Origin of the sequence: Robertmurraya sp. DFI.2.37 (genome assembly GCF_029211245.1) — a bacterium.
In the GTDB taxonomy this organism is placed as follows: domain Bacteria; phylum Bacillota; class Bacilli; order Bacillales; family Cytobacillaceae; genus Robertmurraya; species Robertmurraya methanolica_A.
This window is the reverse complement of the sequence record NZ_JARGEJ010000025.1, coordinates 1-57,671: the sequence shown is the minus strand read 5'-3', so window position 1 is coordinate 57,671 and position 57,671 is coordinate 1. Positions and strand designations below refer to the sequence as shown.

Here is a 57,671-nt window from a genome sequence, read left to right as displayed (position 1 = left end):
CTCCTTGCTTGGCGTTCCCATTGAGTTTTTATTAGCAGCAAGTTTTATGGCTGCCCCTGCCGGATTAGTAATGGCAAAGTTATTTGTCCCAGAAACAGACGATAAGCCTGAGCCGGATGAATTTAGAATGGAGATGGATGCAGAATCAACGAATGTCATTGATGCGGCAGCACGCGGGGCAAGTGTTGGTTTGCAATTGGCACTGAACATTGGAGCGATGCTCCTTGCTTTTATTGCTCTTGTCGCATTGCTAAATGGAATTTTAGGTGGCATTGGCTCTTTATTTGGCATGCAAGGGTTATCACTGCAACTCATTTTAGGTTATGTCTTCGCTCCACTTGCTTTTCTTATTGGTGTTCCATGGGAGGAAGCAGTCATCGCAGGAAATTTTATTGGACAAAAATTAGTGATAAATGAGTTTGTTGCCTATTCTTCATTTGCACCTGAAATTCCGAATTTGTCAGCGAAGACGGTTGCGGTTGTCTCATTTGCGCTCTGTGGTTTTGCCAATATTTCTTCTCTAGCGATTTTGCTTGGCGGTTTAGGGAATCTAGCGCCTAACCGCCGCGCTGATATTGCAAGGCTTGGTGTTCGGTCAGTCATAGCCGGAGCGCTTGCATCCTTGCTAAGTGCAGCGATTGCAGGTATGTTTGTATAGAGCATACTCTCAAGAATAGACAAAAGTAGGAGTGAGTCAATGAAAACATTTACTGTGCAATTTCATAAAGAAGATCAAGCAGATGCAATGACGGTTCAGAAGCTATCAGAAGCTGATTTTTCAAAGGTGACAGAAGGAGGAACGCGACATTTATTTGAACTTGATACTAATATAGGCTTTTTTGTATATTTTGATGCAGTCGATGAAGACGGGAAAGAATCCTATTTAGTTCTCCATTATGAGGACGAGCAAGAAGAGCCAAGCGGCTGTTATGGATTTCAATTAAAGGATTTTTATCAATTTGTAGCTTTGCATTTAAATGATCTAGAATTTCAGGATGAAGCTGAAGAAGAGGAGTATGGTCCCATCCATCATCTTGCACATCTCATGTATCATATTATTGATGAAGCAAAAAAAGAAGAATAGGGAGCCTTGAGTTCCCTATTCTTCTTTTGCGTTTTGGTATTCTTTTGCTTGCGCGATACAGTAGGCTTCAACTAACTGTTCTTCATCCTCTTCAAGTTCAAAATCAAGAATACGGTCAGTTATGGCCTCGATAATGTGATAATGAGAAAGATGATAGCCTTTTTCATCTTCAATTAATAAAACTTTAATTTTTAATCCCTTTTCTGAGAAGAGCTCATCATCCTCGGGTACGTCTATATGTAAAAATAGCTCATAGCGGTTTCCTGATAAAATACCAAATGGATCCTCTACCAGTTCAATTGTGTGTGATTTAATCTCCATGTTTTGTTCAATCCTCTCAATATTAGCGTCGCTTCGACGTGTGTCATACCTTTCATATTTTACCCTACTATTTGACAGAGTAAAACTGAAAAGGCTTAAATCCTCCCATTTTACAATTACCAAGGTGAATGGAAATTAAAAAAGGATTTTTAGTGCTTCAAAACCAAAGTATAGCCCGAATCCGATGAGCGAAATGGAAGATACAACAGCGATTAGTGTCAGCGTTTTTGTAGACAATAGTTTTTTGGTGCTGCTCGCAACAAGTGCCATTGTAATATCCCAAATAACAAGCCCTAATATAATCGCACTGCTGTAAATTAAAAGATCTTCAGATGTATATAAGGTGGCTGTTTTTGCCAAAACAGAGCCGTAAATTCCTAACCAAAAAAGGATTGTTAACGGGTTGGAAATAGACATTAGAAAGCCTGTAAAAAAAGATTTCCACAATGACTCACTTTCTCTTTGCTGAGAAATATGAATTTTTCCTGCGTTCGCTAAACCCTCGATCCCGGTATAAATAAGAACAAAAAAGCCAAATGACCATAGAAAGGCTTTCACAATTGGTATTTGAATAAAGTGTCCAACGCCTAAAAACACGGTCATCATATATACGATGTCCGCTAAAACAGAACCAATTCCCAATATCCAGGCGTTTAAAAATCCATGCTTAATCCCTTTTTCCATTTGAGCAGCATTTACAGGTCCGATTGGGGCGGCAAGTGATAATCCGAGGAAAATATAGCTAATAAAAATCGTCATTAGTCGCTGCCTCCTATGCGAGTATTAGTGAAAGACGCTTGTACTCATTTTATTCAGGCAAGAAGGCATGTACGACAATAAAATCTTTTTTTGAGTAAAAATATATATTACCATCTCTTCACTAATTAATGACTATACAGAATGAAAAAAATATGGTATCATGGTATTAAATGTTGCATTTTATTTGTAATTCATTTATTATAAAAAGTTATCTTATTTTTTAACTTTTTGTAATGGTGTTTTTTTATTTTGCGATAACTTTTCCCTTTGCTTTCTTTAGAAGGGATCTACTCTAATTTTAGGAGTGAGATGTATGAGCTTTGGTAGAAGAAATCAAGAGGAAATAGTTACTGAGGAAACAAAAATATGGGTTTGTAAGGCTGATGATTGTAAGTGTTGGGTACGTGATAATTTTAAGAGCAGTGCGGTCCCGACTTGTCCTATTTGTAAAAGTGACATGGAACAGACTACTCGTGTCCTAGAGGTTATCAACAATCCTGGGAAGCATTCTTAATTAAATTTATTTGAAATGGGAGCACTATTCTGTCATGAGAGTAGTGCTCTTTTTTATTGATTTTGTTTCAGTCGTATGTTTAGCAAAACTAATCAAAATCTAATAAAATGTAGTTTCTCTTCTTCTGTTACGGCCAGCTGTATGAGTAGTTGTCGTGTGCTTCTTATCGTTTGCGCCGCTTTAAGCAGGAGGGGAAAACCCCTCGGCTGTAAAGTTACATTGAGTATTGTTTATTTTTCGAATTAGAGAATGCGCCATACAACTTTGGACAATTACGTTAAAAAAAAGTATAGTTTTAGGAAAGGAATTTATGACGAGATGAAGGGAGAGTGGGAAGAAAGGTGAAAAGAATCATTTCTCATCCTTATGTTAGGGTAGAGAGAACTATTGAAAACAGCGAACAAATAACAAAGGAATATCGAGAACACCTTCACCTATATGAGGATAGAATTATTACCCGTGAACATGTCTTTCTTGTAAATGATGTACATGATATGTCTTTCCGGCTTTTTTCTTCTGCTACAGGCATGCTGTATTTACATACAAATCAAGGGGTGTTTCCATACACCGTTCCAAAAGATCCGGCTTATTTTATTGAAGAATACAAAAAACTGAAGGGTTAGCACCATTTATTCCATCAATTACTAGCCAATATCTCTCTTCTTTCCTGTATAATTTGTTGAAGGAAGGGAGAGAGGCAATGAAGCTTCTATTTCTGTTAGTCTTGCTAGTTATGCTCACTCTTAACATTTATAAAGCCTATCGAAATACAAAAGATGTTGCTGTCAAAAAGATGAATATAGCTTCTGGATCCAGGCAAAGTCCAGTGCTCAGAGTTTTGCATCTTTCTGATTTGCATTTGGAAAATATATCAATTTCTCCTGAAGAACTTTTTCAGAAGGTTAAAGAAGAACGGTATGACCTGATTGCTCTTACAGGTGATTTTTTAGATCGCAAATGGACGATTCCAAAGTTAATTCCTTATTTACAGGTATTAAATAGATTGAATGCTAAATATGGAATTTTTGCTGTGCTAGGAAATCATGATTATGTGTTAAAAGGTCAAAACTTGCACGCTTTAGTCGATACGCTTGAACAGTTTCATTGTCGTGTACTGAGAAATGAACATTTTGAAGTGCTTGTAGATGGTCGCAGGGTTAATATAATTGGAATTGATGATTTTAGTACAAAACGCAGTGATTTAGAGACTTCTTATCGCGGGTTGAAGCCAGGCTATAATCTAGTGTTGACCCATGATCCCAATATTGTCCTACAAATGAAGCAATATCATTTTGATTATTTGTTGGCTGGTCATTTTCATGGGGGACAAATTTGTTATCCGAAAGCATATCATCTTATTAAAATGGGTAAACTGGTTCGGATGAATATGATAAAAGGTTTGCATATGTATGATAATAAGCCTTTTTATATTAGTGAAGGGCTTGGGCAAACAGGAGTGAATATTCGGATTGGAAGCCGTCCTGAAATAACGATCCATGAATGCACTTTAATAAATGAAACGTCAATCCCAAATTATTCTGTGATGTAAACTATTATATTGGAGCTGTTGACATACTAAATAGGAAATTAGTGAACCTGTGTAGAATTTATTCTATACAGGTTTTTTAATTGGAGGAATTGAAATGATGGGTTAGAAAGATGATTATCGTAGTAAAATGGCGTTTATTGCTCTGAATACTTTTGCTTCTTCAAATCATACTTCTCTCCATCCTACACTTTCACCAATTCCAAATTATTTTTCTCGGGGGAAGATAAGTTTTATAATAATGAAAAATTTCAGATAAATATAGATTGGCAGATGGCTTATCTAGTAGAATAATCATTATAAAGAAATTTTACCTTTGAAACACAGCATTACCGCATAAGGGGGAAGTGCAATGGATTTAAAGGAACGTATTTGGAAAAGCTTTGTAGCCGATGACTCGGTCGATCTAAATATCCTTCCTAAAAATGTGGCACATTCATGGTTACGTTGTCGGGATCAAAATGTTGATCCATATAGAAGAAGGAGTTTTACGATTATCTCGAATTCAAAACTAAAAGAAAAACAGCAAAAAAATAAGCGTATTATTGAACTTGTCGAGAAGGAGATTAAGAACTATCAACAATATTTTCAATTGAAAATGCCGATCTTCATTTTAACAGATGTAGAAGGCTACATTATTTGGCGTGATGGTTATGAGGAAACAAAAAGCTTGGCGAATAAAATTTCTTTTGCCGAGGGCAATCGCTGGCATGAAGAGGATGTCGGTACAAACGCGATCTCACTTGCCTTGCAAACGGGTGACGTGACGACTTTACGCGGCTATGAGCATTACGCCATTTCCTCACATGAGTGGGAATGTACGGCTGCTCCGATTTATAATGAGTTTGGAGATATTTGTGCTGTGATTGACATTTCCTCGCATTTAAACAAATCAGCATCACAGGAAGAGGTTCATTTATTTTTAAAGTTATTAGCGAATACCATTTCGGAGAAATTGTATAATGATTATTTAATGATTCAGAAGCAACTCCTCGACTATGCACATAAATTGGCACGCCCAGGCATTGTCTGCAATGAACACGAGCAAATTATAACGATTTCAAAGGAGCTCATGCTCGACGAGGATGAATGGACTGGACGCAATATACAGGAGCTGCTTACTCCGCAATTTATTCACGAATTACCCGAAATCATTATGTTTGATGGACGATTAATTGGTTATTATTATCCAATTTTACAAGCGCCGCAGAAGCGAAAGAATTTCTACTATTCTGGAGTCCCTTCAAAAAATGTAGATTACCTCCATTTTATGACTCAAGTAGTAAAGGCGGCAGCAAGTATGTTGCCGATTCATATTCACGGTGAATCAGGCAGTGGGAAAGAAATAATTGCTAAAACCATTCACCAAAATAGTCCTGCTTCAAGCGGCCCGTTGGTTGCCATTAATTGTGGTGCCATCAGTGAAAACTTATTGGAGAGTGAACTTTTCGGCTTTGCCCCCGGTGCGTTTACCGGTGCAAGCAATAAAGGGTACCAAGGGAAAATTTTGCAAGCGCATGAGGGCACATTGTTTTTCGATGAGGTCGATTGTATGTCATTGCGGATGCAGGCAGCCCTTCTACGTGTACTTGAAGACAAAAAAGTGACACCGCTCGGTAGCACAAAGGCAAAGAATGTATCATTTCGAATCGTAACCGCAAGCAATAGGGATTTAAAAGCGCTAGTTCAAGAGAATAAATTCCGACTGGATTTATTTTATCGACTATATGTCTGTCCGCTCAATATCCCTCCGCTACGGGAACGCAAGGAGGATATTTATACACTAATGCAAGATTATTGCGACAAACGACAATGGCATCCCCATTGGATGAGCACTGCGTACAAGGTGGCGAAAGAGTATAATTGGTATGGTAACATTCGTGAACTGAACAATTTCTTAGAACGTTTGCATTTGTATTATGAACATGATACACCAACAATTTCAAACATTAAGGAATTAATTGAAATTGGTTCCGTTTTCAGTGAACAAGGAGAGAGCTTGCAACATAAAATAGTTCCTGTTTCACTTGAGCAGCAAGAGATCGAAAAAGTGCTAAAACGCCATCAATACAATATTTCACGAACCTCAGAGGAGCTCGGCATTGCTAGAAGCACGCTTTACCGTAAGATGAAAAAGTACAACTTAAAATGATGATACTACAAAACGCTACAAACTGTTGCAAAGTTTGTAGCGTTTTTATATTACCCTTTCTTCAAAAATAGCATTATTTCACCTTTTTATAAGTTGGCACGAAACTTGCTAGAAATTATGGTGTAAGTTGAATCCGGAAGAATGGAGGGGAAATTGGTGAAGGAATTTGACTTAGTCGTTATCGGTGCAGGCCCAGGTGGCTACGTCTCTGCTATCAAAGCTGCTCAGCTTGGTCAAAGTGTTGCAGTAGTCGAACGAGAACAAATCGGCGGCGCTTGTTTAAACGTTGGCTGTATCCCATCAAAGACCTACTTGAAGCACGCAGAGTGGTTGTTATCGATAAAAGAAGCCAATCAATTTGGTATTGAAAGTTCAGTAGAGTCGATCGATTTTTCAAAACTTGTAAAACGAAAAGACAAGGTTGTAAGCACACTGAAGGGAGGAATCAATCATTTATTTAAACGAAATGAAATCGCTTACTTCACAGGTGAAGCAAGTATTACAGGAAAAACGGTGACCGTTAATAATGAGAACTTAAAAGCTAAAAATATTTTATTAGCTACTGGGAGTAGCCCATTCGTGCCACCGATAGTAGGTATGGAAGAGGTTGATTATTTAACTACAAATACTTTTTTTGAGCTCAGTAAGCTACCGAAACAGCTTGTCATTATTGGTGGCGGTGTCATTGCGGTAGAACTTGCCTTTGCAATGGCCCCCCTTCATGTAAGTGTGACGATATTAGAGGTTGCTAAGGACATTTTATTAACAGAGGATCCAGAGGTTAGAGCAATTCTTAAAAAGAAGCTGAAACAATTAGGGATAGTTGTGGAAACAGATGTGAATATTCGAAGGGTTACAAAGAATTCGGTAGAGCTTCAGTCTGGTGAAACTATACCATTTGAAAAGCTGCTTCTTGCGACAGGTCGAAAGGCAAACCTAGCGTTACCGCGAGAGATGGGACTAGCGCTTGATGAGACAGGACAATTCGTGAAAGTAAATAAACATTATGAGACATCACAAAAAGGCATTTACGCAATTGGTGATATGATCGGCGGCTATATGCTTGCTCATGCAGCAAGTGCAGAAGGATTAAAAGCAGTAGCGCATATGACGGGGACTCCGCAGGAACCACTGAACCAAGCAAACATTCCTCGATGTATTTACACCAATCCAGAGGTCGCAAGCTTTGGTCTTAGTGAAGCAGAAGCCAAACGGAACGGCTATGATGTCAAAGTCAGCAAGCTGCCTTATAGCATGATGGGGAAAGCGATTGCAACAAATGAAACCGATGGCTTTGTCAAAATCATTTCTGAGAAAAAATACAATGAAATACTTGGTGCGGTGATTGTTGGCAGTCATGCAACAGAAACAATCCACACGCTTCTTGCCGTTAAGCAATCGGAGGGCCGCGTCGACGAACTGGCAAATCTGACATTTGCCCACCCTACTTTGTCTGAATTAACTGGAGAGGTGACTAATAGTCTCATTTCAAGAGCTATTCACGGCTGATAAAAGAGCCTGAGGTAATATGTCAAACACCAAGTGACTCGTTTTATAGTTTTAAAGGAATAAAATTTAGAAATTCCTGTAATTCGAATAAGATTTTTTGGTGTGTTGGCTGTGCACATTCATGCTCTTTTTTAAGCGTGTATATTTGAAGATGGTATTGTGGCTTTTAGGGCAACAATTGGAAGAAGTTTGGACCCGATATACTTAGGCCTTAAACATATTATACGAGGAGGATTTAACATGTCAAAATTAGATAAGAAAAATGCCGCCTGGATTTATGAAAAAATGAATGATATTCGTAACTTTGAGGACGAGGTACATCGTATTTTTACGAGCGGTGAAATTCCTGGATTCGTCCATTTATATGCAGGTGAAGAAGCTGTTGCGACAGGTGTTTGCGCGCATTTAACAGATGCGGATTATATTACAAGTACGCATCGCGGGCATGGGCACTGTATTGCAAAGGGATGCGATCTTAATGGGATGATGGCTGAAATTTTCGGTAAGGAAACAGGTCTATGCAAAGGAAAGGGTGGCTCCATGCACATCGCTGATATTGATAAAGGAATGCTCGGTGCCAATGGTATGGTTGGTGGTGGTTTTCCGATAGCAGTCGGGGCAGGTCTTCGCAACAAATATTTGAAAACAGATAACGTTGTTGTATGTTTCTTTGGAGATGGTGCTGCCAACGAAGGTACATTCCACGAAGGTATTAACTTAGCGGCGATTTGGAAGCTTCCTGTCATTTTTGTTTGTGAGAATAATTTATTTGCGGAAGCAACTCCGCAAAGTTATTCATCAGCTTCTAAAACGATCGCACAGCGCGGTATAGCGTACGATATTCCAGGCGTTTCAGTGGATGGCATGGATTTAAAGGAGGTTTATAAAACAGCCGGTGAAGCTATTGACCGTGCACGAAAAGGTGATGGTCCAACGATTATTGAATGCTTAACTTACCGCAAATACGGTCATTTCGAAGGGGACGAGCAAAAATATAAAGCGAAAGAAGGACTGGAAAAAGAGCGGGCGGATTTAGATTGTATTCAGTTATTCCGTGAAGAGGCCATCGCCTCAAAGCTTTTAACAAAGGAACAGGCTGATGGAATTGAAGCAAATTCGGTAAAGGCTATTGCAAAAGCGATTCAATTTGCGCAGGAAAGTCCAATTCCACGACCAGAGGCTTTATACGAAGATGTTTATGCAGACTAATAAAAGGAGTGAAGGAGAATGACAAGGAAAATTACATTTATGAAGGCAATCAATGAGGCAATGGATCAATCAATGGAGCGCGATGAGCGTGTTATTTTACTCGGTGAGGACATTGCAGGCGGTGCAACAATTGAACATTTAGGCAATGAAGGAGCTTGGGGTGGTGTATTTGGCGTCACAAAGGGCTTAGTTGAAAAGTATGGACGTGAGCGCGTCATTGATACACCAATTTCTGAAATGGGTTATATGGGGGCTGCTGTAGGTGCGGCGGCCACTGGACTGCGCCCTGTACCAGAATTAATGTTTAATGACTTCATCGGCTTTTGCTTTGATACATTACTCGCGCAAGGTTCGAAAATGCGCTATATGTTTGGCGGTAAAGCAAGAATTCCACTGACCGTGCGTACGTGTCATGGTGCAGGCGCTTCGGCAGCTGCACAACATTCCGGCTCCTACTACGGATTGCTTGGCTCAATTCCTGGTATTAAGGTCGTTGTGCCATCGAATGCATATGACGCAAAAGGTCTTCTAAATGCAGCTATCGAGGATGATAACATTGTGATGTTCTTTGAAGATAAAACATTATACGGTATTAAAGAAGAGGTGCCAGAAGAATATTATACTGTGGAAATCGGTAAAGCAAAGGTGAAGAAGACAGGCACTGACTTAACGATTGTTACAATAGGTAAGATGCTTTATGTGGCGCTTGAAGTTGCTGAAAAATTAGAAACAGATGGTGTAAACGTTGAAGTCATTGACCTTGTAACAGTGGCTCCTTGGGATCAGGAGACGATTATAAATTCTGTGAAGAAAACGGGCCGACTCATCATTATTGATGAAGCGAACCCGCATAATAACACGGCAACAGATATTTCATCAGTCGTGGCAGATAAAGGATTCGATTATTTAGATGGACCAATTAAATGTATTTGCGCTCCGAATACACCAGTGCCATTCGCCTCAAACTTAGAGAAGCTGTACATTCCAAATGCCGATAAAGTATTCGATCTAGCGCATGAGCTAATTGCTGACTTAAAAAAATCATAAGGTGGTGATGATAGTGGCAACAAACATTATAATGCCGAAACTTGGTTTAACGATGACGGAAGGAACCGTCGAATCATGGTATAAAAAAGAAGGCGATGCCGTAAAAAAGGGTGACATTGTTTGTACAATTAGCTCTGAAAAACTAACGCATGATGTTGAGGCTCCCGAAGATGGCATCCTGCTAAAAATTTTTGTAGAGGAAATGGGACAAATCTCTTGTAAAGAGCCAATTGGATACATTGGTGAACTGGGTGAGAAGGTAGTGGAAGCATCTGGTTCTGCCAAAAAAACCGCACCTACTGAAGAACAGGTCCAGCTAGAAGCACAAGTGCACGCATCTTTTCCCCCTAGACATAAAGAAGTTGAACGTTTCTTTATTACGCCAATTGCGCGTAAAATTGCCGCTGAGCGAGGCATTGATTATTCAGAAATCACCGGTACTGGCGGTAATGGCCGTATTACGCGTCGTGATGTTGAAAACTTCGTGCCTTCTATAAAAGCTGCTTCTGTCACAGTTAATAATGCTAATGCTGGTGAAGGTTTATCTGGCATGCGTAAAGTCATTGCGAAACGTATGCATAATAGTTTGCAGCAAACGGCGCAAGTAACATTGCACCGTAAAGCCAATGTTTCACCGCTGATGACATTTCGTACAGATATGAAGACGAAGCTTGGCGATAGTTTATCGGGTAGTCAACTAAGCATCAACACACTTCTTGCTCGTGCCGTCGTTCTTGCATTAAAAGATTTTCCAGATATGAATGCCTCCTATGCCAATGGCGAGCATGTTGTTCATGAAAATATTCATATCGGTATGGCCGTTGCAATTGATGAAGGCTTAATCGTTCCTGTCGTGAAGGATGCAGCGAACAAAACATTAACGAAACTTGCAGAAAATATAACAAACATAACAAGCGGTGCACGAAGCAATACGCTGAGCAGCGATTTACTAACGGGTTCTACCTTTACGATTTCAAACTTAGGATATGCAGGAATCGAATACTTTACACCCATTTTAAATACGCCGGAAATCGGTATTTTAGGTGTTGGTGCCATCGCTCACAGACTTGTCTTTAGTGACAATAAGGAAATCGTTGAGCAGCAAGAGCTTCCACTTAGCCTAACATTCGATCATCAAGTAGTGGACGGTGCTTTAGCAGCCGAATTCTTACAATGCATCTGCAATTACTTAGAAAAACCATATTTATTACTTTTTTAAAAAATTTAAAGAAAAGAAGGTAATTAACCAAATACCTTTTCACGAATCAACTGCCTTAACAAACCTTTTCATAACAGAGCACATGTATAAAAACTTTAGTTTAGGTCAGAAAGTATAATAATATATTCAAACGAATTTTATCGAAGCCATGGGAGAGCTGGAATCAGCTCTGTCATGGTTTTCTACTTGAAAGTAACCAATGTCTTGCCCTTTCAGATATGAGTAATTTTCTCTCTTCATAACCTCTCTAATATATAAGGACGTAGATCCCATTTAGAGGGTTTTATTTAATTGAGCAATGTCGGTTTCGTTAATATTTGAATTGATGGAGATTTTGAAAAAATGAAGATAATATCATTCACAAATCGTGAAGAAATCATGTCCAAATTTTTTATCTGCATTATCAATACTGTGCTTCAAAGTTTATCTGTTAATTATGGTAAAAAGAGATAACCTTCAATGTACATAAAAATGTAGTCGATCATTCATTCTATAACAGAGAGAATTGATTTTCTCTCAATGAGGTTCTTCTTTTCCCATTTTAAGGAGGAAGATTTATGAATACAAAGCAGTTGAACAAGTTTTTTTCAAGAATGGGTGAGAAAAATATCATTCGATCATTCGTTAAACCAAGAAGCAGAAATAAAAGTGGTTGGCTTTTTTTAGCCCTTAGTGGAGTCGCCGCCGTTGCAACCGTAATGTTTCGTAGAAACAATACAGAAATGAACGGGAATAAGGTAGAGCCTTTTAAACAAGGCAAGAAAGAAATGTCATTCCCACCGCTGAAACAAATGTTGACAGCGGAGTTTGCTGAAGAGTTCTTTAAGAAAAACAACAAGTCGTCAACAGCGAATTCTTACTCCGAGACAAAAGAGAATAATCAGCAAAACGATAGCTAATACCGATTACTTTTGCGTTGGTTAAGAGGGTTAATTCAATATAACGGGAGGATTCTATTACATGAAAAAAAAGCTTCTTTTAACAGCGATCTCGGCTACTTTATCTATGGGTATTCTTGGTGCTTGTGGAGTGAATAACAACAGAATGAATGATGATGATGGTGTAAACTATAGCCCAGTAAGATATGATCGACAAGATGATACAGGTGTATTTGATGGGAATCGCCGAAATAATGGGGTTGAACCGGTACGATTCCGTTCAAATGACAATAATCGCGGGATATTCAATGATGTAAATAACCGGACAAACAACGGCGTGTTTGATACAAATCATAATTTAAACACAGATTTAATTGATAATAATCGTGGCGCCAATGGAATTGACCCTGGCACGAACGGGAGAAGAAATGTCAATGCACCCACAGGTACAATGAGAGGTGGCAGCCGTTAATTGAAAAAATGAGAATAGGTGAAAAGGACATCAATATTTGTTGATGTCCTTTTTGCTGCTTTTAAATACGTTTTAATTGTAATTAAAGATTATTGCATTTATAATTCAAATATAAAATTATATATAATAACATATTTAAATTAAAAAGTGTTGAATTTGAACATTTATTCACATGATTGTAATAATTTATGTGACGATGAATGAAAATTTATATTATACATGGGGAGGGAAAATGGTGTGATTAGAATGGTTGCTGCTGGTGTCGGGGGTTTTGTACTCGTATTTATTGAATCATATATTGTGTTGCTCTTAAAAGGTTATCATTCAATTGAATTTGGAGGAATCGCTCCGTTTATAAGTGTGTGGGCAATGAATTTTTTCTTGCTTTTTTCCATTTTTACTCATATCAAATTGTGGCTAGAAGAAAGAGAGGCAACACGAGAGGAAACGATAAATTAGTTCTTTATCATAAAAGAAGCTGTGTCAACCGATGTGAACTGAGCCCTCTTAAGCAGACAGTTTAATAAAAAGAGTTGCTGCGATCTATGCAGCGATGAGATGACTTCGGTAAGTTGCCGGAGTCATCTTTTTTAAGTTCCATTGCTTTCTGGTTGTTATAGTGTTCCATATAATCATCAATCATGTACTTCAATTCTTCTATGTTACTCGTCACCTTGTAATTACTTCATCTTTTAAATGGCCAAAGAATAATTCCATGGGGGCATTATCTAGACAGTTTCCTCGACGTGACATGGATTGGAGGAGTCCTAGTTTTTTGACGCGCTTTTGATATTCAGGGTGCGTATAATGGACACCTTGATCGGAGTGAATCATTGCTTCCGGGTGAATATTTCCATCTAATGCTTCCTCTAGCTTTGCCAGTGTTCTGTAGACAATACTCAAACTAAACTACTGGAGAGTTCATAAGCAATTATTTCTCTTGTAGCGACATCTTTTACACAAGATAAATAAGCTGTTTGTCCGCCTTGGAATTGTAGGTACGTAATATCGGTTAAGAATACTTTTCCAGGCTCGTCCTGTTTAAATTCTCGGTTCAGATGGTTAGGCACCGTGCGATGTGCTTCGGTAGCTTTGGCGATCTTTCGATAAGGATTCGCTTGCCTTACTTTCGCAAAGAAGTTAACTTTACGCATTAATCGAAGAATCTTCTATGATTCATGGGCTTATCCAGTAATTCTACTAATGCCATGTATAAGCCACGATAGCCGATTTTTCCTTTCGCCTCATCATAAATTGATTTCAGTAAGAGGTAGTCTTGATAATCTCGTTCTTCACGAATCACTTGCTTTTCAGTATGATGAAGCCATTTATAGTAACCACTTCGACTGACACCTGTTAACTCACATAAATAACTCGTCATATTCTTTAGTTGATAAAGACGAATCACTTCATTGATGACTTGGTACTTCTCTTTGGGTGTTAGAATCGTCTCTTCTTCGCCTGCCTTTCGAGTGCTTCGAGCTTTTTTAGTAGTTCTAATTCAGCTTCTAAATATTTAATCCGTGCTTCTGCTTTTTCTAGCTTTTTCTCGGCTGAAAGATTTTGAGAAGTGGGGCGTCCTGTACTGGCTTTCCCTCTACGTTCCTCTAAAAAACTTGCTTCTCCATATGTTTTATATGTAGATCTCCAGCGACTCAGTGCACTTTGTGCTTTCTTGAGTCCAATCATCTCTAAATCAAAGCCAGCTTCAATAAAAATCTGTACGGGCCCTTTACCCGCTAGATTTTCTTTCACCGCTTTAATTTTAAATTCGGATGTATATTGAATTGCACGATCAGATACAGAAGCGACATTTGGATTCGTTTCTAGTAGTTTACGTTGGTGTTCATTGAATATCATTTTACTCATCCTAATTTCTCCCGTTCTTACTTCATAACTTTTAGTATAACGGGGTTTTAAGTTAGAAAAAACCCCGAATAGGTCCACTTTTTTTAAGTGTCTACTATTCGGGGTTCAATTCAATGTTTGATATCAGCTTTTTCTTTTATGTTTTTTTGTATTTTATTTAGATGAAAGGGGAGTTTTTTCTTTATTTTTGTTTTCCCACTTCTTCAAATTATGCACCACGCCAAAAGACGGTTCTTTTATGAAAAGCGATGGAATCGGCTATTTATGTTGCTTTGCCTCAGTACTTGCTTCACATCATTATTGCTTTTCTAAATTGACACTCGATTTAGATATGTTCTCCGTATCAGAACTTTAATATCCATTGTTAGAAATAGTGACCGCTTAAGGGAAATCAACCAATATGATAGAGGGTATTAAAAAGGCTAAGTTTTTGACCACGTTCTTTTTTATGTTTATTGCCAATTTTTCACAAGCCCATACGGTCATATTCCTTGTCGCATATGATGTTGCGAAAAGACAAGGAGGGAATGGATATGGTAAAAGGAAAATTAATACCTCTCGTAGTTACAGCATTCTTCATCATTGTCATCTCAGTATTCTCTTTCTCTCTAATGGGTCCCAAATTATCTGAACCGGCATCAAGTAAAGTTTCGGCTGATGAAACGGAAATGAGTGGGAATGGGGAAAGTGGAGATAGTACGATTACAAATAATGTTGAAAACAATATAAATGGAGAAAATGCGGAAGTTAAAAATTCAATTGATAATAATGTGAAGAACGGTGAAAAAAATACGGTTGATAATAATGTTAGTAATAATATAGAAGTAAATGTAGATGTTCAAGTGACAAATGAGATTGGCAATAATGTAGAAGGACAAACATCAAATTCCGGTCATGAAGATAAAGGAACTTCTAATAACAGTAATGGCGATGATGCAAGTGCAAGCAGCAACACCTCGAATGATGAAATCGTTTGGGGTGTTGATTCGGCTAGCCATACTACGTCAGAAATGTTGTCATGTGTAAGAGAAAATTTCGGTGATCCTCTAATATGGGGAAGATATTTAGGGGAGAAAGACGGAGTTTCTGAAGGACTAACTGCAGATGAGATCGAGCTTCTTCACTCAAATGATATCGAGATTCTCTTGATTTGGAATCATTTTGAGGATGCAAGAGGATATGAAAATGGTCGAAGTGAGGCCGAACAAGCTATTGCTAAAGCTGAAGAGTTTGCTGTTCCTGAAGGTGTAGCACTATTTGCTGATATTGAACCGAATTATCCTGTTGACTCGGAATTCATAAGGGGTTGGTCAGAGGTTATGTTCGATTCAAAGTATGAATCAGGGATTTACGGTATTTTCGATGCAGAATCTGATTTAACAAAAGCCTTTAATGAAGCTGCACAAAGTAATAGCCATATTAATGAGCAAACATATATTTGGACAGCTGCTCCCAATATCGGAATCACTTCACAGTCAAACGTCCCTAAATATGAACCAGAAGCACCTGAAAATTCAAAAGTTGGCGGTTGGCAATACGGAATTGATGCGGAAAGCTGTAATATTGACACAAATCTTTTTTCAAAAAATATGAGGGAAGTACTTTGGTAGTATAGGAAGGATGGGATTATATTCCATCTTTTTTCTTTTAGATAGAGAAAAAAGATCGATTAGTTTTTAAGGATGCATGAGGTTTAACCGATTTCGATTCATTCTCACAAGAGAAATTTCTAGATTTAATTTGTTTTAAAACACTCTTGCTGTCTTGCTTCACCAGACCCTCCTTTAATGACAGTAAAAACTTTCTTGAATACGGAATGATCGATACACAAAATATAAAAAAAAGGGGGTTGGTAAAATGTTTGTACGATTCTTAAGAGAAAGCAAAATTGCAGCAACGGCTTTATTGTTAATGAGATTGTATTTAGGCTATAAATGGTTGACAAGTGGCTGGGGCAAAGTAACTGGAGGCGGGTTTGATGCCAGTGGATATTTACATGGTGCAGTTGCGAATGCAACAGGCGAAAATGCTACTGTTCAGCCGTGGTGGGCAAACTTTTTAGAAGCTATTGCCATTCCGAATGCCGGATTATTTAGCTATTTGGTGATGTGGGGAGAAGTTCTTGTTGGTATTGCCTTAATCCTTGGAATCTTTACAACTTTTGCTGCTTTAATGGGAGCAATTATGAACTTTTCTTTTTTGTTTAGTGGGACGATAAGCGTAAATCCACAAATGCTTTTATGGACAATCTTTATATTAGTTGCTGGATATAATGCAGGTAGATTTGGACTTGACCGCTACATTTTACCCGTTTTTAGACAGAGGTTTACAAGAACAGATGGTCCAATTGGGCAAATGTAGTGAAAACGGTTCTGTTCAAAATGTTCGGGAAAGCACGTGTGAAACCTTGGTTTCACACGTCTTTTACTTATCCAGAGAAGTTTTAGAAAATGAACCAAAATCACTACAAGTATCAAGCAAAGCCATCATCTAAAAAAATTTGCTTCTTAAGGATAGAATTAAGCTTTACTTTAGAAACTAATTATGATGACGAAAAATCAACTTATTATTTATTTGTTCGTTTTAAAGGAGAGACCATGAGTGAGAGGCTATATTCTTTCGTTTTGGCAAAAAATTGATCCCATTTACTACTCTTGCACACGTTTAAAATATGTCACAGATAAAGGAGACAATATTTTTCGGATTCGATTAACAAAGTATAAAGGAAGAAATATTGTCCTTTCAGATGGTACGCAAATAAATAAAAACGATATATTAGTAAAAATTCACCTTCACAATGTTCGCCTTCTAATGGAAGTGAAGGAAATAAAAAGTGAACTACGAAAGGCAAAAATTATTTATCGTCATGTGCAAAATTCACTTCCAGGCTTAGAGTTTTATATACGCCAGCATTTGTCCGCTTATAATGTTAAAGGAATCATAGGAATTACTCTTTTAAATAAAGGATGTGAACGGCTCGGTTTTGAAATTTTTGAAATTATAAACCCTATTTATAAATGGTACAAAACGTTAAGCTTTCTTCCCATAGGTATTCTATCTCATGAAAGTGTTAGGCTGAATGATGTGTTAAAGAAACAAAGACCTAATTACTTATTAATGTCTATGGCTAAACTAAGCAAATTATATAAAGGATATAGTCGATATAGATTAGAGGAAAGTGCAATGGGAAATTCTGAGAAAACAGTTCTCTTTTTACCTTTTTTACAAATTCCATCAGGACATCATCAAGTTGCAAGTGCTCTTATAGATAGTATACAGAGAGTAAATCCAGCAATAAAATGTGGAAAAACGGATATTTTAGCATATAGCTACGGAAAAATTGAAAAGTTCATTTCCCAATTTTATATCAATTGGATCTCAAGCTTTCCTAAGATATATAATTTGATCTATCAAAATACAGTGTACAAAGAACCTCAAAAAGAAAAACGTTATCGAGTGTACGAATTTCTTTTTCTGCGTTTTATGAAAAAACTTATTGCAGAAACGAATCCTGATTTAATTGTTTGCACCCATTCTTTGCCTTCTTATATGCTAAATTACTTAAAACAAAAAGCGGAAATAACAACTCCAATCATTAATGTATATACGGATTATTTTATTCACCAATTATGGGGAATAGATTGCATTGATCAACACTTTGTTCCAACTGCTCAAATGAAGAAGCTTCTTTTGGAAAAAGGAGTGAGAGAGGAACAAATCTTTATTACTGGAATCCCTGTTCACAAAAAGATTATAAAGCGGACCGCAATGAAATTACCTTCATGTAATAATACTTTTACAGTGGTGGTTTCAGGTGGAAATCTTGGCATAGGAGCAATCGAAGAATTATTGGAGGATTTAATCAATTACTATCCCAACAAGTTAAAGCTCATTGTTCTCTGTGGTAAAAATAGAGGACTTTATAAAAAAATTTCTTCGTTAAATCTTGACTACATAGAGGCGTATCCGTTCATTGCTAGCATGGATAAAATGAATCAACTGTATGAAGAAATGGATGCGATTATAACGAAACCAGGAGGGGTCACGATCAGTGAATGTATTTATAAAAGAAAGCCCATTTTTATATATCATGCTTTACCAGGGCAAGAGCAAATTAATTTAGAGCATTTAAAGGACAACGGCCTTGTTTTTCATTTGAAAAAGAAACGGGTTCTTGAACAAGTTCTCTCGGTACTTAAAGATGAAAAGCTCCTGCAAAACTATCATTATCAAATTGAAAAGTATCACAGGGAAATATGTTCCACGGAACCAGGACAACTCATTGCGCGGTGGCTAGAAAGCAAATGATGTGAATAACCGGAGGTCATTGCTGTCAATGACCTCCGGTTGTTCCTTAAGTTGCTGATGTATGAAAAGCGTAATCGCTCCTGATAGGTTGAAACTTCTTAGATTTAGTCAACAGGACGGCGAAAAGCTTTGAAGGAAGCTAAGTGGATAAAATCTTTTGTCAAAATAATTCAAGTTGAATTATTTTGAAGCGTAAAGCGCAATTTTTTTAATGCTGCTGATAATGGGCAGAATCAAGTTCAGGAGATGGGCTTCCTGGAATCGGGGTAGCATGTACATATGCAGGTGATTGGTTCAAGACAGGTACTTGACCCATCGCTTCCGGGTCAGCGATATATTCAAACTCTCCTGCGCTGTCCATACTTGGTCCACTTGCCCACCGACCAGCAGAACTTTCTTCGCCTTTTGAAAAGTTCATAAAGGAGTGGGAAACTTCTTTCTTTTCGAGTGATGTTGGGAATGTACTTGGAACAATCGGGCTCTGTGTTTGTTCAAGTTCTTCAATCGCTGCCATCCATTGATTTTGATGCATCGTATCTCTCGCAATGAGAAAAGACAGCATATCTCTCACGCCTTTGTCTGTGGTTGCTTCATACAACCTAACAACTTGAAGTCGACCTTGGCTTTCGGCGTTTAAATTAGCCCGGAAATCTGCGAGTAAATTACCGCTTGCAATTGTGTAACGAGAAGTCCAAGGATAGCCCATACTATCATCCGGTCTTGCGCCTAAGCCAGAGACGATGAAATGTTGCGGGTTCATCCCACCCATGACGGCACCAACAATGGATCTTTAGCTGCTTCTTCCTGATCAGTAACTGGTGCACCATCTAATAATTGGGCGATCATTGTTGCTAGCATCTCAACATGAGCCATTTCTTCTGTTCCAATATCTAGTAGCATATCTCTATACTTCTGTTCTCCTCTACAATTCCACCCTTGAAACAAATATTGCATCATTACTGAGATTTCTCCAAATTGTCCACCAAGAACTTCCTGTAATTTTTTGGCGTATACAGGATCTGGTTTATCCGGTTTTGCATTATACTGTAGTTCTTTTATGTGATAAAACAATTGCTGTTGCCTCCTTTAATGAAATATTTATTACTTCAATAGTTTTCGGTGCGGCAATGAATATTATGTATCTTAAAATGTTTACCAAGCCTTACATAATCAGCAGGTGGATGTGAATAATAATTTGGGATGGAGGGAGGACACCTTTATGGAGATACCGGAACGTGCAGGGAGTCTAACGAATAATAACGATTCCAAAAAAAGTGAAAAAAAATTAGCTTGGTGGCAGCTATCATTAATCGGTGTTGGCTGTATTATTGGAACAGGATATTTTCTTGGTTCTGGAATTGGGATTAAGATGACCGGCCCATCGATATTAATTACGTTTCTGCTGGCAGGTTTAGGAACTTTTATTGTCTCGGATGCATTAATGAAAATGTCTTCAAAGGATCCGCAAAAGGGCTCCTTTCGATCATATGCAAAGAAAGCTTACGGCAGTTGGGCTGGTTTTAGTAGTGGCTGGGTCTATTGGTTTTCTGAGATGTTAATTACGGGAAGTCAATTAACAGCTCTTTCAATCTTATCGAGGTTTGGTTTCCAAATCTTCCGCTTTGGATATTTGCAGCGGGGTATGCGATTTTGGGCGTTATTGTTGTCGTAATTGGAACAAAGGGGTTCGAACGAGCGCAAAATATTTTTGCCATTGTTAAAATAGCGGCAATTTTTATGTTTATTATTTTGGCAATAGCTGTCCTATTTGGTCTGTTTGGTGGAAGCAAAAATGATTTTACCATCCATGGAACGATGGACGAATTATTTCCTAAAGGGATGATGGGATTATGGGCATCTCTTATCTATGGTTTTTATGCATTCGGGGGAATTGAAATTATGGGGATTATGGCCCCGAGGCTGAAAAATAAGGAAGATGCAAGGAAATCTGGAGCGATTATGCTCATCATTCTTACAACCGTCTATCTTGTATCTATGGTATTAGCCACTGGATTAGTTTCAATCGATAAGTTTAACGCTGACGAAAGTCCATTTGTGAGTGCACTCGAAAAATATCATTTAGATTTCTTTCCCCATGTATTTAATGGAGGAATCATTATCGCTGGTTTTTCAACAATGGCAGCGTCGCTATTTGCGGTAACGAGTATGTTAGTCACTTTATCAGAGGATGGAGATGCACCGAAGTTTTTTTCGAAGAAAGGAAAATTGAAGGTTCCGCCATATGCTTTAGGATTAACGATTTGTGGTCTCATTACATCAATCATCCTCTCCTTTGTGATGCCTGATAAGGTGTATGAATATATAACAACCGCTGCCGGATTGATGCTTTTATATAATTGGTTTTTTATTCTCGTTTCCTTTCCTAGACTTATTCACGCCACTGGTTTTGATCATGTCAAAAGATTTACAGGAATGGCATTAATATTACTTGCGATCAGTGGGACACTTATTCATGGGTCCAGTCGCCCCGGTTTTTTTGTAAGTATTTTATTCGTTGGTCTTGTTTTGCTTGTCCTTTATATAAGACATTTAAAAAAGCGTAAGAAAAAATAACCCCTCTATACCTAATGGTTAAAGGGGAGCGTTTGTGCAGCTAACGGTTATTATTTCATATTTGGAGGTAGCATTCCTTTTCCTCCACTAAGGACAATGGGAAGAGTATTGTGAATATAAGGTGGGGCAGGCTTTAATTTTGGCTGTTTAGCTAATGGAACTGGATTTTCAACATAATTAAAGGTACCCTGCTTATCAATGCTCGGCCCTTGAGCCCATCTTCCAGTAGCACTTTCATTTCCTTTTGAGAAATTGAATAAGGTATAGGAAACTTCTTGTTTCTCTAATTCTTTCGGGAATGTGCTTGGTACGACAACATTTTCCTTTGCCTCTAGCTCTTTAATCGCCGCTATCCATTGATTTTGATGCATCCGATCTCGGGCAATTAGCCAAGAAAGCATGTCTTTAACACCGCGATCGTTTGTTGCTTCATAAAGTCTTACTGCTTGAAGTCGTCCTTGCGATTCAGCATTTAGATTTGCTCTAAAATCAGCTAATAAATTGCCACTTGCAATGATATAATCAGCAGTCCAACGATTGCCAACACTATCTGCCGGCATAGCGCCAAGTCCTGAGACGATAGCGTGCTGAGGGTTCATTCCACCTAAAATTGCTGCAACAACTGGATCCTTAGCAGCGTCCTCTAAATCACCTACAGGGGCACCATCAAGTAGGCGAGCAATCATTGTTGCGAGCATTTCAATATGGGCGAGCTCTTCTGCCCCGGTATCCATAAGTAAATCCTTATACTTTCCGTTTCCCCTCACGCTCCAGCCTTGGAAAAAATATTGCAGGGCGACGGATATTTCGCCAAATTGGCCACCTAATACTTCTTGTAATTGTCTGGCGAAAATCGGATCCGGTCTCTCAGGCTTTGCGTGATATTGTAATTCTTTAATGTGATAGAACAATGTCATTCACCTCAAATATTTTATCGATTTGGATTATCATTTTATTGTATTTATCGATGTTCTAATTGTGTTTGTCTATGATAACGGCCTAAATTTTTCCGCTAGTGCCTAATCTCTGGAATAAAGGGGATGCTACATAAGAATAATAAAATGGTAACGGTTCAATCAGCCAAGCTCATGGTGAATAAATGAGAGGAAGTGAAAAAATGTCTATATTTGTTTACCAAACATTCGAGGTTAAACAAGAGAAATTTAAAGAAGCGATTACTTGCGCAAAAAAAATCAAAAAATATCGTAATGAAAAATACAATCATCATGTCGAAATGTTGACGCCTATTACTGGACATGACTATACATACGCATTGCTTGCTAAGTATGAAGGTTTGGCGGAAATGGAATTACAAAATAGGAAAATGTTTGATGATGAAGAATATTTAAAGCTAATCGGAGAATTCTTTTTGGAAAATATTGTTCAAGGGAGTATGAACACACAAATTTTTAGAACGATGAATGACATCATTGCTGACAAAAAGGAAGAGGGAGAAAAAGAAGAGGAGAAATAATAATTGATTTGGACTGGGGAAAAGTGTCCCAGTCCAGTTTTATAGTATTTCAATAATTCCTTCGAAAACAAAGTAAAGACCAAATCCTATTAGTGATAAACCAGATATAATGGAAATAGATTTGAGGATATAAGAATTAAGAAATTTCCGTAAACCTGTTGTGAGTGAAGCAATTAGTAGATCCCATAGTGTTAGACCAAGAAAAATCATACTGCTGTAAAGAAGCAGGGAGCCTGGTCCGTTCATTTGCGCTGTTTTTGCTAAAACAGATCCGTAAATGCCAAGCCAAAATAAAATCGATAAAGGACTAGTAATCGACATGATAAATCCAGTTAAGAAACATTTTCTGAGGCTATCTTTTCCACTCCGATCATCAAGTGTAACAACACCTGCATTGACAATCCCTTCGATTCCAGAATAAATAAGAATGAATCCACCGAAAAGCCATAGAAATATTTGTACGATGGGAATCTCAAGGAAGTGGACCATTCCTAAATAGACGATCAGCATAAAAATACCGTCCGCAATCATCGATCCTGCTCCGACTATCCATGCATGCCAAAATCCGTTTTTAATTCCTTTATCCAACCGGGCAGAATTAACCGGGCCAATGGGGGCAGCTAGAGTAAAACCGAGTAGAATATAACTAAATAAAAGACTTATACTCAAAAACATCACTCCACAACAATCTAACTTGTACATTGTATGTGAGAAAATTTTAACTATGAATACTTGTCCAAAAAAATTTAGCGAGTTTATTCACGTATAAAGAGGAGCTGAATGAACTTTTAGAATTCTAGCTTTATCCTCCATAACACATTCGTGAAACTATCGACGCTGAAACCAACTGAAATATTGTCGGCAGCGACAGTGATTTCGATTGACATATAAGAAAATTTACCATATTCTAAAAATAGATATTAGAGTCAATTTCAGACCAAGTAAACTTTGGAATGAAATCGATATTAGTCAGAATATGTAATAGTGAGTGGTTGCCAATGGCTTTAAAGACAGAACAGCGTATTGGGCGTCATGCAACCTTACTTTTACTAGCAGATGACCATCGTGAGCTCTCGCAACAAACAGAGCAAATAGGATGGAAAAGCTGTTTAGGAAAAGTGGGATCGATGGAGTCGCAAAAGGTAGTTGCTGCGATAGAAGTAGCAGCAAAACAACAAGGAGTTATTAGTCAAGAACTTTATCGGGAAACACATGCTTTATACCATGCGATCATGGAAGCTCTCCATGGAATAACTCGTGGGCAAATGCAGCTAGGTTCAGTGATGAGAACGGTCGGGTTGCGCTTTGCCGTGGTGCGAGGCAATCCATACGAAGATGAAGCAGAAGGCGAGTGGATTGCAGTCGCCATCTATGGAACGATTGGTGCACCGGTTCGAGGTTTAGAGCATGAAACATTAGGACTTGGAATCAATCATATTTGAGTGGATGTGTTGGCGAAATTTAAACAATACCAATATGTTTTTCCAGTTTTAATATTGATTCTTACATGATTCAGACAACCAATTGCATAAAGTATGCCCAGAGCTATTAGATACTAGGGGGCTGTACACGAAAAATCAAAAATTTGATTTTATGTGTATGGCTCCCTTTTTATGTGTTGCTTTATCTTGGTAAAGAAATAAAACGAAAGCGGGTGGAATTATGGTGGTTTTAACAGGAAATACATTGACATTAGAACAAATGAAGGAAATTCTCTTTGAACAAAAATGGGTATCCGTTTCTGAAGAAAGCTGGGAGAAAGTTGAGGAAAGCCGAGCGGCAGTTGAAAAAATTGTTAAAGAAAACCGTGTTGTCTATGGGATTACGACTGGTTTTGGGAAATTTAGTGATGTATTAATCAATAAGGAGCATGTTGAAGAATTGCAACTTAATCTAATTCATTCACATGCGGTAGGAGTTGGAGAAGTTTTTCCAGAAATCGTCTCAAGAGCTATGCTAGTCCTAAGAGCGAATGCTCTTTTAAAAGGGTACTCTGGCGTTAGAAAAATAGTAATTGAAAGATTGCTTGAGTTTGTCAATAAGGGGATCCATCCAGTCGTCCCTCAGCAAGGCTCATTGGGAGCAAGTGGGGATTTAGCTCCACTCTCCCATTTAGTCCTTCCATTGTTAGGGGAGGGTGAAGTATTTTACAAAGGTCGTAGAGTTGAGGCTTTAAAAGCAATGACGAAAGAAGGGATTTTTCCTATTACGTTAACAGCGAAAGAAGGTCTTGCCTTAATTAATGGAACACAAGCGATGACAGCAATGAGGGTTATCGGATATTTAGAAGCAGAAAAAATGGCCTATCAATCTGAATTGATTGCTGCTATGACAATGGAAGGATTAAATGGCATTATTGATGCTTTTGATCAGGATGTCCATATTGCCCGCGGTTATCCGGAGCAAATAAAGGTAGCTGAAAGAATGAGGGAAATCCTTGATGGGAGCAAGCTTGTAACAAAACAAGGGGAAATTAGAGTACAAGACGCCTATTCTTTAAGATGCATTCCGCAGGTACATGGGGCAACTTGGCAAGTATTAAACTATGTGAAAGAAAAATTAGAAATTGAAATGAATGCTGCCACAGATAATCCGCTTATTTTTGAAGGTGGAAAAAAGGTTATTTCAGGGGGTAATTTCCATGGGCAACCGATTGCTTTTGCAATGGACTTTCTCGGTATAGCGATTGCCGAACTCGCCAATATATCCGAGCGGAGGATCGAAAGATTAGTGAATCCGCAATTAAATGATTTACCACCTTTTTTAAGTCCTGAACCAGGGCTGCAATCAGGGGCGATGATCATGCAATATTGTGCAGCATCACTTGTTTCAGAGAATAAGACATTGGCACATCCGGCAAGTGTAGACTCGATTCCATCCTCTGCTAATCAAGAGGACCATGTCAGTATGGGAACGATTGGTTCAAGACATGCTTATCAGATTATTGCAAATACGAGGCGTGTTTTAGCGATCGAATTAATTTGTGCTATGCAGGCAGCAGAAATAAAGGGGAAGGAAAAAATGAGTCCAATTACAAAAGAAATCCTTGAAGAAGGGAGGAGCATAATTCCTTTTATTGAAAAGGATAGGGTTTTTGCAAAGGATATTGCTGTTGCAGAGGAATGGCTGAAAACATCGGTTGCTATTTCGAAAAAAAAAGTAATTTTTGAAGTCGAGACATGTTGAAATAACATGATTTTTGAAACTAAGGAGGAGAAGAGATGAAGAGCACAAGCAAAGTAATTCGTTATCGAGGAACGGAACTAAATACTAAAGGTTGGCAGCAGGAAGCTGCTTTAAGGATGCTGATGAATAATTTAGATTCAGAGGTTGCTGAACGTCCAGAGGATTTGGTTGTGTACGGAGGAATTGGCAAAGCGGCACGAAATTGGGAATCTTTTGATGCAATCGTTGAGTCATTGAAAAAATTGGAAGCAGATGAAACGTTAATGATCCAGTCTGGGAAGCCAGTAGCGATTTTCAAAACGCATACAGATGCCCCAAGAGTTCTCATCGCCAATTCAAATCTTGTTCCCGCTTATGCGAACTGGGATACATTTCATGAATTAGATAAAAAGGGCTTAATGATGTATGGACAAATGACAGCAGGAAGCTGGATTTATATAGGCTCTCAAGGGATTGTTCAAGGAACATATGAAACCTTTGCCGAGTTAGCCAAGCAGCATTTCAATGGTTCATTACAGCATACGATAACCGTTACTGCTGGATTAGGTGGAATGGGAGGTGCTCAACCTCTCGCGGTGACAATGAATGGTGGTGTTTGTATTGCTGTTGAAGTGGATGAGACAAGAATTGATCGGAGATTAGAAACGAAGTATACCGATATTAAGACCAATTCACTAGAGGAAGCATTACAATTGGCGGCCGTTGCAAAAAAAGAAGGAAAGGCACTTTCAATAGGTTTATTAGGTAATATAGCAGATATTTTGCCAGAAATGCTCAGCAGAGGTTTTATTCCAGATGTTTTAACCGATCAGACTTCTGCTCATGATCCGTTAAACGGTTATATTCCAGCACAGATGACTTTAGAAGAAGCTGCACGTTTAAGGGTTGGAAATCCAGAAAGATACGTAAAAGCAGCGAAAAGTTCTATGGCAAGACATGTAATAGCAATGTTGAAAATGATGGAACACGGTGCTATCACCTTTGATTACGGCAATAATATTCGCCAAGTAGCAAAGGATGAAGGGGTAGAGAATGCTTTTGACTTCCCAGGCTTTGTACCAGCTTATATACGCCCGCAATTTTGCGTCGGTAAGGGTCCGTTCCGTTGGGCAGCTTTATCTGGAGATCCTGAGGATATTTATAAAACGGACGCAGCTATTCTTAGAGAATTTGCTGACAACGAGCATTTATGTAATTGGATTCGCATGGCCCAGGATAAGATTCAGTTTCAAGGTCTGCCATCACGGATCTGTTGGCTTGGATATGGAGAACGGGCACGTTTCGGCAAAATTATTAATGACATGGTAGCTAGTGGTGAATTGAAGGCACCTATCGTCATCGGTAGAGACCATTTAGATTCTGGCTCTGTTGCCTCTCCAAATAGAGAGACAGAGGCCATGCTTGATGGCTCTGATGCTGTATCAGACTGGCCGATTTTAAACGCTCTCATTAATGCGGTTGGAGGGGCTACTTGGGTTTCTGTTCATCATGGCGGCGGGGTCGGCATGGGTTATTCCCAGCATGCGGGAGTTGTCATTGTTGCTGACGGGACAAAGGAAGCGGAGGAACGGATTAAAAGAGTACTTACGACAGACCCGGGCATGGGGGTAGTTAGACACGCGGATGCTGGCTATGAATTAGCGAAGAAGACTGCTCGAGAAAAAGGAATTCGCATGCCGATGCTTGAGAAGGAGGCTGAGTCATAATGACAAAACCTCTTTGGATCAAAAATGCATCTCAACTGGTTACTCTTGCAAGCGAACAACAAGGTCCCCGTTCAAAAGAAGCGATGTCTAATTTGGGTATAATCGAAAATGGAAGTATTTGGATTGAGAATGGATTCATTGAAGCAGTTGCAACGACAGAAGAAATTAAGCAACGGTACGAAAACCGTCTCCATGAGGCTGAAATCTTTGATGCAAATAATTTATTAGTGACACCTGGTCTAGTTGATCCTCACACCCATGTCGTCTATGGGGGAAGCAGAGAACGGGAATTTGAGATGCGCCTTGAAGGTGCAACTTATATGGAAATTATGAATGCTGGTGGAGGGATTCATGCAACAGCAAGGATGACTCGGGAAGTATCAGAAATGGACCTGTTTGAGCAAACTTCAAGGAGACTTAACTCTTTTTTACAGCATGGAGTGACAACAATTGAAGGAAAAAGTGGTTATGGAATGGACCTTGAGACGGAATTAAAGCAATTGAGAGTGATGAAAAAGCTGCAAAAAGAACATCAGATCGATCTTGTTCCGACATTTATGGGGGCACATGCAGTTCCGCCAGAATACAAAGGCAAAGAAGATCAGTTTGTTGATTTGTTAATTGAGGAAATGCTTCCCATTATTGCAAAAGAGAAGTTAGCAGAATTTAACGATGTTTTTTGTGAAAAAGGAGTCTACACTCCTGAGCAATCTGAAAGGATTTTAGAAGCTGGAAAAAAATACGGACTCATCCCGAAAATACATGCTGATGAAATTGAACCGTATGGGGGAGCTGAGCTTGCCGCGAAAGTTGGCGCTATTTCTGCGGAGCATTTGCTTAAAGCGTCTGATCATGGGATTGAAATGATGGCTAAGGCCGGGGTCATCGCTTGTCTCCTACCGGCAACAGCTCTTTATTTGAGAGAAGAAGCTGCTAAAGGGAGAAAAATGATCGATGCAGGAGTACCAGTTGCCATTTCAACTGATTGTAATCCTGGCTCATCCCCAACCACCTCGATGCCTTTAGTAATGAACCTTGCTTGTATTACGATGCGTCTAACACCAGCAGAAGCTTTGACAGCAGCAACTTATAATGCCGCTTGTGCCATAAACCGTCAAGAGGTCGTTGGCTCATTAGAGAAGGGAAAACAGGCAGATATAGTTGTCTGGAATGTAAAGGATTATCGTGAACTGCAATATTTATTTGGTGTTAACCATGTGAAAAGTGTTTGGAAAAAAGGTGTTAAGGTGGTGTCAAATGAATGAATGGGCATTGGTTGCATTCCCCTGAATGGAAATGGACTAACAACAGCACGGTGGATAAGCAATTTGTTCATCAATGGGTCGTTCCACTAGAGGAAATATCGTCCTATCCAGATGTAGTTCTTTATGGTGCGCCAATTTCTCGTTCATCGATAAGTGTTTCAGGCGCATCTCAATATCCAGATGAATTTAGGAAAATGTGGAAAAAGTTTGCTACCTATCAAATTGAAAAGAATATTGATCTAACAAGCCTTAACGTGGCAGATGCTGGCGATGTTCAAATGCATACGACTGATATTCTCCTTTCTCATGAGAGAATAGAGGCAGCGACCTCCTACATCGTTAAAAAATATGCTCGCTCTGTCACTTCTCTCATCGGAGGTGATCATTCTGTTACTGCTTGTGCTATTCGTGGGATAAAAGAACAATATCCCGAGGAAAAAATTGGTATTCTTCAATTAGATACGCACCTAGATGTGAGGGATCCAAGAGAGCTTGGACCAGCAAATGGAACACCTATTCGTCAATTAATTGATGGAAAAGTTGTTGAGGGTAGGCATATTATTAATATTGGCTTGCATGGTTTTTTTAATGCAAAGTCCCTTGTTGACTACGCACGGGAAAAAGAAATTAAGCTAATTCCGTTAAATGAAGCAAGAAATCGAGGTTTGGTGCATACGATAAAGAGGTCAATCGAGTATTTGGAAACAGAGGTCGATAGAATTTATGTAACCGTTGATATGGATGTTCTAGACATCTCCGTTGCACCTGGTGTTCCAGCGTCGACTCCAGGCGGCATGAACTCACAAGAATTGTTTGATATATTGTTTGAGATAGGGACACATCAAGAGGTTAATCATATTGATTTTGTTTGTCTCGATCCAACGAAGGATTCAATTGTCGCTGAAACGGTTAAAATCGGAGTCTATGCTTGGCTGCAATATTTAAGCGGTGTCGCTGTTCGAAAATTAACGTAAAATCGATTACTATGCTTGCTAGTAAGTTTTTTGTGGGCTTTATAATAAAATTGACCTATCGATAAGAAGTGTTTAAAATGATTATGTCTGCTCGCAACTTTTGCTTACAGGTGGGGATAGGATGACGATTTTTATTCTAATAGTTATTATATTTCTTGTTTTCAACCTTTCTCGGTATTTACCCGTATGGGGAGTACGTTGTCTACAAATGTTGGAAATAGATGAGAATAGCACAACGATCGTTGATGTTCGAGATTATAATCAATCATATAAGGACGTTACTCAAGCCGCGATTAATATACCAGTGGCGTATTTAAATAGATATTTTCATGAAATTCCTGGTAAACAAATACATGTTGTTGCTGCGAATCCACTTGAAAAAAATATCAGTATTCGTTTCTTAAGAAAAAAAGGGTATGCGGTTAAAAGCTATACAATAACAGACTGCCAATGTAATTAAAGGAGTTAGATGTTTAAAAACTACAGGATTCGTTGGTTGGTCAAACTGCCGATAGACTCGTTTTTAATCGAGTTTGTCGACAGTTTTTTTGTTTTGAACAAATTTCTTATTGTCGCGGATAATTCTTTTATGAAAAAGACGTTGAAAGAAATTGAGTAGTTGTATGAGGCAAGTTGACTATCGGAACTTAATTTTGATTTTTCAGATAACTTATGAGGACAGGTACAAAACTCAACATCGATCTTTTTACGATCTTTTGAGGCAAAAAAGAAAAGGGATTGAGAGGTATCCTCTAAAATCCCTTTATCGATAATTGAATTTGACAGAGTTAAACTATATTTTTTACATGCTATTATTTACTAATAAACATTTGTGTCCAGTAATTCCCATTCTCTACATAGCCAACGCCGATATGGGTAAATGAGGAATTTAAAATGTTGGCGCGATGCCCTTCACTATTCATCCACGCTTGCACGACCTCTTCAGGTGAACGCTGTCCCATGGCAATGTTTTCTCCAGCAGAACGATAAGAAACCCCGAATTGCTTCATCATATCAAAAGGAGAACCATAGCTTGGACTTGTATGGCTGAAATAGCCCTTTGCTTTCATGTCCTCAGATTTTATTCTTGCAACTTCGCTTAAAGTTGCATCAGTTTTCAAGGCTGGAAGCCCATTTTTAGCGCGCTCTTCGTTAGTTAAATCGACTACTTTTTGTTCAAAGGCACTTGCTTGAGTGCTGGACTTTGATGGTTGTTGGCTTGTTGCCGGTTCTTTTGGCGATTGTTGGGCTGGTACAGGCTTCGTAGAAACAGGTTTATCTGTTGTCACCGTTTTGTCGTTGTTCGTTTGTTGTTTTTGATTATGTTTGAAATGGCTCTGACTCTTTTGCAAAAATTTGTTAAGTAAACGATTTATTTGCTCATTATTTAAATTTTCTTGTTGGTAAATAACTATGTTTTTCACTTGTTTTGTCTCAATAGGTGCAGCATCTGCACTAATGGTTGCTGCCGAGGAAAATAAAAGAGCGGCAGAAGCAGCGATTGGTACGATGAATTTCTTTTTCATATGGTATAGCCTCCTAGAAAAATCTTGTGTTTTCTTGCTTCTTCATGTTAGCATGCGATTTTTGTCATATTTCAGGGAGGTTTTTCCATGCTAAGGCTATGAAATAGATGAATGATTATTCCATTTGTGATGCAACCCAATAAATACCTACGTTTCTAAAATAAATTCACTAAAATCAATAAATGTAAATATTAGGATTGAATGTTATAAATTACAACTAATTTGGGGTTGACATGGTGGAAAAAAGGGGGAGTTTATTACATCTATAACGAATATGTAACTAAATTTAATGGAAAATGGCAATAAAAACGTATCTACATTTAACGCAAATTGAAATTCCAATAGGGTACCCATTTTCATGTTTTTTATAAAGATGTTTTCCATTTAACGCGATAATTACCACCTATATTATCTCACGCTTCCATTAAAACTAAGGAAGTAGTTAGTACATTTTATAAAGGAGGGGTTTTAATTGATAAAGAAAACATCAAGTATTGTACTGACTTCTGTATTGCTATTCAGCCTTGCCGCATGTGGAGTAGGTAATGACAATGTTGCCCATGATCCATCGAATGACGGCAGAACAGGTACGCTCCCTGTTCGCAATGATGTTAACAATAATCGTGGTTTTTTTGAGCGCAGTTGGGAAGAAGGAACCGACTTTATTGACAACGTCGCTAATGATATGGGATTTCAAGGAGAAAATAGAGCTAATCGTCGCAATGACAATGTCGATATTTCTGCTTCTAACACAAGCATTAACAGTGATAAATATCCACATACCAAAGCTGTTTTGATCCAAGATGCAAAATTTTCCTTTACTCCAGCAGACGGAAATGATTTGGCTTCAATTCAGAAGTAGCTTGAAGAACAATTAAAAGCAAGATTCGGACAATTAACACCACAACTACGTCAGCAAGCTAAGCAACAAGCACAACAACAAGTCCAACGGCAACAAGGCCAGCAGCAACCGTCACAACAGCAAGGGCAGCAACAACAAGGCCAGCAACAACAAGGGCAGCAACAGCAAGGGCAGCAACAACAAGCACAGCAGCAACCTGCTGAGCAGCCCAAACAACAGGAGCAAGGACAGGGTGAAACAGGCAACATAAGTGAATTTGCCCAACAAGTTATCGATCTGACAAACCAAGAACGTGCAAAAAGTGGTTTACCAGCATTAAAGGCTGATGCGAAAATTAGTAGTGTTGCCTTGAAAAAGTCTCAAGATATGCAGGCGAATAATTACTTTTCACATACGAGTCCAACATATGGATCACCGTTCGATATGATGAGGGACTTTGGTGTCACTTATAAATCAGCTGGTGAAAACATTGCACAAGGACAGAGAACACCGCAGGAAGTTGTTCAAGCTTGGATGAATAGTGAAGGACATCGCGCGAACATTTTAAATTCTTCCTTTACTCATATAGGCGTTGGATATGAACAAAATGGAAATCATTGGACGCAAATGTTTGTTGGAAGATAATAATCCTTTTGGGAGTCTTATTGTTATGGATAGGACTCCCTTTTATACATATTCATTTATTAGCGTAGTAGGTGAAAATACCTAAAAAAAACCGTTCCAAAAGGGGAACGGATAAAAGAGACGTGTTCGAGTAGAAAACTAACCTATATGTAGTGAAAATCAAGAAGATGAAATCAATATGTTGATTTTTATTTTACCATATGATTTCAGGTTAGGCAAATTGTTACTATTTACTCATACTTCTCTTAATTCGGAAATTTCGACGGTAGTTCTTTCTTCTAAAGGTCCTCTTAAATGGACGGTTGCAGTTTGTCCATCTTCATTAAGCTGATCAATCCAAACTGATGCACCATTATAATGAACTTCAATATCTGCTGAAGAAGATAAAATTTGTTTAATACGTTTAATGTCCATTTGTTTTCCTCCTTCCTGTTTATCATTGTTAGTTTGTCGGAGGAATGGATACTTTATGCTGATCATTTAATTTAAAGCGAAAATATTACAGAAACATCAGCACAGCATAAGGAAAGACAATCATGATGAGTGAAATCGTTAGAATGGTTGAGATCGATTTTTTGGTTAATTTTTTCCCTTCTCGTTTGAAAGGTAACCCATTTTTATAAATGACGAATATGATCGCTAGCAGTGCTAATGCCTGAAGTGCAAATAAAATTTTATGGAAAATCGCACTTGCCGACAAATCTTGCACAGTTGTATCTGAAATTAAAAGAATAATTCGATCATTGATGGTGCCAAATAGGCCAAAAAACAAAATCAGGAGAACGAGAATAATGAAGAAATAAAAAATTTTTATTTTAGCCATGGATAAAAACCTCTCTTATTAATTATTGAAGCATATATATGCTACCATTTCTCGTTATTAGAAACAATTGATTGAAAAGGTTTATGAAAGAATATGATTGTTTTTGATTAAAATTGATTAAAAATGATTGATTTTGGCTGAAAGTTGCAGTATGATAGAAACATAATGATGAAAACGCTTCAATGGAGGTGGTTTCTTGCTAGAAACTGAACGACACGAAAAAATTTTAAAGCTGTTAAAAGAAAAAAATACAGTAAAAATTCACGAGCTTGTAGAACTTACCGCTTCATCTGAATCAACGATTCGCCGAGATTTAACATATTTAGAGAATAGAAAATTTTTAAAGAGGGTTCATGGTGGTGCAGCAAGACTACAGGGGAAATTACAAGAGCCGTCAATGATTGAAAAATCATCCAAAAACCATCAAGCAAAACAAAAAATCGCAAAATTTGCTGTTGGATTAATCGAAGAAGGTGATTCCATTTATCTAGATGCGGGTTCAACCATTCTAGAAATGATCCCGCATCTACCAGAAAACATCGTCGTAGTCACAAACGGAATGACGCATTTGCCATTGCTATTAGAAAAAAATATAAGAACATATTTAATTGGCGGCTTTGTCAAACCGTCGACAAAAGCCATCATTGGTCGAGACGCTTGGGCAAGTCTCCAACATTATCGTTTTGACAAATGCTTTATGGGAGTTAATGGGATCCATCCTCATTTCGGATTTACAACCCCTGATCAGGAGGAAGCGACCATAAAAGAATTAGCCATTTCGTTATCGCGAGAAGCATTCATTTTAGCGGATGATTCTAAATTTACAGAAGTTGCATTTGCTAAAATTGCTGATATTGAAGCAGCAACGATCATTACGAACGAGTTAGAGCGGGATATTGAAAAACAATATGAGGAAAAAACAGTTATAAAGGTTGTGACATCATGATTTACACAGTTACATTAAATCCATCTTTAGACTATATCGTTAAATTGAACCAATTTGAACTTGGTAGCTTAAATCGCTCCAGCGCTGAATCGAAGTTTCCTGGTGGAAAAGGGATAAATGTGTCACAAGTGTTAAAAAGGGTTGGTGTGAATAGTAGAGCACTAGGCTTTATAGGGGGCTTTACTGGAGCTTATATTGAAGATTTTCTGAAAAAAAACGGAATTGAAACAGACTTTGTTTACGTTAATGAAGATACAAGAATTAATGTCAAAATTAAGGCTGAAGAGGAAACAGAGCTGAATGCAAAAGGTCCTGCCATCTTAGAAAGTGATTTCACAGCATTAAAGGACAAAATTCAAAACCTTACCGAAAACGACATCCTTATTTTAGCGGGAAGTATTCCAACCTCAATGCCAAGAAACACATATGAGGATCTGGCTAAAATTTGTCTGGAAAGAAAAGTGAAATGGATCGTCGATGCTGAAGAGGAACTTCTCAAAAGCATTCTTATGTATAAACCTTTTCTCATTAAGCCTAATCATCATGAATTGGGTGACTTTTTCAATGTGAAAATTGAGAGTGGGGAGCAAGCTATTCCTTATGCAAAAAAGCTAGTGGGAATGGGAGCAGAAAATGTGATCGTTTCTTTAGCAGGTAAAGGAGCAATCTTTGTTAATAAGGATACGACATTGAAATCTAATACGCCAACTGGGGAATTGAAGAGTTCTGTCGGTGCAGGAGATTCAATGGTTGCGGGCTTTATTGCTAAGTACGAGCTTAGTGGTGACTATGAAGAAGCCTTTCGATACAGTGTAGCGAGCGGAAGTGCGACAGCGTTTTCCTTAGGATTATGTACGAAGGATAAGGTAGAGGAAGTATTGACGCAAGTAAAGATAGTAAAGATAAAGGGGGAACAATCATGAGAATTACTGAGTTGTTAACAAAAGAAACGATAAAACTATCCATTAGTGGAAATGGAAAAAATGACACAATTGAAGAATTGGTTGAGATCCTTGATCAAGCCAATAAATTAGCCGACAAAAATGATTTTAAAGAGGCCATTTTAATGCGAGAGGCCCAGAGTACTACAGGAATTGGAGAAGGTATTGCTATCCCTCATGCAAAGACAAGCGCAGTTCGTGAAGCAGCTATTGCGTTTGGTCGCTCTCAGTCTGGTGTTGAATACCAATCACTAGATGGTGAGCCAGCACATCTAGTATTTATGATTGCTGCAACTGAAGGGGCCAACAATACCCATTTGGAAGCCCTTTCTAGACTTTCGACTATTTTGATGAATGCGGAAGTAAGAGAGCAACTTTTACTTGCAAACACAAAGGATGAAATTATTGCGATTATTAATGAACATGATCAGGAAAAAGAAGTAGAAGAGCAGTCGATGAGTGGAAAAAAAGACTTTATCGTCGCCGTAACAGGATGTCCAACGGGGATAGCTCATACGTATATGGCAGCTGATTCATTGAAACAAAAAGCCCAAGAACTTGGGATCGATATTAAAGTTGAAACGAATGGGTCAGGTGGAGCAAAAAATATATTGACCGAAGAAGAAATTGAAAATGCGACTGCTGTCATTGTTGCTGCAGATACAAATGTGGAAATGAACCGTTTTAATGGTAAGCATGTGATAGAAGTTCCTGTCGCTGATGGAATTCGTAAGCCACAGCAATTGATTGAAAGAGCGATTAAACAAGATGCACCGATTTATAAAGGACAAGGTGGAGCGAAGCTAGAAAATAAACAAGAATCTTCTCGTAGTTTTGCTTCGACGATTTATAAGCATTTAATGAGCGGTGTTTCTAATATGTTACCATTTGTTGTTGGCGGAGGGATATTAATTGCCATTAGCTTTATGTTTGGGGTTAACGCATCCGACCCAAATGATCCATCTTATCATCCCATTGCGGAAGCATTAAATACGATTGGTGGCGGTACAGCTTTCGGGCTAATGATTCCGATTTTAGCTGGTTTTATTGCGATGAGCATTGCTGATCGTCCAGGTTTTGCAGCTGGGATGGTAGGTGGTATGCTTGCAGCGACAGGTGGTGCCGGTTTCCTCGGTGGTCTCGTCGCTGGTTTTCTTGCCGGTTATTTAGTGATTGGTTTGAAAAAGATTTTCTCAGGTTTACCTGCTTCACTCGAAGGGATTAAAACGATCTTACTCTATCCATTATTGGGAATTGCATTAACTGGTTTTATTATGTTATATGTTGTCAATAAACCAGTTGCCGCTTTAAATACAGGTATCTCTGATTGGCTTTCTACTCTTGGAACAGGTAATGCTGTTTTATTAGGAATTATTCTTGGATTAATGATGTCATTTGATATGGGAGGACCTGTTAATAAGGCGGCATATGTATTTGGAACAGGGCTATTAGCAAGTGGTGTTTATGAGCCAATGGCAGCGATAATGGCAGCAGGTATGGTTCCTCCACTTGGAATTGCGATTGCGACAACTATTTTCAAAAATCGCTTTAATAAGCAAGATCGTGAAGCTGGTAAAGTGAACTATATTATGGGTCTATCCTTTATTACTGAGGGAGCAATTCCTTTTGCAGCAGCAGATCCGGTTCGAGTCATACCATCGTTGATGGCAGGTTCTGCAGTAGCAGGAGGTTTGTCCATGCTTTTTGGCATCGGTCTACAGGCTCCTCATGGCGGATTATTCGTTATTCCACTGGTTAGCGGTGGTTGGTTCATGTACTTATTGGCAATTGCGATTGGTGCAGTCGTTTCCGCTATTTTGCTAGGAGTACTCAAAAAGCCTATTAAATAAAAAGTAAAAACGAACAAGGTTATCTGGGCCTTGTTCGTTTTTTAATGCCGTTTAGTTTGTTCATATCGATATTTCTTTTTAAAGTGTAACAGGTCTATACTTGCCGTGAATTTTATCGGAAAAGAACGGTATCTTCGTTCTAAATTTTCCGGCGCTGAGCGAGGAAGCTGTTTTTATGCATCTGCGTTTAACGATACCAATTTCGATTAAAATCCAATTCTAAAACCTGACCGAACTTATTGGCGAAATCGATAAAATAAGCACCTTTTGCCGTCAAAATCCCTCTATCGAACACATAGGGAGCATCAACGTACCCTTTTTCAGAAAAGACCCCTAAAAATTCTCGCGCCTGCTTTGAAATCCCTGTCGTATAATTCCGATCGAGTAAAATTCCTGCTTTCGCTAACAAAAATGGTGCACTTGAAATGGCTCCGATGACAGCATCTTGTTCATATACTTTGCGAATAAATTCAAAAAGTGATTCGATTTCCATTAAATGTTGAAAGTCATCAACACCTGGGAGGACTAGACTTTGTAATTGTTCAAGCTGTATTTTTTCAATAGTTGTTTCTGGTAGACAGGTCAGACCGGCCTCACCCTTGACCGCTTCATCATTTAATCCAATAAATATTTTCGGATGATTGGCTTGGGTTAAGACAGAAAGAATGACAGATAGCTCGTATTCGCTAAATCTTGGATAAAGTAAGATGCCGGTTGTCATTACCGCACCTCCTGGGAAAAATTTCACTCTCTGTTATAACAATTTCTACATTTTTTGATAAACTCCTTTAAAATTCTTAAAATTAAGTCTTTTTTAACTTAAATTGTTGACAAAAAGTTTTGGGCTCGTTTATTGTAAAACATGGTTCATAGGTCTTTCGGTATATTTGAAAGGAGAGCAAAATGAACCAATTATCAACATGGGTGTATAACAAAGGCAAAATAAAGAAACACACGCTCATATTTATTAAAAAGAACCTATATATTTTATGAGATGACATTAAGGTGAAATTTGAAGAAGGGCAGGGATTTGTATATGGCAAATTATGAACAAGCCGCACAATTTGAACATCGTTTTTGGCTTCAAGTACTAGGGGATCATGCGAGGTTTATTCATGATTCACTCGGTCCGAATGAAAAAGAGTTGATCGAGCAAGCAAGTGCTTTTATTGCAATTTTTGATCAATTATTACATCAGGTTGAGGGTACGGATTTAATGAAATTAAGCGAAAGGGCCGAGGTGGAAGCAAAGAAATTGCGGCAGTTTAAATTGGATATTATTGAGCGTCATTTGACAGGTTATATAACGATTCATTTAGGTCCAGCATTTATTAATCATATGGTTAACGAGTTGGAAGAATACTTACTGCTGTTAGAGTATTTGAAAAAAGGAGAAGTTCCACCAGTATTTCATGAACTTCATCATCATTTAATTTGGTTGTTAGACGGTGCTGGTCATGCAGGAGCCATCTCTGACAATATGGAAACGGTTGAGAAAAAAATAAAACGGCAAAGCGATGAATTTACAAAGGACTTTGAAGCTTTTTACTTAAAAGCAGTTGAATTGACAGGCTTTTTACGGACAAATTTATCAACTTTTCCCGCCCTCGAAAAATTCAATCATGACGTCCAACTGGAAATGAATTTATTTATGGGCTTCTTAAATGAAATTGAGGAATTAGAATTAAGTAAAGAAGCATTAGGTACATTTGCTCCATTAATGGCAGACCATATGATGCGTGAAGAATGTTATTATTTAACAAAACTTGCTGAAACAACAGATATTGAACAGCCCCAATGTGATCCGACTAAACCAAGATTAGAAATTTAAGGCTGTCTTTAGTGAAGCAAACCAATGCGCAAGAGCCATACTCTTGCGCATTGGTGAAAACGATTTTATCCTAATTGTTTAATAAATTCCCTCATAAACCCAGGTAAATCAGGCCAAGCATGCCCTGATACAAGGTTACCCTCGACATGAAGATGTTCCTCGATATATGTAGCACCTGTCGCTTCTACATCTGGCTTACAAGCGATGTAAGCGGTAAGTTCTCTGTCTTTTAAATATTGCTTTACTGTGGTTAAAATAAGACTAGCATGGCAGATAGCGGCAATTGGTTTATTCGCTTCAAAAAAATGAGCAACAATCGCTGGAACATTTTCGTTTAAACGAATATACTCTGGAGCCCTCCCCCCTGGAATAATTAATCCATCGTACTCATCTGCCTTTACTTCCTCAAATGTAAGGTGAGATTCAATTAAATATCCTTTGCTTTCTGTGTAAGTGTCCCATCCGATAAAATCATGAACGACCGTTTGCAACTGCTTCTTTGATGGAGCGGCAATTTGTACATCATAACCTTCTTCAAGACAACGGAAATACGGATAGTAAATTTCTAGTGCTTCAACCGCATCTCCGGCAAGAATGAGAATTTTTTTTGACATTAACAATTCCTCCTCTCCAATTATAAAAGGCTCCTGCCTTTCAAGTATAATATTCGTAGAGGACGAGACAGATTCCTTTCTTTGTCGTAAAAATTCATAGGATTTTTACAATTTTGTTTTTATCATTGGATTGTTGTCAGGAATGGAAAGGGAAATACACTGTTCTAATCTTAAGTTTTAACTAAGATATTTTAATTGTGTGAAAGGAACCTGGTAAAGCGGTTGAATGGCTATTGAAAAGCTCCATTCAATCGCTTTCTGACCGAGGTTGAAGAATTAGTTTAAACTTATTTTTTATCCGGTTTAATGGCAAATAGTGTTAATAAGACCGCGATGATGCCAATGATGGCTAAAATATAAAAAAGAGTTCCCTCTAGTTGATTTAAAAGAATTGCGATGACGGGTGGCCCTGCAGCTACTCCGATAAAACGCATTGAATGATAAATGGAAGTAATAGTCCCCCGTTGGTCTTTTTGAATTCCTTCTGTGATAATGGCGTCTAAACAAGGGAGACTGGCGCCAATGCCGATGCCGCTTAATAAGAACATGATAATCATGAACCACATTCCTTTGGAAAAACTTAGGCTCACTATTGATAGCGACATTAACAATAGGCCAGTGAAGGTAATCCATTTCATCAATATTTTATATTCTTTAATGATTTTCCCTGTAATGAGCGAAGTAAGACATAATGCTCCTAACGGCAGAGCAAGGTAAAGTCCTTTTTTTACATTCATAATATGATGCTCTCTTTCAAGTACTTCAGATAAATAAAAGAGGACGCCGAATAGTACAAACATTAAAATGATCCCGATAGCAAAAATGGCCAGTAGCCATCTGCCATTATTTTTAAAAATCTTTTTAACCTGATGAATAAATTCTTTAAATGGGATTGGTTCGTATTCAGTCTTGCCTCTTCTAACAAAAAAAGCCATTAGAAGAATGGAAATAAGACAAAATATTGGAAAGGACAGAAACGGAATAAACCAGATAAAAGTTGCCAAAAATGCTCCAAGTATTGGACTAATGACTTTTCCAAGGGTGTTAGATGTCTCAATAATTCCAAGTGTGCTGCTGACTTCTTTTTCACTTTTAAACATATCTCCTACAAGAGGCATCACAATCGGTGCTGCCCCTGCTGCCCCGATGCCTTGAAGAGCTCGACCAACAAGGATGATCCAATAGGGGTCTTTAATTTTCCATGCAGCCCAACCAGAAATGAGACCACCAATAGCAGCAATAGCAAGACTAGGGATGATTACTTTCTTTCGCCCGATATGATCAGATAAAAATCCTGCAATTGGGATCAAAATAATCGCCACAATCGAATAAACAGTAATGATTAAGCTTGATTGAAATGAAGAAATATTTAATTTGTCCTCCATTGCTGGAAGAACGGGAATGAGCATTGAATTACCTAAGGTCATTACAAGAGGGATCGAGGAAATAGCTAAAACACTCCATTTATTCCCGTAAGATTGTTTTGCTTTCTTGCTATCCTCTCTACTTGTCAAAGAATTTTCAATGAAATCCATCTTTTGCTCCGTCCTTTTTATATTATTGTTAACACTATTCAGCAATTAGAAGACTTCATATCAGTTTAGAATTGATAACTCCCAACCTTAATATTTACCTAAATGCCAAAAAACTAACTGAAAAAAGATTTACTATTTATGGATCGAATAAAGTATTAGAATTTTTTGATAAAAATAGGTTGACTTTAAACCTGAATGTGTATATGATAATTAACAATAAATGAATGGCGATGACGAAGAAGAGTAGCTTAAAAGGATTCTTTAGAGAGCTGATGGATGGTGAAAATCAGTGCTGAATTTTAAGTGAATGGGCTTCTGAGCTTCCAAACCGAATCATAATGTGTAGTAGGCTTTGGCGAACGAGTCTCATCGTTACAAGAGACAGGTATTACATTGCGGATTGCAATTGATACTGATGAGTGAGCTAATTATTTTAGCTAATGAAGGTGGCACCACGGGTTTCTCGTCCTTTTCTTAGGATGAGAAGCCCTTTTTGTTTTTATTAGGACAACTGAATAACGAACATCGTTGAGTAAGAGAAGTAAATGAAAATTTGATTTTTTTCAGAGAGCCGGGGAAGGTGGGAGCCGGTAAAATCACTTTCATCGAATGGACTTACGAGAGACAGCTTGAAAGGATCAGTAGGGCTGTACGGAATTCCACCGTTAAAAGGATAGGATTTACAATGAAATTTGTGAATCTAAAGAAGTGGGAGTATTTTTAAGCTCTAACTTGAGGTGGCACCGCGGTGAATATTATCGTCCTCTATAAGCGTAGCAATGCGTTTATAGAGGGCTTTTTTATTTTGATTTTATGTAATTTTTCAATGTTCATTTTGGCCCATTTCGAGTGAACTCTTTGTTTGACATGAAATGAGCCCAAAAAAGCAGTCATGCTAGTCTTGTTATTATCTGATCATCGGTTAGAGCAGCTTTTGTTATGACTTTATAAGAAATATTAATGAGAAAGGGGTTATCGCATTGATGAGAGTAGAGGAAAAATTCGTCTTAATCGAGACTATTCAAGGAGACACCCTCACACCGATCTCCATTTATCAGAAGTTGTCTGGACGAAAGAAATTTTTATTGGAGAGTTCGTTAAAGCATGAAGATTCTGGTAGATATTCGTTTATTGGTGCAGGTCCAGCATTTGAAATAAAAGGATTTGAATCGAAAACAGTTATTACAACGCATGGTGGTGAGCGAATTGTCTCAGAAAAGCCTCTCGAAGTGGTGAAACAGTTGATGTCAAAAGTGGTAGTAGATGTGGAGAACTCCATTCCCTTCATTGGAGGTGCAATTGGTTTTGCTTCCTATGATGTTGCTCGCCATTATGAAAAGATTGGGAAAAACTTGCCTGATTATTTTTCTCTTCCAGATGTCCATTTTATGATGTTTGAGGAAATCATTGCATTCGATCACTTACAACAAAAAGTATATTTGTACGGCATTCCATTATTGGAGTCAACAACAAAAACGGAGCTAAAAGCGCGATTACAGGCAAGAAAAAATGAAATTGCAGAGGTCAAACCGAAGGAAGACAAAGTTTTTAACCTCACTTCATTTGAATCAGTCATGACGAAAGAACATTTTATAGAGAAAGTGAAAAAAGCAAAGGAATATATTGAGGAAGGTGATATTTTCCAAGTTGTCCTGTCACAGCGGATGACAGCAAAAATGAACGGTGACCCCTTTTCTTTTTATCGCAAGCTACGAATCCAAAATCCATCTCCATATATGTATTATCTGGATTTCGAAGATTATATTGTCGCTGGTGCATCACCTGAGAGTTTAATTAAAGTGGCAAAGAATAAGGTCATTACAAATCCGATTGCTGGTACGAGGCCAAGAGGGAAAAACAAACAAGAAGATGAGGAACTCGCAGTAGAGCTAAGAAATGATGAGAAAGAGTTGGCGGAGCACCAAATGTTAGTCGATTTGGGTCGCAACGACATTGGTAGAGTTAGTGAATTTGGCACTGTTAAAATGGAGAAATATATGGAAATTGAAAAATATAAGCATGTGATGCACTTAGTTTCTGAAGTGAGTGGTGTTTTAAAAAAAGAATACAGTCCGATTGATGCGTTAATAGCCTGCTTACCAGCTGGAACGGTATCTGGTGCCCCGAAAATAAGAGCGATGGAAATTATCAATGAGCTTGAAGAAATAAAAAGAGGAGTTTACTCAGGTGCCATTGGATATCTATCTGCCAACGGCAATCTGGATTTTGCCCTCGCCATCCGGACGATGATTATGAAGGGTGAAGCTGTTTATATTCAAGCTGGGGCAGGAATAGTACATGATTCGGATCCAGAGAAGGAGTATGAAGAAACACTGCATAAATTGAAAGCATACTTGGAGGAGGAGAAATGATACTACTCATCGATAATTATGATTCTTTTACTTTTAATCTTTACCAATATTTTGGAGTTTTAGGCGAAGAAGTGATTGTAAAACGAAATGATCAAGTGTCAATAGAGGAAATTAAAGCATTAAGCCCAACGGCAATTTGTTTATCTCCGGGACCAGGAAGACCAGAACATGCAGGGATTTGCGTCAGCGTGATTCAATCTTTCTATGAGAAGATTCCGATTCTTGGTATTTGTTTAGGTCATCAAGCGATCGGCTATGCTTTTGGAGCGACGATAGTAAAAGCAAAAAATATTATGCATGGAAAGCGATCATATATGTCTCATACGGGGAGTGAGCTATTTGAAAACTTGCCTGCACCAATTGAGATTATGCGCTATCACTCATTAGTAATAAAAAAAGAAACGCTATCGGAAGATTTCAAAGTATTAGGTGAAACGACTGATGATTATGAGATTATGGCGATTAAGCATAAGAACTACCCGTTATACGGTCTTCAATTTCATCCAGAGTCAGTTGGAACAGAAGCTGGAATGAAAATGGTCAATAAGTTTCTGAACGATGTAAGGAGGTAGTAGGAAAATGAGAGATTATTTACAACGCCTAGCTGATCGAGATTCTTTATCAAAAAAAGAAATACAAGATGCAATGAACAATCTTTTTTCTGAGGATACAACAGATAGCGAAATTGCTGCTTTTATGATTGGTTTAAAGACAAAGGGTGAAACAGTAGATGAGATTGTTGGAATCGTTGAAGCATTAAGGGCAAATGCGTTAACATTTCATTCGGAAATTTCCCATGTCATTGATAATTGTGGGACTGGTGGCGATGGTTCAAAAAGTTTTAATATTAGTACAACATCAGCTTTTGTTATGGCCGGTGCAGGATTAACGGTGGCAAAGCATGGGAACCGTAGCATTACTAGTAAAACTGGGAGCGCTGATGTGCTGGAATATTTAGGTGTGAATTTAGATTTGAATCCGGATATTTCGCTAAAGATTTTGAAGAATGTGGGCATTACCTTCTTGTTTGCACCCTATGTTCATCCGAATATCAAAAGAATTATGAAGGTTCGAAAAGATCTTCGTATTCCTACAGTTTTCAACTTAATTGGACCGCTGACAAACCCAGTTGATTTGGACTTTCAGCTTCTAGGGATCTATCGCAGAGATTTAATTGAAATGTTTGCTGAAGTTTTAAGATTACTCGGAAGAAAACGCGCAGTTGTATTAAATGGGGCTGGTTTTATGGATGAAGCTTCATTAGCAGGGGAAAATCATTTAGCGATTTTAGATGATGGAAAGATTCAGTATCGAGTCCTCCACCCAAAAGAGCTTGGATTTTCTATTTGCAGTAATGAAGCGATAAAAGGTGGAGATTGTAAGGAAAATGCTGCAACCCTTTTGAGTGTTTTAAAAGGTAAAAAAGGGGTGCATCGTGATACCGTACTCCTCAATGCAGGAATAGGTATTTTTACAGGTGGACTCGCTTCTTCGATTGAAGATGGGGTTAAGCTTGCCACAGAAAGTATTGACTCAGGAGCAGCTTTGGAAAAACTAGAAAAACTAATTGAAAATAGCCATGCTGAGAAGACAGAGGTGATATAGTTGGAAACGATATTAGAAACCATTTTGGCGGAGAAGAAAAAAGAAGTAGAAGCACTTAAGGAGCGTCAAGTTAGGAAAGCGCCTGCTGCTCCTAATAGAAACTCAATGTTAGAAAAGCTTGAGAACGCAAAAGAGCTGATGATTATCGCAGAATTTAAAAGAGCGTCACCCTCAAAAGGGGATATTAATATAAATTCAAACCCTGCTTCTCAGGCGCAAATGTATGTTGGAGCAGGAGCAGATGCGGTTTCCGTATTAACTGACACCACTTTTTTTAAAGGGTCAATGGATGATTTACAGGTGATCAGAAAGTCGATTGCCCATCCAATTTTATGTAAGGACTTTATTATCGATCCAATTCAAATTGATGTAGCTAAAAATTCCGGGGCGGATATAATTCTTCTCATTGCAGCAGCGCTTGATGATAAGCAGCTTCACAATCTTTATCAGTATGCCAAGGAGAAGGGATTGGATGTGCTTATGGAAGTTCATAATGAGGCGGAAGCAGAGAGAGTATTAAAGACAGATAATCGTTTAATAGGGATCAATAATCGCAACTTAAAAACGTTTGAGGTCAATCTCGGTGTTACAGAGTATCTTGCACCGTTTATACGAGAAGAAGAGCGATTTTTAATTAGTGAGAGTGGCATTGGCACTATTGAAGATGTTGAGAGAGTTGCAGCTGCAGGGGCCAACGGAATTCTTGTTGGAGAAACTTTTATGAAGCATCAAAATCCTAGTGAAATTATTAAAGTAATGAAGATTCCATTAAGTGGGGGATTTGGGCAATGAAGGTAAAAATTTGCGGAATTAAAGATGTGCAAACTGGTCGATATGCAGTTGAAAAAGGAGCAGATGCTCTCGGTTTTGTTTTTGCGGAAAGTAAAAGGAAAGTCTCTCCAAATGAGGCAAGGAAGATCATTAAAGAAATGTCGACTGAAGTTTTCAAAGTAGGCGTCTTTGTTAATGAGGAGTTTGATAAAGTTCAGGAAATTATAGCGCAAACAGGGCTCAATGCTGTACAGCTACATGGGGATGAGTCTCCGGATTATTGTCGGAATTTTGCGATTCCTGTTATTAAAGCATTCAGCATTGAATCTAGGGCAGACATCAAAAAAATTGCCGAGTATGATTGTGAATATGTTCTTCTTGACAGTCCGAAAGGGAAATACCGCGGTGGAAACGGAATAAAATTTGATTGGAGCCTGTTAGAAAATTTTGAAGTAAGGGGCAAGAAAATGATTTTAGCTGGCGGATTGAATCCGGAAAACGTAACAGAGGCAATAAGGAAAGGCAATCCTTATATGGTTGATGTTAGCAGTGGTGTTGAAACAGATGGGAAAAAAGATTTTGTCAAAATTCGGTCGTTTTTAGAACAGGCCAAGCATCGGGAGGAAATAGGATGAGCACGTATACATTACCGAATGAGAAAGGTCATTTTGGCAAATATGGTGGCAGATTTATCCCGGAAACACTCATACAAGCAGTGAAAGAATTGGAGAGCGCATATCAGGAAGCGGTTAAGGACAAAGGGTTTCAAGAACAACTACATTCATTGTTAGCGAATTATGTAGGACGAGAAACGCCTCTCTACTATGCTGAAAACCTGACTGAATTTTGCGGTGGAGCAAAAATATATTTAAAACGTGAAGACTTGAATCATACAGGCGCTCATAAAATTAATAATACAATTGGGCAGGCGCTGTTAGCAGTGAGGATGGGGAAGAAGAAAATAGTCGCAGAAACCGGTGCTGGCCAACATGGGGTTGCGACTGCAACAGTTTGTGCATTGCTAAACTTAGAATGTGTCATTTTTATGGGAGCAGAGGATATAAAACGACAGCAATTAAATGTTTTTCGCATGGAACTTTTAGGAGCAAAAGTTGAAGAAGTGACTTCCGGAAGTAGAACGTTAAAGGATGCATGTAATGAAGCGTTGCGATACTGGGTTTCTAATGTTGAGGAATGCCATTATATTTTAGGTTCAGTTATGGGTCCCCATCCATTTCCTATGATGGTTCGTGACTTTCAAAGTGTCATTGGAAAAGAAACAAAAACACAGTTTATGGAAAAGGAAGGAAGATTGCCGCATGCATTAGTGGCATGCATTGGCGGTGGTAGCAATTCAATGGGAATGTTTTACCCGTTTATTGAAGAAAAGCAAGTCAAAATGTATGGAGTTGAAGCTGCTGGTTTTGGTGTTGACACAGAGCACCATGCCGCTTCATTAACAAAAGGAAAACCGGGTATTCTGCACGGAGCGCTCATGTACTTATTACAGGATGAAGCAGGACAAATTCAAGAAGCTCATTCCATCTCAGCTGGACTTGATTATCCAGGAGTAGGACCAGAGCATAGCTATTTAAAAGATATTGGTAGAGTGGAGTATCACTCCATCACAGACGATGAAGCATTAGAGGCATTAACGCTTCTTTGCAAATTAGAAGGTATCATCCCAGCTTTAGAAAGTTCACATGCTATTGCTTATGCGATCAAGCTTGCTAGAAAGATGGGAAAGGAAGAGAGCATTGTTGTTTGTTTATCTGGGCGAGGAGATAAGGATGTTCAAACTGTAAAGGCGAGATTGGAGGGAGAGCAAGAGTGAATCGTTTAACCAAAGCATTTGAGCGTTTAAAGGAAAAAGAGGAGAAAGGGTTTGTTCCCTACATTATGGCGGGCGATGGAGGACTTGAAAAATTGATGGAACGCATCGTTTTTCTTGAATCTTGTGGGGCGACCGCTGTAGAAATAGGCATTCCCTTTTCTGATCCAGTTGCCGATGGTCCATCGATTCAAGCTGCGGGTTTGCGTGCGCTTGACGAAGGTGTTACTTTAAAGGCAGTGCTTCAAACCATTTTAAAGGTCCGACCAATTGTTTCAATTCCGATCATTGTAATGACGTATATGAATCCGATTTATGCTTATGGCATTGCTTCTTTTATTGAAGATGCCAGTCAAGCTGGAGTAGATGGTTGTATTATACCAGACTTACCTATTGAAGAAGAGGAGTTGTTGCTTCCTCATTTTCAAATTTCTGATATCGAGCTTATTCGTCTCGTGACCTTAACGAGTTCTAATGAAAGAATTAAAGAAATTGCGGGTAAAGGGAAAGGGTTTCTTTATGCTGTTACCGTAACAGGAATTACTGGGGCAAGAGCAAAGTTCCATGCTCAAGTAGAGAAATACTTGAAAACTATAAAAGAAATAAGCTCATTGCCAGTACTTGCCGGATTTGGAATTTCAACCTCTGAACAGGTACAAGAGATTAGTCAATACTGTGATGGTGTTGTTGTAGGAAGCAAGATCGTCGATTTATTTCATAAAGATAACCTTGATGAAATTGAAAAGCTAATTAAGTCAATTAAAACAATAGAAGCATAAGCGAGTGGAGTATCACTCGCTTTTTTCCTTGATTCATTAGTTTTAGATGGATTTTTTATGAAAAGATTGATATATTCAAGAGAGGTAAATTTTGGACAGTGTAGGATGTGATTTTATAAATGGCATTAACGGAAAAAAGATGGTTTCGAATAATGATTGCGATCATCTTATTTTTACTAATTGTGTTTTTGGTGAATGTTAACAATTTTCTTCTAGAACCTATTATGGTTTTGTTGAAGACAATTTTTCTTCCATTTGTGCTGGCGGGAATTTTATATTATTTATGTCGCCCGTTAGTTACTTATCTTGTCAAGCAAAAGTGCCCCAAGTGGGTAGCGATTATTGCAGCTTATTTTGCAATTATCTTATTTATATATGGGATTATAAAGTTAATTGCTCCTCCAATAAATGATCAGCTCGAAAGATTTGTCGCTAATTTGCCGGCAATGATCTCGACAGTTATGGATTGGGTAGAATATGTCCAAGAAAATCGTAGTACGTTCCCTAGCTTCATACAAGATTCTTTCCTTGCTGCCAGTCAAGATATTGAGACAAGGCTGCAAGATAATGTTGGCAACATTGCCAATGGGATATTAGGAGTTTTTGGAGTAATTGGTGGTTTTATTAATATTTTATTTGGTTTAGTATTAGTGCCATTCATTCTTTTTTATATGTTAAAGGATGGTCAACGCTTTTCCACTAGTGTTACGGTATTTTTCCCGAGAGCTAAAAAGGAAAATGTACTTGCCATTTTAAAAGATATGGATAAAACAATCGCCACTTACATACAAGGACAAATGCTCGTTTGTTTAATTTTAGGGATTCTCTTATTTATTGGCTATTCTATTATTGGGCTAAATTACTCCTTGGTTTTGGCTGTGTTTGGGATGTTCACAAATGTTATCCCGTTTTTAGGACCATTTATTGCTGTTATTCCCGCTCTATTAGTAGCTTTATTTCAAGAGCCAATACTTGTCGTATATGTTGCTATTGTTACATTAATTGCTCAACAACTTGAAGGAAATGTCATTTCACCAAATGTTATGGGAAAGACTTTAAATATCCACCCTTTAACGATCATTGTGCTCGTGTTAACAGCTGGAAGCTTAGTGGGGATTGTCGGGGTTATTTTTGCGATTCCACTGTACTCTATCGTTAAAGTGATTGTCATTAATATCGTGAAAATTTATCGAACAGCATAGAGAAAGGATGTTGGCTCCCGTTATACAGCCAACATCCTTTTTTTGGAAGAATGATAGAGCAAATATTGAAAGCGTTCAATTTTATTAAGCCTGAACGTACCTGGAACAATTTCTAATCTATTCAGCACTTAAATGGCAATAGAATTTTTGCAAAGTTCATTTATTCAATTTTTATAAGGTTTATGATTCGAGGTTAACTGTTATGAAGGTGCGTTTTTTTCTAATCCTGATATTTTTTCATTGTTTCAATAATGGTGCGCAAATCTTCTATTAAAATTTGTCCAGGTGCAGAGCTTTTGTTACCGACAGCAAAAATTAGGTGTGAACCAAATATCCAGCCAGCCATTCGACTAATCGCACCAATTTTGCCCATAGCCATCGTGGCGATTGGAATAGATAGTTGTTTTTCGGCATCCGCAGTCACGTTAAGCAATTTGAGAACATCGCTATGATTTCGTGGCATAACAGCTATTTTTCCGATATCGGCATGTAATGATTCCGCTTTTTTCAAAATAGAGAAAAGTTCTTCAGCTGAAGGAGTGAATTCAAAGTTATGATACGATAAAATTAAACGCTTCCCATGTTTCTTAGAAACTGAGCGAATTTGTAAAATGGACTCTACTTCATGATGCATTTCATAGTCAATCAGATCAATGGCTCCATCTTTACATATTAAATGAAGCAGCTGATGCAACTCAGGCTTAGTTAAAGAAATGGGATTTCCCCCTTCCACTTCAGAGCGAATTGTAAAAAGTAGGGGAATATCACCTATTTCTTCTTTTAAATCATTAGCAAGTGTAATTACATCTTGCTCCTTATGTAAATTTTCATAGTAATCTGCTCTCCATTCGATCATGTCGGGAGCATGCTCTTTTACTCGTTTTGCTTCTATTATCAAATCATTTCTTGTATGACCAATTAACGGTGTACATATATTGGGATGTTTTTCAAAACTTCCTATCTTTCTCATCGTTTATCGATTCTCTCCTTATCGCTCCATAGCAAACTTTTGTTTTTAGAAATCATAACATTTGCCGATGGTTTTATCTAGGGCTGTAATAAAGAATCTTGCTGCTTTTAGATACTAAAAGATGATTTGAATATGTACAAAGCGCCAAAAAGGCGCTTATGCAAACTGGTGTGGCGAAGAATTATTATTTTTGTTTAGTAACCAATATAGCTAGCTCCGATGATAACTAGCAAAATGAATAGAACAACAATTAGCGCAAATCTTGAGTTGCCTCCTTGTTCGTAGCTCATAAAATCACCTCCAGCTCACATCTAACAGCATAAGGGGAGCTGCTTCCTTAATATCATATGACAAACGAGTAAAGGCGGTTGGACAAGTAAACGAGTCCAATCGCCTAAATTTGTGAAATCGCTGCGTTTTCATGTTGTAACCCACTAAAAAGTTAGCAAACTAGGAAAAATAATCCAAAATAACTAGCATATTTATGAATCTTTGAGTCCTCAGCCACTATGAATGAAAATCGCACATATGATAATTTTAAAATACGGATGGAATATTCTGAATTTATATACTTTTTTCAAAAAAGGAGGACTTTATGAAGAGGCTTAAAGCACTATCGCTCTCATTAATCGTATTACTTTTTTTCACTACTTCTGTTTCAGGAGCAAGCCTTCCGCAGGAGAAGGAAGGTACGCAAAAAACAATCACAGCAACTAAATCGATTCAAAAATCTGAGTTCGAACACGTATATGATCCATCCGATACGGTGCGGGTTATTGTTGAGATGAAAACGGAGCCAGCGATTGAATATGCGCAAAAACAGGGAAAGCGTTATAAAGAACTCCCAGAGGCAACGAAGAAAAATTTAAAAGCGGCAAAGCTTGAAGAACAAAATAAGGTAAAGGAAAAAGTCAAAAAGCAAAAGATTAGCCTTCGTGAGAAAGAATCATTTACAACTGTTTTAAACGGTTTTAGTGCAGAAGTTAAATATGGGGATATAGAAGAAATAGAAAAGTTACCAGAAGTTTCTGAGGTTGAAATAACACTGGAATATGAACGTCCAGAAGAATCTCCAGATATGGCGTATAGTAAAGAACTTGTTCAAGCTCAAGAGGCTTGGAGAGAGTATGGTTATAAGGGTGAAGGAAAAATAGTTGGTGTTATAGACACTGGAATTGATCCGTCACATCAGGATATGGTTCTTACATCAAAAAAAGAGGCAGCACTGAAAAAAAATGATGTGAATAAGTATATAAGAGAAAACGGTCTTAAGGGTCAATATTTTTCTGAAAAAGTCCCTTATGGATATAATTATATGGATGAAAACAATGTTATTCGCGATATTGCCCCTGGAGCTTCGATGCATGGAATGCATGTTGCAGGTACAGTTGGAGCAAATGGGAACGAGGAAAATGGTGGAATAAAGGGAGTCGCTCCAGAAGCACAGTTATTAGCTTTAAAGGTTTTTGGCAATGATCCTAATATTACGACAACTTATGGGGATATTTATGTAAAGGCGATAGATGACGCCATCATTTTAGGTGCAGATGTGTTAAATATGAGTCTCGGTTCAACAGCAGGGTTTGTTTCAGCGGAGACAATGGAACAGAAGGCCATTACAAGAGCGGTTGAAAATGGAGTTGTCATGTCTATATCTGCAGGAAATTCAGCTCATTTAGGCAACGGTTGGGCTAATCCATTAGCATCCAATCCTGATATTGGTGTTTCCGGTTCACCAGGACTTGCTTACGATTCTCTTCAAGTTGCTTCTGTTGAAAATACATTTATGGATTTGGATGCAGTCAATTATGTCATTGAGGGAGAAGAGGATAAAGCTCCATTTCTCTCCGCTGGGAATATTCATCCAAATGATGGTGAGGTAAACACATTCGAACTTGTTTATGGTGGGCTAGGTTATCCGGAAGAGCTTACGAATGCTGATGGAAAGTATGTATTAATTCAACGTGGTGAGCTTTCCTTTGTTGATAAGGCATTAAATGCCCAAAATGCAGGGGCGTTAGGAGCGATTATTTATAATAATGCTGATGGGTATGTCAACATGGCGACAGATGCTGCTATTACTATACCGCAGTTATTTATGCTTAAAACAGACGGTGATAAACTAGCAGCTGCTCTTCAATCTGGACAAGCTGTTTCCATTACATTTAACGGAGAAAAAACCACTGCTCCAAACCCTGAAAGTGGAAAAATGAGTGCTTTTACATCCTGGGGATTAACTCCGAACTTAGATTTTAAACCAGAAATAACCGCTCCAGGTGGGCAAATTTACTCAACCCTTGAAAATAATCAGTATGGAATGAAGAGTGGGACATCAATGGCTGCTCCTCATGTATCTGGTGGTGCGGCTCTTGTCCTAGAAAGGGTAGATAATGAGTTTGGTGCAATTGGCTTTGAGAGAGTAAATATTGCTAAAAACTTGCTTCTAAATACATCTAGTCCGATTAAGGATCAAGGGTTCGTCAACGGGGTGTTCGGCTGGGATAATCCGTATTCTCCCCGAAGACAAGGTGCAGGAATTATGCAGCTTCATTCTGCGTTAAAATCCCCGGTTATTGTTACCGAGAGCCGTAGCAACGAAGCAAAGGTCGCATTAAAAGAAATAGACGATCAATTTGAGTTTACTTTAACGGCCAAAAACTATAGTGATGAAGCAGTTCGCTATAATGTTTCGGCCAATTTACAAACGGATTTTGCAGGCTGGGGTGAGTTAGGTTATGAGCCGGATACACTAGAGGCTGCACCGATCTATGATGCAGATGTTCTTATCAATGGAGAAGCATTAACAGAAGTATCTGTTCCGGCACACGGCTCAGTAACATTTACGGTTGCCGCGGATCTATCGAATGCAACCGTTGTTGAACCATCTACTAATCAGTTAGTACCGGCAAAAGATGTCTTTGTCAATGGATATTTTGTTGAAGGATTTGTAACGATGACGGACCAAGCAGATGTTAATCCAACATTAACAGTTCCGTATGTGGGCTTTAATGGCAACTGGGATCAAGCTCCTATTATTGATGGGATGGTATATGATGAACAGTCTTTTTATGGAATGGGGGGCGCCGTATATAATGCCGGGGAGGATAGCTATAATTATTTAGGCTATGATCCGATCACGGAAACTATCTCTAAAGAAAATATTGCTATTTCTCCAAACGGAGATGATGTTCAAGATGAGTTCATACCAGTTCTCTCCTTCCTTCGAAATGCTAAACAAATAGAATTAGCGATTCTCGATGAGGATGGAAGTCGCTTAAGAAAGCTACGGACTGAAAATGAGGTGCGTAAAAATTATTACGATGGCGGCTTAAATCCACATTATACTCTCAACTCATTATGGCAATGGGATGGAACAATTGGAAATGCGACAGCAGCAGATGGGCAGTACTATTACGAAATTCGTGCCGTTATTGACTACCCGAATGCCGAGTGGCAATCTGTCTTAATTCCGGTCCTTGTTGATACAGTGGCGCCAACGGTTACAGCAGAATTAGAGGAAACTACTTTAACTATGAATGTCGAAGATAATGAGAATGGTTCAGGAATCGCCTATATTGATATATTAGTAGATGAAGACTCTATCCTTGAGACGCCCCTTTCTGGTGATACGACTGAGTACATTCTGCCTCAGGAAGTAGCACAGGGCGAGGTAACTGTTGTAGCTTATGATTATGCTGGAAATGTAACGGAGGAAACAGTGGAAGGAAACAATAACGATACAACAATGCCATTTGTCTATTTGGAAAATCCAGAAGCACTAGAGGTTTTTAATTCGGGTGACCTGCATGTGAACGGCTATGTAATTGAAAACGAATCGGGCTTAAAGGAAATGTCCATCTCAGGTGAAAAAATTCCATTCGAATTTAATGAATCTACTAATCGTTATGAATTTGATGCCATGATTCGAGTAGAAGATAATTTCCATCGATTGGGTGTGAGAGCGATTGATTATGCTGGCAATGAGTTTTCCATTAAGAGGGATGTATTTGTTGATAGCACAGCACCTGTATTGGAAGTAAGTGGATTGCCAAAAGAACAGTACATTAAGCATAATGGGAAAGATCCAGTTGTAAACGTTCGAGTCCAGGATAATTTTGATGAAATTCGCTTTTATTTCAATGGAAATGAAGAATTTTACCAAGAGATGAAAGCTCCTTATGAGATGAGGAGTTTTGACAAAGTCTTTTCTGAGTATACTTTGCAGTTAAAGGATGGTTGGAATACTTTTACATTTGAAGTAGAGGATCTTGGAGGCAATAAAACGACTGAAACGATAGAGCTTTATAAATTGAAAAAGGGAGAAAAAGCTCCCAAGAAAGAGAAGCCAAAAAAAGATAAAAAATAAGCATAAAGAGCAGAGAGAGTGAGTTTCGAACATTCTCTCTGCTTTTTTGTCGTTGTGGGGTAAATTTATTGTTTAATAAATGAAATTGATCCATAATAGGGATAATAATAATTCCTATGAATATAGTAGGATTAATAAGTGAGGGATTAGAAATGCGATTTCAAGAGATAAAGACATTTGAAGAAAAACTAATGCTAATGAGAGAAATGTCTGAACAGTTTAGAACAAGAGCAGCAAAGGTTGACGAAGAAGCTTCTTTTCCCTTTGAAAATATTGAAGAGCTTAAAGCTTCAGGATACACTCAACTAACGGTGCCAAAAGAATATGGTGGAGAAGAAATTACTTTATATGAATTAGTCCGTTTACAGGAGCAAATGGCGATCGGTGATGGAGCAACCGCTTTAGCGATCGGTTGGCATATGGGGATAGTAAAAAATCTTGCAGAAAAAAGGCTATGGCGCGATGATATTTTTAAAAGGGTACTGGAAGAAGTCAAAAAAGGTGCTTTATTAAATGGTGCTGCGAGTGAACCACAAACAGGGAGCCCGACAAGAGGTGGAAAACCAACAACAATTGCCACGAAAACTGATAATGGCTGGCTTATAAATGGACGTAAAACTTTTACAACGATGTCTCCAGTACTTGATTATTTTATTGTTAGTGCAAGTATTAAAGAGTCCGAAGAGGTTGGGAATTTTCTTATTCATCGTTCTCGTTCTGGTGTCATTATTGAAGAAACATGGGATAGCATTGCGATGAGAGGAACAGGGAGCCATGATCTAGTCTTGAAGGATGTTGAAGTATTAAGTGATGAATATGTCGAGCGATTTGTTCCAGGACAGAAAGGAGCGAATGGCTGGTTGTTGCATATTCCAGCCTGCTATTTAGGGATTGCTCAGGCTGCACAAAAGTATGCGATCCATTTTGCCAAAACATACTCACCGAACAGTCTTTCAGGGACGATTATTGATATTCCAACAGTTCAACAACGAGTAGGTGAAATGGAGTTGCGAATTTTAGAAGCGAAGCATTTTCTCTATTCGGTCGCGAAGCAATGGGATGCCATAACAGAAGCGGAAAGGATGCGCTTAAATGCTGACCTTGGTGCAGTTAAATATGCGGTGACGAACAAAGCGATTGAGGTAGTGGATTTGGCGATGCGAATCGTGGGAGCCAGAAGCCTGTCTCAGCAAAACCCTCTTCAACGCTATTATCGTGATGTGAGGGCTGGGCTCCATAACCCACCGATGGATGATATGACAATACAGGCATTGGCTAAGAAAGCACTTGCCGAAAATTAAAAGGAAAATCCAAAATAAAGTGTTAATACGATCAAGCAAGTGAAGAAACTTTCATTTGCTTTTTTGGTTCGCCCAGCATGGGCGAACTCTAACGGGTGAAAGTCCCGAGTACGACCTGGTAGCGGTAAGTACATAGCTGACAGCAAGGGTGTCCATGGTGACGTGGAATCTGAAGGAAGCTCGAGGCAAACCTCCGGTCTGACGAACAGAAATCATATAAGAGGCAACACATGAGGATAAGACTGCCAAAGAAGTTGAAGTCCAATAGCTACTTATTCATGAGTTGTATATATGGCAGATAGATGGGGGGAAAGAGTTCGCGCCTTAACTGGGGAGGTCTCATGAGTCTGTACCAAAATCCTGTAGTGATGCAGGACTGGACGGTGAGAAGTCAGCAGAAGCCTTAGTAGTGAAGACATCTAACGAAAGTTAGAAAGAACGAAGGGCTGAACAATTTTATCGTTATAGAAATCTTAATTGGGGAAGGAAATAGACCACTGGCTAATCGCGGAAAAGTGGATACCGAACCACGAGAAAGAAAGGAAATAACAAACATGCATGAAAGAAAATTACTCGACAAAATACTCGATAAGGACAACCTCGAACAAGCAATTAAGCAGGTCAAAAGAAACAAAGGTTCTGCAGGTATGGATGGTATGACTGTGGATGAGTTAGCTCGATATATGGTGTTAAACAAGGATGAAATGATTCGTCAAATCCGAAAAAGACAATACCAACCACAGCCAGTCCTAAGGGTTGAAATTCCAAAATCAAATGGTGGAAAACGCTTATTAGGAATTCCAACTGTCCTAGACAGAGTTATTCAACAGGCGATTGCACAAGTACTGACACCGAT

Annotated in this window: 56 protein-coding genes, 4 pseudogenes and 2 other annotated features (1 of these 62 running past the window's edge); of the genes and pseudogenes, 42 read left to right on the top strand and 18 right to left on the bottom strand. The window is 38.4% G+C overall.

The window, feature by feature from the left end; translation table 11 throughout:
• Positions 1–658, top strand: the 3' portion of a protein-coding gene (locus tag PZE06_RS14345; RefSeq protein WP_150916524.1) for a NupC/NupG family nucleoside CNT transporter. Its footprint begins 560 nt before the window's first position; the window shows 658 of its 1,218 coding nt (coding positions 561–1,218); the start codon falls outside the window, past its left edge; it ends in the stop codon at positions 656–658.
• Between the two features lie 39 nt (positions 659–697).
• Positions 698–1,084, top strand: a complete 387-nt coding sequence (locus PZE06_RS14340) for a cytosolic protein (protein ID WP_150916526.1) — start codon at positions 698–700, stop codon at positions 1,082–1,084.
• A 15-nt stretch (positions 1,085–1,099) separates the two neighbouring features.
• Here the strand turns inward: PZE06_RS14340 and PZE06_RS14335 are convergent, their stop codons facing one another.
• Together PZE06_RS14335 and PZE06_RS14330 are read right to left on the bottom strand one after the other, a co-directional pair.
• Positions 1,100–1,405 (bottom strand): DUF6509 family protein, encoded by a 306-nt coding sequence (locus PZE06_RS14335; protein WP_150916528.1) that lies wholly within the window; start codon positions 1,403–1,405, stop codon positions 1,100–1,102.
• A 135-nt stretch (positions 1,406–1,540) separates the two neighbouring features.
• A complete protein-coding gene (locus tag PZE06_RS14330) occupies positions 1,541–2,164 on the bottom strand; it encodes a LysE family transporter (RefSeq protein ID WP_150916530.1) in 624 nt (207 codons plus the stop codon).
• A 313-nt stretch (positions 2,165–2,477) separates the two neighbouring features.
• Here PZE06_RS14330 and PZE06_RS14325 point away from each other — a divergent pair, with 313 nt between their 5' ends.
• The 11 genes from PZE06_RS14325 to PZE06_RS14275 all read left to right on the top strand — a co-directional run bounded on the left by PZE06_RS14325 (position 2,478) and on the right by PZE06_RS14275 (position 13,169).
• Entirely contained in the window at positions 2,478–2,678 is a 201-nt protein-coding gene (locus tag PZE06_RS14325; RefSeq protein WP_095306376.1) for a cold-shock protein, read from the top strand.
• 341 nt (positions 2,679–3,019) lie between these two features.
• Positions 3,020–3,301, top strand: coding sequence for a hypothetical protein (locus tag PZE06_RS14320; protein WP_150916532.1), 282 nt, complete (start codon positions 3,020–3,022; stop codon positions 3,299–3,301).
• A gap of 77 nt (positions 3,302–3,378) precedes the next feature.
• Entirely contained in the window at positions 3,379–4,227 is an 849-nt protein-coding gene (locus PZE06_RS14315; RefSeq protein WP_150916534.1) for a metallophosphoesterase, read from the top strand.
• Positions 4,228–4,576: 349 nt separating this feature from the next.
• Positions 4,577–6,376 (top strand): sigma-54-dependent Fis family transcriptional regulator, encoded by a 1,800-nt coding sequence (locus PZE06_RS14310; protein ID WP_150916536.1) that lies wholly within the window; start codon positions 4,577–4,579, stop codon positions 6,374–6,376.
• A gap of 141 nt (positions 6,377–6,517) precedes the next feature.
• Positions 6,518–7,885, top strand: a complete 1,368-nt coding sequence (lpdA, locus tag PZE06_RS14305; RefSeq protein ID WP_483314067.1) for a dihydrolipoyl dehydrogenase — start codon at positions 6,518–6,520, stop codon at positions 7,883–7,885.
• 240 nt (positions 7,886–8,125) lie between these two features.
• Positions 8,126–9,094 (top strand): thiamine pyrophosphate-dependent dehydrogenase E1 component subunit alpha, encoded by a 969-nt coding sequence (locus tag PZE06_RS14300; protein ID WP_150916540.1) that lies wholly within the window; start codon positions 8,126–8,128, stop codon positions 9,092–9,094.
• A gap of 18 nt (positions 9,095–9,112) precedes the next feature.
• Positions 9,113–10,141, top strand: a complete 1,029-nt coding sequence (locus PZE06_RS14295; protein ID WP_150916542.1) for an alpha-ketoacid dehydrogenase subunit beta — start codon at positions 9,113–9,115, stop codon at positions 10,139–10,141.
• Between the two features lie 13 nt (positions 10,142–10,154).
• Complete coding sequence (locus PZE06_RS14290) at positions 10,155–11,360, top strand: dihydrolipoamide acetyltransferase family protein (RefSeq protein ID WP_150916544.1); 1,206 nt, start codon at positions 10,155–10,157, stop codon at positions 11,358–11,360.
• A 557-nt stretch (positions 11,361–11,917) separates the two neighbouring features.
• A complete protein-coding gene (locus PZE06_RS14285) occupies positions 11,918–12,259 on the top strand; it encodes a hypothetical protein (protein WP_150916546.1) in 342 nt (113 codons plus the stop codon).
• A 61-nt stretch (positions 12,260–12,320) separates the two neighbouring features.
• On the top strand, positions 12,321–12,710 hold the full coding sequence (locus tag PZE06_RS14280) for a hypothetical protein (protein WP_150916548.1): 390 nt from the start codon (positions 12,321–12,323) through the stop codon (positions 12,708–12,710).
• A 246-nt stretch (positions 12,711–12,956) separates the two neighbouring features.
• Positions 12,957–13,169, top strand: coding sequence for a hypothetical protein (locus PZE06_RS14275; protein ID WP_225310691.1), 213 nt, complete (start codon positions 12,957–12,959; stop codon positions 13,167–13,169).
• Positions 13,170–13,379: 210 nt separating this feature from the next.
• On the opposite strand, the gene PZE06_RS29595 is transcribed toward PZE06_RS14275, so the two are convergent.
• Genes PZE06_RS29595 through PZE06_RS29580 form a run of 4 tightly spaced genes read right to left on the bottom strand, consistent with a single transcriptional unit; the run spans position 13,380 to position 14,579 of the window.
• Entirely contained in the window at positions 13,380–13,613 is a 234-nt protein-coding gene (locus tag PZE06_RS29595; RefSeq protein WP_306421221.1) for a hypothetical protein, read from the bottom strand.
• Positions 13,610–13,864 (bottom strand): hypothetical protein, encoded by a 255-nt coding sequence (locus PZE06_RS29590; protein WP_306421220.1) that lies wholly within the window; start codon positions 13,862–13,864, stop codon positions 13,610–13,612. Before PZE06_RS29590 ends, PZE06_RS29595 begins: the two co-directional genes overlap by 4 nt.
• Positions 13,864–14,118, bottom strand: a complete 255-nt coding sequence (locus PZE06_RS29585) for a hypothetical protein (protein WP_306421219.1) — start codon at positions 14,116–14,118, stop codon at positions 13,864–13,866. Before PZE06_RS29585 ends, PZE06_RS29590 begins: the two co-directional genes overlap by 1 nt.
• Positions 14,119–14,150: 32 nt before the next feature.
• On the bottom strand, positions 14,151–14,579 hold the full coding sequence (locus tag PZE06_RS29580) for an HTH domain-containing protein (RefSeq protein ID WP_306421218.1): 429 nt from the start codon (positions 14,577–14,579) through the stop codon (positions 14,151–14,153).
• A gap of 533 nt (positions 14,580–15,112) precedes the next feature.
• Between PZE06_RS29580 and PZE06_RS14265 the strand changes: the two genes are divergently transcribed.
• The 4 genes and pseudogenes from PZE06_RS14265 (at position 15,113) to PZE06_RS14255 (ending at position 18,887) form a co-directional block, all read left to right on the top strand.
• Positions 15,113–16,189: a glycoside hydrolase domain-containing protein gene (locus PZE06_RS14265; RefSeq protein ID WP_150916552.1), complete on the top strand. Its 1,077-nt coding sequence runs from the start codon at positions 15,113–15,115 to the stop codon at positions 16,187–16,189.
• Between the two features lie 247 nt (positions 16,190–16,436).
• Complete coding sequence (locus tag PZE06_RS14260; protein WP_150916554.1) at positions 16,437–16,940, top strand: DoxX family protein; 504 nt, start codon at positions 16,437–16,439, stop codon at positions 16,938–16,940.
• Between the two features lie 240 nt (positions 16,941–17,180).
• Positions 17,181–17,714: pseudogene (locus PZE06_RS32105) on the top strand (YkoP family protein); the annotation flags it as partial.
• Between the two features lie 48 nt (positions 17,715–17,762).
• Positions 17,763–18,887, top strand: coding sequence for an MGDG synthase family glycosyltransferase (locus PZE06_RS14255; protein WP_150916618.1), 1,125 nt, complete (start codon positions 17,763–17,765; stop codon positions 18,885–18,887).
• Positions 18,888–19,095: 208 nt separating this feature from the next.
• Here PZE06_RS14255 and PZE06_RS14250 read toward each other — a convergent pair.
• Positions 19,096–19,958 (bottom strand): annotated as a pseudogene (locus PZE06_RS14250) (manganese catalase).
• Positions 19,959–20,106: 148 nt separating this feature from the next.
• Here PZE06_RS14250 and PZE06_RS14245 point away from each other — a divergent pair.
• Positions 20,107–21,461: pseudogene (locus PZE06_RS14245) on the top strand (amino acid permease).
• A gap of 50 nt (positions 21,462–21,511) precedes the next feature.
• Here PZE06_RS14245 and PZE06_RS14240 read toward each other — a convergent pair.
• Complete coding sequence (locus PZE06_RS14240; protein WP_150916556.1) at positions 21,512–22,372, bottom strand: manganese catalase; 861 nt, start codon at positions 22,370–22,372, stop codon at positions 21,512–21,514.
• Between the two features lie 206 nt (positions 22,373–22,578).
• Between PZE06_RS14240 and PZE06_RS14235 the strand changes: the two genes are divergently transcribed.
• Positions 22,579–22,935, top strand: coding sequence for a hypothetical protein (locus PZE06_RS14235; protein WP_150916558.1), 357 nt, complete (start codon positions 22,579–22,581; stop codon positions 22,933–22,935).
• Positions 22,936–22,974: 39 nt separating this feature from the next.
• Here the strand turns inward: PZE06_RS14235 and PZE06_RS14230 are convergent, their stop codons facing one another.
• On the bottom strand, positions 22,975–23,604 hold the full coding sequence (locus PZE06_RS14230) for a LysE family transporter (protein ID WP_483314066.1): 630 nt from the start codon (positions 23,602–23,604) through the stop codon (positions 22,975–22,977).
• A gap of 329 nt (positions 23,605–23,933) precedes the next feature.
• Between PZE06_RS14230 and hutP the strand changes: the two genes are divergently transcribed.
• The 6 genes from hutP to PZE06_RS14200 all read left to right on the top strand — a co-directional run bounded on the left by hutP (position 23,934) and on the right by PZE06_RS14200 (position 30,526).
• Entirely contained in the window at positions 23,934–24,377 is a 444-nt protein-coding gene (hutP, locus tag PZE06_RS14225; protein ID WP_150916563.1) for a histidine utilization transcription antiterminator HutP, read from the top strand.
• Positions 24,378–24,597: 220 nt separating this feature from the next.
• Positions 24,598–26,121, top strand: coding sequence for a histidine ammonia-lyase (gene hutH / locus PZE06_RS14220; protein WP_150916565.1), 1,524 nt, complete (start codon positions 24,598–24,600; stop codon positions 26,119–26,121).
• A 35-nt stretch (positions 26,122–26,156) separates the two neighbouring features.
• A complete protein-coding gene (hutU, locus tag PZE06_RS14215; RefSeq protein ID WP_150916567.1) occupies positions 26,157–27,827 on the top strand; it encodes a urocanate hydratase in 1,671 nt (556 codons plus the stop codon).
• The gene (gene hutI, locus PZE06_RS14210; protein ID WP_150916569.1) at positions 27,827–29,092 is read left to right on the top strand and encodes an imidazolonepropionase; all 1,266 of its coding nucleotides are present in this window, start codon (positions 27,827–27,829) and stop codon (positions 29,090–29,092) included. Before hutU ends, hutI begins: the two co-directional genes overlap by 1 nt.
• On the top strand, positions 29,089–30,066 hold the full coding sequence (locus PZE06_RS14205) for an agmatinase family protein (RefSeq protein ID WP_150916572.1): 978 nt from the start codon (positions 29,089–29,091) through the stop codon (positions 30,064–30,066). The genes hutI and PZE06_RS14205 overlap by 4 nt, the downstream gene beginning before the upstream one ends.
• A gap of 208 nt (positions 30,067–30,274) precedes the next feature.
• Entirely contained in the window at positions 30,275–30,526 is a 252-nt protein-coding gene (locus tag PZE06_RS14200) for a rhodanese-like domain-containing protein (RefSeq protein WP_225310690.1), read from the top strand.
• A gap of 352 nt (positions 30,527–30,878) precedes the next feature.
• Here PZE06_RS14200 and PZE06_RS14195 read toward each other — a convergent pair whose 3' ends face one another.
• Positions 30,879–31,592: a CAP domain-containing protein gene (locus PZE06_RS14195; RefSeq protein ID WP_150916576.1), complete on the bottom strand. Its 714-nt coding sequence runs from the start codon at positions 31,590–31,592 to the stop codon at positions 30,879–30,881.
• A gap of 472 nt (positions 31,593–32,064) precedes the next feature.
• Here PZE06_RS14195 and PZE06_RS29575 point away from each other — a divergent pair, with 472 nt between their 5' ends.
• Positions 32,065–32,454 carry a hypothetical protein gene (locus PZE06_RS29575; protein WP_306421216.1) on the top strand — a complete coding sequence of 130 codons (390 nt, stop codon included), beginning with the start codon at positions 32,065–32,067 and terminating at the stop codon, positions 32,452–32,454.
• A gap of 58 nt (positions 32,455–32,512) precedes the next feature.
• On the opposite strand, the gene PZE06_RS29570 is transcribed toward PZE06_RS29575, so the two are convergent.
• Positions 32,513–32,641, bottom strand: a complete 129-nt coding sequence (locus PZE06_RS29570; RefSeq protein WP_306421215.1) for a hypothetical protein — start codon at positions 32,639–32,641, stop codon at positions 32,513–32,515.
• Between the two features lie 59 nt (positions 32,642–32,700).
• On the opposite strand from PZE06_RS29570, the gene PZE06_RS29565 reads away from it, so the two are divergent.
• Positions 32,701–33,078: a CAP domain-containing protein gene (locus tag PZE06_RS29565; RefSeq protein ID WP_309145449.1), complete on the top strand. Its 378-nt coding sequence runs from the start codon at positions 32,701–32,703 to the stop codon at positions 33,076–33,078.
• Positions 33,079–33,312: 234 nt separating this feature from the next.
• On the opposite strand, the gene PZE06_RS14185 is transcribed toward PZE06_RS29565, so the two are convergent.
• Positions 33,313–33,492, bottom strand: coding sequence for an H-type small acid-soluble spore protein (locus PZE06_RS14185; protein ID WP_150916578.1), 180 nt, complete (start codon positions 33,490–33,492; stop codon positions 33,313–33,315).
• Positions 33,493–33,577: 85 nt separating this feature from the next.
• Positions 33,578–33,901 carry a hypothetical protein gene (locus PZE06_RS14180; protein WP_150916580.1) on the bottom strand — a complete coding sequence of 108 codons (324 nt, stop codon included), beginning with the start codon at positions 33,899–33,901 and terminating at the stop codon, positions 33,578–33,580.
• Positions 33,902–34,097: 196 nt separating this feature from the next.
• Here PZE06_RS14180 and PZE06_RS14175 point away from each other — a divergent pair, with 196 nt between their 5' ends.
• From PZE06_RS14175 to PZE06_RS14165, 3 genes are read left to right on the top strand one after another with little or no spacing between them, the layout of a single operon-like run.
• Positions 34,098–34,847 carry a DeoR/GlpR family DNA-binding transcription regulator gene (locus PZE06_RS14175; RefSeq protein WP_150916582.1) on the top strand — a complete coding sequence of 250 codons (750 nt, stop codon included), beginning with the start codon at positions 34,098–34,100 and terminating at the stop codon, positions 34,845–34,847.
• Complete coding sequence (pfkB, locus tag PZE06_RS14170; RefSeq protein ID WP_150916584.1) at positions 34,844–35,770, top strand: 1-phosphofructokinase; 927 nt, start codon at positions 34,844–34,846, stop codon at positions 35,768–35,770. Before PZE06_RS14175 ends, pfkB begins: the two co-directional genes overlap by 4 nt.
• Entirely contained in the window at positions 35,767–37,638 is a 1,872-nt protein-coding gene (locus PZE06_RS14165) for a PTS fructose transporter subunit IIABC (protein WP_150916586.1), read from the top strand. Before pfkB ends, PZE06_RS14165 begins: the two co-directional genes overlap by 4 nt.
• A 187-nt stretch (positions 37,639–37,825) precedes the next feature.
• Here the strand turns inward: PZE06_RS14165 and PZE06_RS14160 are convergent, their stop codons facing one another.
• Positions 37,826–38,359, bottom strand: coding sequence for a DJ-1/PfpI family protein (locus tag PZE06_RS14160; RefSeq protein ID WP_150916588.1), 534 nt, complete (start codon positions 38,357–38,359; stop codon positions 37,826–37,828).
• 315 nt (positions 38,360–38,674) lie between these two features.
• Between PZE06_RS14160 and PZE06_RS14155 the strand changes: the two genes are divergently transcribed.
• On the top strand, positions 38,675–39,469 hold the full coding sequence (locus tag PZE06_RS14155) for a DUF2935 domain-containing protein (RefSeq protein ID WP_150916590.1): 795 nt from the start codon (positions 38,675–38,677) through the stop codon (positions 39,467–39,469).
• 65 nt (positions 39,470–39,534) lie between these two features.
• On the opposite strand, the gene PZE06_RS14150 is transcribed toward PZE06_RS14155, so the two are convergent.
• Both PZE06_RS14150 and bcbE read right to left on the bottom strand, forming a co-directional pair.
• Positions 39,535–40,083 (bottom strand): DJ-1/PfpI family protein, encoded by a 549-nt coding sequence (locus tag PZE06_RS14150; protein WP_150916592.1) that lies wholly within the window; start codon positions 40,081–40,083, stop codon positions 39,535–39,537.
• Between the two features lie 287 nt (positions 40,084–40,370).
• Positions 40,371–41,618, bottom strand: coding sequence for a bacillibactin exporter BcbE (gene bcbE / locus PZE06_RS14145; RefSeq protein ID WP_150916594.1), 1,248 nt, complete (start codon positions 41,616–41,618; stop codon positions 40,371–40,373).
• Positions 41,619–41,839: 221 nt separating this feature from the next.
• Positions 41,840–42,092 (top strand) — a binding site (T-box leader).
• A gap of 45 nt (positions 42,093–42,137) precedes the next feature.
• Positions 42,138–42,387, top strand: a binding site (T-box leader).
• 214 nt (positions 42,388–42,601) lie between these two features.
• Between bcbE and trpE the strand changes: the two genes are divergently transcribed.
• From trpE to PZE06_RS14105, 8 genes are all read left to right on the top strand, one after another.
• Complete coding sequence (gene trpE, locus PZE06_RS14140) at positions 42,602–43,990, top strand: anthranilate synthase component I (protein ID WP_150916620.1); 1,389 nt, start codon at positions 42,602–42,604, stop codon at positions 43,988–43,990.
• Entirely contained in the window at positions 43,987–44,562 is a 576-nt protein-coding gene (locus tag PZE06_RS14135) for an anthranilate synthase component II (protein WP_150916596.1), read from the top strand. Before trpE ends, PZE06_RS14135 begins: the two co-directional genes overlap by 4 nt.
• Positions 44,563–44,569: 7 nt before the next feature.
• On the top strand, positions 44,570–45,595 hold the full coding sequence (gene trpD, locus PZE06_RS14130; RefSeq protein WP_150916598.1) for an anthranilate phosphoribosyltransferase: 1,026 nt from the start codon (positions 44,570–44,572) through the stop codon (positions 45,593–45,595).
• Complete coding sequence (gene trpC, locus PZE06_RS14125) at positions 45,596–46,387, top strand: indole-3-glycerol phosphate synthase TrpC (protein ID WP_150916600.1); 792 nt, start codon at positions 45,596–45,598, stop codon at positions 46,385–46,387.
• Positions 46,384–47,001 carry a phosphoribosylanthranilate isomerase gene (locus PZE06_RS14120; RefSeq protein WP_150916602.1) on the top strand — a complete coding sequence of 206 codons (618 nt, stop codon included), beginning with the start codon at positions 46,384–46,386 and terminating at the stop codon, positions 46,999–47,001. The genes trpC and PZE06_RS14120 overlap by 4 nt, the downstream gene beginning before the upstream one ends.
• Positions 46,998–48,200 carry a tryptophan synthase subunit beta gene (gene trpB / locus PZE06_RS14115; protein WP_150916604.1) on the top strand — a complete coding sequence of 401 codons (1,203 nt, stop codon included), beginning with the start codon at positions 46,998–47,000 and terminating at the stop codon, positions 48,198–48,200. Before PZE06_RS14120 ends, trpB begins: the two co-directional genes overlap by 4 nt.
• Positions 48,197–48,976, top strand: coding sequence for a tryptophan synthase subunit alpha (trpA, locus tag PZE06_RS14110; RefSeq protein WP_150916606.1), 780 nt, complete (start codon positions 48,197–48,199; stop codon positions 48,974–48,976). Before trpB ends, trpA begins: the two co-directional genes overlap by 4 nt.
• A gap of 119 nt (positions 48,977–49,095) precedes the next feature.
• Positions 49,096–50,178, top strand: coding sequence for an AI-2E family transporter (locus PZE06_RS14105; RefSeq protein WP_150916608.1), 1,083 nt, complete (start codon positions 49,096–49,098; stop codon positions 50,176–50,178).
• 220 nt (positions 50,179–50,398) lie between these two features.
• On the opposite strand, the gene aroD is transcribed toward PZE06_RS14105, so the two are convergent.
• On the bottom strand, positions 50,399–51,148 hold the full coding sequence (aroD, locus tag PZE06_RS14100) for a type I 3-dehydroquinate dehydratase (RefSeq protein ID WP_150916610.1): 750 nt from the start codon (positions 51,146–51,148) through the stop codon (positions 50,399–50,401).
• A gap of 194 nt (positions 51,149–51,342) precedes the next feature.
• Positions 51,343–51,438 (bottom strand): YjcZ family sporulation protein, encoded by a 96-nt coding sequence (locus PZE06_RS14095; protein WP_150916612.1) that lies wholly within the window; start codon positions 51,436–51,438, stop codon positions 51,343–51,345.
• Positions 51,439–51,743: 305 nt separating this feature from the next.
• Between PZE06_RS14095 and PZE06_RS14090 the strand changes: the two genes are divergently transcribed.
• The 3 genes and pseudogenes from PZE06_RS14090 to PZE06_RS14080 all read left to right on the top strand — a co-directional run.
• Entirely contained in the window at positions 51,744–55,514 is a 3,771-nt protein-coding gene (locus tag PZE06_RS14090) for a S8 family serine peptidase (protein WP_150916614.1), read from the top strand.
• A gap of 152 nt (positions 55,515–55,666) precedes the next feature.
• Positions 55,667–56,815, top strand: coding sequence for an acyl-CoA dehydrogenase family protein (locus PZE06_RS14085; RefSeq protein WP_150916616.1), 1,149 nt, complete (start codon positions 55,667–55,669; stop codon positions 56,813–56,815).
• 554 nt (positions 56,816–57,369) lie between these two features.
• A pseudogene (locus PZE06_RS14080) lies at positions 57,370–57,671 on the top strand (group II intron reverse transcriptase/maturase); the annotation flags it as partial.

Coding starts and splice junctions, on each gene's coding strand:
- PZE06_RS14180 (WP_150916580.1), bottom strand. CDS start 33,901: ATGGCTAAAATAAAAATTTTTTATTTCTTCATTATTCTCGTTCTCCTG.
- PZE06_RS14315 (WP_150916534.1), top strand. CDS start 3,379: ATGAAGCTTCTATTTCTGTTAGTCTTGCTAGTTATGCTCACTCTTAAC.
- PZE06_RS14285 (WP_150916546.1), top strand. CDS start 11,918: ATGAATACAAAGCAGTTGAACAAGTTTTTTTCAAGAATGGGTGAGAAA.
- hutP (WP_150916563.1), top strand. CDS start 23,934: ATGGCTTTAAAGACAGAACAGCGTATTGGGCGTCATGCAACCTTACTT.
- PZE06_RS14095 (WP_150916612.1), bottom strand. CDS start 51,438: ATGAGCTACGAACAAGGAGGCAACTCAAGATTTGCGCTAATTGTTGTT.
- trpB (WP_150916604.1), top strand. CDS start 46,998: ATGAGCACGTATACATTACCGAATGAGAAAGGTCATTTTGGCAAATAT.
- pfkB (WP_150916584.1), top strand. CDS start 34,844: ATGATTTACACAGTTACATTAAATCCATCTTTAGACTATATCGTTAAA.
- hutU (WP_150916567.1), top strand. CDS start 26,157: ATGAAGAGCACAAGCAAAGTAATTCGTTATCGAGGAACGGAACTAAAT.
- PZE06_RS14090 (WP_150916614.1), top strand. CDS start 51,744: ATGAAGAGGCTTAAAGCACTATCGCTCTCATTAATCGTATTACTTTTT.
- PZE06_RS14310 (WP_150916536.1), top strand. CDS start 4,577: ATGGATTTAAAGGAACGTATTTGGAAAAGCTTTGTAGCCGATGACTCG.
- PZE06_RS14275 (WP_225310691.1), top strand. CDS start 12,957: ATGGTTGCTGCTGGTGTCGGGGGTTTTGTACTCGTATTTATTGAATCA.
- PZE06_RS14155 (WP_150916590.1), top strand. CDS start 38,675: ATGGCAAATTATGAACAAGCCGCACAATTTGAACATCGTTTTTGGCTT.
- PZE06_RS14340 (WP_150916526.1), top strand. CDS start 698: ATGAAAACATTTACTGTGCAATTTCATAAAGAAGATCAAGCAGATGCA.
- PZE06_RS14330 (WP_150916530.1), bottom strand. CDS start 2,164: ATGACGATTTTTATTAGCTATATTTTCCTCGGATTATCACTTGCCGCC.
- PZE06_RS14255 (WP_150916618.1), top strand. CDS start 17,763: ATGGGAAATTCTGAGAAAACAGTTCTCTTTTTACCTTTTTTACAAATT.
- trpD (WP_150916598.1), top strand. CDS start 44,570: ATGAGAGATTATTTACAACGCCTAGCTGATCGAGATTCTTTATCAAAA.
- PZE06_RS14120 (WP_150916602.1), top strand. CDS start 46,384: ATGAAGGTAAAAATTTGCGGAATTAAAGATGTGCAAACTGGTCGATAT.
- aroD (WP_150916610.1), bottom strand. CDS start 51,148: ATGAGAAAGATAGGAAGTTTTGAAAAACATCCCAATATATGTACACCG.
- PZE06_RS14185 (WP_150916578.1), bottom strand. CDS start 33,492: ATGGACATTAAACGTATTAAACAAATTTTATCTTCTTCAGCAGATATT.
- PZE06_RS14235 (WP_150916558.1), top strand. CDS start 22,579: ATGTCTATATTTGTTTACCAAACATTCGAGGTTAAACAAGAGAAATTT.
- lpdA (WP_483314067.1), top strand. CDS start 6,518: ATGGAGGGGAAATTGGTGAAGGAATTTGACTTAGTCGTTATCGGTGCA.
- PZE06_RS14105 (WP_150916608.1), top strand. CDS start 49,096: ATGGCATTAACGGAAAAAAGATGGTTTCGAATAATGATTGCGATCATC.
- PZE06_RS14195 (WP_150916576.1), bottom strand. CDS start 31,592: ATGAAAAAGAAATTCATCGTACCAATCGCTGCTTCTGCCGCTCTTTTA.
- PZE06_RS14205 (WP_150916572.1), top strand. CDS start 29,089: ATGAATGGGCATTGGTTGCATTCCCCTGAATGGAAATGGACTAACAAC.
- hutI (WP_150916569.1), top strand. CDS start 27,827: ATGACAAAACCTCTTTGGATCAAAAATGCATCTCAACTGGTTACTCTT.
- PZE06_RS14260 (WP_150916554.1), top strand. CDS start 16,437: ATGTTTGTACGATTCTTAAGAGAAAGCAAAATTGCAGCAACGGCTTTA.
- PZE06_RS14165 (WP_150916586.1), top strand. CDS start 35,767: ATGAGAATTACTGAGTTGTTAACAAAAGAAACGATAAAACTATCCATT.
- PZE06_RS29580 (WP_306421218.1), bottom strand. CDS start 14,579: ATGAGTAAAATGATATTCAATGAACACCAACGTAAACTACTAGAAACG.
- bcbE (WP_150916594.1), bottom strand. CDS start 41,618: ATGGATTTCATTGAAAATTCTTTGACAAGTAGAGAGGATAGCAAGAAA.
- PZE06_RS14300 (WP_150916540.1), top strand. CDS start 8,126: ATGTCAAAATTAGATAAGAAAAATGCCGCCTGGATTTATGAAAAAATG.
- PZE06_RS14335 (WP_150916528.1), bottom strand. CDS start 1,405: ATGGAGATTAAATCACACACAATTGAACTGGTAGAGGATCCATTTGGT.
- PZE06_RS14200 (WP_225310690.1), top strand. CDS start 30,275: ATGTTGGAAATAGATGAGAATAGCACAACGATCGTTGATGTTCGAGAT.
- hutH (WP_150916565.1), top strand. CDS start 24,598: ATGGTGGTTTTAACAGGAAATACATTGACATTAGAACAAATGAAGGAA.
- trpE (WP_150916620.1), top strand. CDS start 42,602: ATGAGAGTAGAGGAAAAATTCGTCTTAATCGAGACTATTCAAGGAGAC.
- PZE06_RS14325 (WP_095306376.1), top strand. CDS start 2,478: ATGAGCTTTGGTAGAAGAAATCAAGAGGAAATAGTTACTGAGGAAACA.
- PZE06_RS14085 (WP_150916616.1), top strand. CDS start 55,667: ATGCGATTTCAAGAGATAAAGACATTTGAAGAAAAACTAATGCTAATG.
- PZE06_RS14280 (WP_150916548.1), top strand. CDS start 12,321: ATGAAAAAAAAGCTTCTTTTAACAGCGATCTCGGCTACTTTATCTATG.
- PZE06_RS29590 (WP_306421220.1), bottom strand. CDS start 13,864: ATGCGTAAAGTTAACTTCTTTGCGAAAGTAAGGCAAGCGAATCCTTAT.
- PZE06_RS14160 (WP_150916588.1), bottom strand. CDS start 38,359: ATGACAACCGGCATCTTACTTTATCCAAGATTTAGCGAATACGAGCTA.
- PZE06_RS14150 (WP_150916592.1), bottom strand. CDS start 40,083: ATGTCAAAAAAAATTCTCATTCTTGCCGGAGATGCGGTTGAAGCACTA.
- PZE06_RS14295 (WP_150916542.1), top strand. CDS start 9,113: ATGACAAGGAAAATTACATTTATGAAGGCAATCAATGAGGCAATGGAT.
- PZE06_RS14135 (WP_150916596.1), top strand. CDS start 43,987: ATGATACTACTCATCGATAATTATGATTCTTTTACTTTTAATCTTTAC.
- PZE06_RS14265 (WP_150916552.1), top strand. CDS start 15,113: ATGGTAAAAGGAAAATTAATACCTCTCGTAGTTACAGCATTCTTCATC.